Raw genomic sequence first — 57,671 nt, 5'->3', positions numbered from 1 at the left:
AGATCAGCGGCAGCCCGCCCTTCGTCGTCCTGGTCGCCTCGCTCGGCCTGTTCATCGTCATGAAGAACCTGATCGGCATCGTCTTCGGCACCGGGGTCAAGACGGTCGACAGCGTCGCCTACGACGTGCATTTCGTCGGCAACGCCTTCTTCACCACGGTGCAGCTGGGGCAGGTCGCGGCGGCGCTGCTGGTCGGTTGCGGCATCGCGCTGTTCCTGCGGGCCAGCCGCTACGGCAAGGCCATCCGCGCCATGGCCGACAACCGCGAGATGGCCACCGTCATCGGCATCGACACGACGCGGCTGTCCATCCTGGTCTTCGCGCTGGGTTCGGCGGTGTCGGCGGTGGCCGGGGCGCTGGTCCTGCTGCGCGACGGGCTGAACCCCAACATGGGCTTCGGCGCGGTGTTCGTCGCCTTCGTCGCGGTGATCGTCGGCGGGGTGGGATCGCTGCGCGGGGCGGTCATCGCCGCCTTCCTGCTGGCCTTCGTGCAGAGCCTGGGTATGTGGCAGATCCCCACGGAGTGGCAGAACACCATCGTCTTCGTGGTGCTGTTCGGGTTCCTGCTCGCCCGCCCCTCCGGCATCGTCCGCCGGGCGTGAGGAGAGGGACACAGCCATGGAATATCTCGCCCACATCCTCGTCATGGTCTGCCTCTACGGCATCCTGGCGACCTCCTTCAACCTGCTGATCGGCTTCGGCGGCATCTTCGCCTTGGCGCACGCCACCTTTTACGCCAGCGGCGCCTACGCCGCCGGCATCCTGGGGACGAAGCTCGGCATCGGCTTTCCCCTGACCCTGCTGGCCGGGGTGGTGGTGACCGCCGGCCTCGGCCTGCTGGTCGCCTTTCCCGCCATGCGGGTGGGCAGCCATTATCTGGTCGTCATCACGCTGGCGCTGCAGGCCATAACCATCGACGTGCTGATGAACAGCAAGCCGCTGACCGGCGGGCCGGACGGCATCGCCGGCATCCCCCCGGTGTCGCTGTTCGGCACGGCGCTGACCAGCCCGGTGACCTTCCTGCCGCTGGCCGCGGTGATGGCGGCGCTGTGCTGCGCCGTCGCCTGGAGGCTCGGCGCCTCGCCCTTCGGACGCTCCCTGCGCGCCATGCGGGAGAACGAGGCGGCGGCCCAGGCGGTCGGCAAGAACCTCGTCCGCATGAAGCTGGTGGTCTTCGCGATGTCGGCGGGGCTGGCCTCGGTCGCCGGCACGCTGATCGCCCACTACATCGCCTTCGTGAACCCGGAATCCTTCACCATCGAGGAGACCATCCTCATCCTCGCCATGGTGATCCTGGGCGGCATGGGCAATTTGTGGGGCTCGCTGGCCGGGGCGGCGATCCTGGTGCTGTTGCCGGAGGGGCTGAAGTTCGTCCATGTGCCGGGCGACATCGCCGACATGGTGCGGCAGGTGATCTACGGCGTGGTGCTGATCGTCATCCTGCGGCTGCGCCCGGAGGGGCTGTTCCCCGAGACGGTGTTCCGCACCCCGACCGGGGCCGCGCGGTCCAGCGTTCCCGCCAACGGCCCGCTCTCCAGTGCCGTGGAGCGCGCCGGCGGAACGCCGGGGGAGGTGGTGGTTTCCGCGACCTCCCTGTCCAAGCATTTCGGCGGCATCCAGGCGGTGAAGGACCTGACCATCGACCTGAAGCGCGGCGAGATCGTCGGGCTGATCGGCCCCAACGGCGCCGGCAAGACGACCGCCTTCAACCTGCTGTCCGGTTTCCTGCGCCCGACCGGCGGCACCATCCTCTACCGGGGCCGCGACGTGACGACGCTGAAGCCGCACGAGGTGGTGGCCGCCGGGTTGGCCCGCTCCTTCCAGGACCTGAAGCTCTTCACCAAGCTGACGGTGGTGGAGAACATCCTGGTCTCGCTGCCCGCGCAGCCGGGCGACCGCCCGCTGGACGTCTATGTCCGCCCCGGCCTCGTCCGCCGGGCCGACCGCGAGAACGTCGCCCGCGCGCTGGAGATCGCCTCCTTCGTCGGGCTGCTCGCCAAGGCCGACGAGACCGCCGCCAACCTGTCCTACGCCGAGGAGAAGCTGCTGGTCATCGCCCGGCTGCTGGCGACCGGGGCCGACGTTCTGCTGCTCGACGAGCCACTGTCCGGCCTCGACACCGTGACGGTGGAGCGCATCTGCGGGGTGATCCGCGACCTCGCCCGCGCCAACAAGGCGGTCTGCATCATCGAGCACAATCTGGAGGTCATCCGCGGCGTCTGCGACGAGATCGTCTTCATCGACGAGGGCCGCGTGCTGACCAAGGGACCGCCGGACACGCTGATGCGCGACCGCGAACTGGCCGAGAGGTATTTCGGATGACCGAGATTCACACCATGCCGATCGCCGAACCCGTCCTGGAGGTGCGCGGCCTCAGCGCCGGCTACGGCAAGCGGGCGGTGGTTCACGAGGTCGACCTGACGGTGCGGGCCGGCGAGATCCGCGTGCTGCTGGGCCACAACGGGGCCGGCAAGACGACGCTGGTGCGCTCCGTCTTCGGGCTGCTGCGGCCCTCCGCCGGGACCGTCCGCTACCGGGGGGAGGACATCACCCGGCGGCGCTGCGCCGACAACGTGAAGGCCGGGATCGCGCTGGTCCCGCAGGGGCACGGCATCTTCCGCAGCCTGACCGTGCGCGAGAATCTGGAACTCGGCGCCTACACGGCCCACGACCCGGCGGAAATCCGGGCGAACCGCGACGCGGTGATGGACCTGTTCCCGATCCTGCGCGAACGCGCCGGCCAGATCGCCGGCACCATGTCGGGCGGCCAGCAGCAGATGCTGGCGATGGGCATGGCGCTGATGCACCGGCCCGACGTGATGATCCTCGACGAACCGTCGATCGGCCTCGCCCCCAACCTCGTCCAGCGGGTCATGGAGGCCATCGCCGAGGTGAACCGGGCGCTGCGCATGGCCGTGCTGATGGTCGAGCAGAACGTCGTCCACGCCCTGCCCATCGCGCAAAGCGTCACCGTGCTGCGCACCGGCCGCAAGATTTACGAGGGCCCGCCCGAGCCGCTGGGCGACCGCCAATACCTGATGACCCTTTTCTGAAGAATTCCGCACAGAAGGACGAAATCATGGCCCGTCAGAAGATGCTGATCGTGGGTGCGCTGGGGACCGTCGGCCGCCCGATGCTGGAGCATTTCGAAGCCTCCCCGGACTGGGACGTCTGCGGCGTGTCGCGCCGCACCCCGGATTTCGAGACCACCGCCGAATGGGCCGCCGTCGATCTGCGCGACCCCGACGACTGCCGCAAGCTGCGCGCGATCAAGGGCGTCACCAACATCTGCTACACCGCCGTCTACGAGAAGCCCGACGTGACGCGCGGCTGGTCGGAATGGGACCATGTCGAGACCAACCTCGCCATGCTGAAGAACGTGGTCGAGAACGTCGAGGCGGTGTCGCCCAACCTGCGCCACATCACGCTGCTGCAGGGCACCAAGGCGTATGGCGGCCATCTCGGCCCCTTCCGCCAGCCGGCGCGGGAGAGCGATCCGCGCTACATGCGCCCCAACTTCTACTACGACCAGCAGGACTGGATCGGCGAACGCCAGCAGGGCAAGGAGTGGAGCTGGAGCGTGCTGCGCCCGCAGATCGTCTGCGGCCTCGCAGTCGGCAGCCCGCTGAACATCATCACCGCCATCGGCGTCTTCGCCGCGGTGTCACGCGAATACGGCCTGCCGCTGCGCTTCCCCGGCGGGGCGTCGCGCATCGGCGAGGCGACCGACGCCCGGCTGATCGCCAAGGCCGCCGAATGGGCCGGCACCAGCCCGCAATGCGCCAACCAGGTCTTCAACATCGCCAACGGCGACGTCTATGTCTGGGAGAATGTGTTCCCCAAGGTGGCCGAGCTGTTCCGCATGGAGCTGGAGCCGGCGCAGCCCTTCTCGCTGGCCCGCATCATGCCGCAGAACGAGCCGATCTGGGACCGCGTCGTCGCGAAGCACGGCCTCAAGCCCTACAAATACACCGAGGTCGTGCCGTCCTGGCAGTTCGCCGACTTCCTGTTCGGCTACGGCCAGCGCCCCAACCCGCACCACATGAGCACGATCAAGGCGCGCAAGCTGGGCTTCCACGAGTGCGTGGACAGCGAGGAGATGTTCGTCGATCTCCTCCAGGAACTCCAGAAGCGCCGCATCCTGCCGGAATGAGAGAGGCCCTCCGCATGACCATCACGCGCAGCATCCACGGCGTTCCGGTGCAATGGGAAACCCTGCCGGCTCTGGTCGCCGCCCGCGCGGCGCAGCATGGGGATGCGCCCCGGCTGACCGTCGCCGGGCGGGCGATGAGCTACCGGGAGCTGGACGGGGAGTCCAGCCGCGTGGCCGCCAACCTGCACCGGCTGGGGGTGCGCCGCGGCGATCGGGTCGCCTGCTTCCTGCGCAACGCGCCGGAGCATCTGCTGACCTGGGTCGCCGCCGGCAAGCTGGGGGCGATCTGGGTGCCGCTGAACGCCGGTCTGGTGGGGGAGGATCTCGTCCACACCCTGACCAACGCCACGCCCGCCGTCCTGGTGGTGGACGGCGAACTGGCGGAGCGGGTGGAGGCGGTCGCGGACCGGCTGCCCCGCATGCGCGTCTACGCGGTGGACGACGGCGAGGGGAGGGGAGGCGGTCGTTTTCCGCCCTTCGCCGAGCTTCTGGAGCCGGGGCATCCGCTGCCGGTGGTGGCGGTGTCCGGCGGCGATCCCGCGGTCATCATCTACACCGGCGGCACCACCGGCCTGCCCAAAGGCGCGCTGCTGCCGCATTTCGCCTGGATCGCGGCGGGGATGCGCTACGTCGAGGCGTTCGAGACGCGGCCGGACGACGTCCATTACTCGATCCTGACACTGTTCCACGTCGGCGGTCTGATGCTCGGCGTGATGGGGCCGATGGTCGCCGACATTCCCACGGTGATCGACCACCGCTTCAGCGGCAGCAACTTCTGGGCGCGGGTGAGGGAGACCGGGGCGACCATCGTCGATCTCATCGGCACCATGATCACCGTGCTGACCGAACAGCCGGAGAGCCCGGCCGACCGCGACCACCGGGTGCGCGTCTCGCTGGGGGTGACGGGGCAGATCCCGCCCGCCGTCTCCGACCGCTTCGTGGAGCGCTTTGGCGTCGGCTTCGTCAACGTCTATTCGCTGACCGAAACCGGCGGCGTGCTGATCGTCAACAACCGGATGGACTCGCCCAAGCCGCGCGCCAACGGCCTGACCCACGGCTGGGCGGAGGTGACCATCCTGGACGAGGACGATCAGCCGGTGCCACCGGGCGTCACCGGCCAGATCGCCCTGCGGCCCCGCTATCCGCACATCTTCATGTCGGGCTATTTCAACGCGCCGGAACGCACGTTGGAATGCCTGTCGAATTTGTGGCTGCACACCGGCGATCTCGGCCATCTGGACGCGGACGGCTATCTGCACTTTACGGGGCGCCAAGCCCACTGGCTGCGCCGCCGCGGCGAGAACGTCTCGGCTTATGAGGTGGAAAGCGTGCTCAGCCAGTGTCCGGGCGTGCGCGAGGTCGTGGTGGTCGGCACGCCGTCCGAAAAGGGGGAGGAGGAGGTAAAGGCCTTCGTCATCCGCGAACCGGGCAGCGGCGTGGAGCCGGCGGCCATCGCCGCGTGGTGCGAGGGCCGCATGGCCGCCTTCAAGATTCCGCGCTTCATCACCTTCGTGGAGAGCTTCCCCCGTTCCGTGACGAAGCGTGAGGTGGAGCGTCACAAGCTCCGCGCGCTGCCGAACGACGGAGCCTGGGACCGTGAGAGGCCGTGATCCGGACCGAACCGGCCCGGCGGCCGCGCTCGTCGGCGATGACGGGCGCGGCGAGGGGGGAGGGGCAAACCGGCGCTGCCGGGTTTTCACCAGGCAGCTTGATGCCGGCCGCTTCGATCAGGGGGCGACGCCGACGCTGGTCGCTTCCATGCCCCGGATCAGGTCGGCCACCTCGCCATAGGGGCGCTGGGCCAGATAGTTGAGGATGCCGTTGGCCAGTTCGACCGGAAGCGCGACGTGCGTCGCCGGGCGGGATTCCGGAGCGGATGTGGCCGGAGCGATGGTCGGGGCGGCGGCCGGCGTGGTGGCCGGAGCGGTGATGGTGTCGGACATGATGATCTTTCTTCTGATGGGTTGTGGTTGGTGGCGGGAACGCTCGACGGGTTGCCGCCCCCGTCGAGCGTCTTGACGAGGCGCCGTCAGCGGCCGCTGCGCGTCGTGATGACGGCCCTATGCGCCTTTGTACCCGTGGAGCGGCGGTGCCGGTTGCGGAGCCATGCGCTTCGTTGACGTGGCTCAAACCGGCACCCTCTTTCTCCATGAGTAAGCGGTTACTTATTATTTGACGAAAGCATTGGGCCGATCAAGCGAAAAGTGATCATCCGCCGCTGTCTTTCGTACCGGTCGGCACCGAGAGAACGCATCAGGCGAAGCTCGACGCCCGCCGGAACAAGGCGTCGATCCGGTCGTCATCGAGGCCGAGATGCGCCGCCGCCTTGGCGATGATCGCGTTGTCGCGGCGGACCTCGCTGGCATATTGCCAGGCGAGTTGTTCAGGCTTGCTCAGCGTCGCCACGAAGGCTTCGGCGTCGTCGAGCAGGTCGGCTTCGAGCAGCGCCATGCGGGCTTGCAGTGGCGACACCGTTTCCGGGACCGGGCCGACCGGGACATAGGGCTCCGGGTTGGCCGACAGCGTGCCGGTGACGGGGTCGATCAGCATGCCGATCCCGACCTCGACCGCCTCGTCCACTTCGATGTAGGCGCCGTCGGTGGGCGGCGCGAAGCCGACCACGAACTGGGTATAGCCGGTGACCACGTTGTTTTCGTCGTAATGGACGTATTTCATGACGGATGGCCCTCAGTTGGCGGGATAGAGCTTGAAGACGTTGCGAATCCACGAGCCGTAGCGCGCGTTGACGTAGCGCGCGTTGACGGTGTACCAGCGGTTCAGCGAGCCGTCGGAGAGGTTGGCGTTCAGGCCGTTGTCGACGTTGATGACCGTCCAACGCCCGTTGTCGAGGTCCACGGCGTAGACGCCCGGTCCCCAGGAATTCAGATCGATCTCGTTCTGTGTCGCGCCGCTCCAGACGTGCCAGTAACCCACCGCCTTGGTGCCGTTGTCCATCTTGCGGGCCAGCACGTTCGACAGCCAGTCATTGCACCAACCCATCCAAAGATTGCCGTCCGAGCCGATGGTCGCCCCCGCCAATTGGGCGCCGCCATCCGGATTCAGCGTCAGGGACGATCTGGTACCGCCGTTGCCGTTGCGCAGTTCCAGGCGCAGATGGTCGTCGGTGGAGTAGTAGAGCAGCCCGCGGTCGTTTGCCCCGCCGCCCGTGCGCAGCCACAGGTGAGTGTTGCCCCAGCCTCCATTGTCCACGTAGGCATGGGCGCCGGACGCTCGCAGAGTGTTGGCCGACATCTCGCCCGAGACGCTGCCGTTGCCGGACACGCCGAGACCGCCCGAGGTCACCGTCAGGCCATTCGCCACGGAGATGCTGTTGTTGACCGTCAGACCACCGGTGATCGTTCCGCCGGCCAGCGGCAGTTTGGTGCCATCGCTGCTGGCGATGGTGACGCTCTGCGCCGACGAACCATCGTAAACGGTGCCGTTGATGGTCAGCGCGTTCGCCACCCGGTTCGCCGTGGTGGCGGTGGTCGCGGTCGCCGCGTTGCCGTTCAGCGTGCCGGTGATGGTCCCGTTGACGATCAAACCGCCGGTGGTGAAGCGGGCGATGCGGGCCTGCTTGGTATCCTCCTGGGTGTCGTTGGTCTGATTGTTGAGGTAAACGTCGAGGTATTCGTTGCCCCAGGCCCCCGAAGAGAAGCCCGACCGCAGCGAGGCGACGAGGCGGGGCATCTGATCGGCGCCACTGGCGAAGGTGCCGCCGAAGCGCAGTTTGCCCTCCCGGCCGTTACCGCCGGCGGTCGGCGCCAGGAACAGATGGGCGCCCTGGTTGCCCAGTGTGGTGCTGACGTTCACCTGCCCAGTCGCGAGAATACCGGCGAAGCTCGGCGTCGCGGTGCTGCGGACGTCCTGCTGGTTTCCTTCGTGCCACACCAACTTGCGCGTCGCGGCGTTGCCGACATAGACGTCGCCGCCGGGCTCCAGGTAGAGGTCGCCGCTCGGGGTCAAGGCCATGTTGTCGGAGTTCGGCCCCGGCCCGTCGTTGCTGGTGCCGATCCTCAGCAGGCCGTTCTCGCCGCTGCTGCCGTCGATGGCATAGGTGTCGTCGTCGTTCGTCCAGGCGATCCATCCGTAGTCGGCGCCGCCGGTGTCCGTGCCGCCGAACTGCTCCTCACGCCCGAAGTAGATGGCGTTGCCGGCGTTCACGCCGATGTTGCCGCCGAAATTGGTGTTCAATCTCACATCGAACCGGGCGGCCGCGATGTTGTAGCTCCACACACTGCGGTTGTTGAGCCAGTCGTACAACCCGACGCCCGCAGCGACACCGTAGAACCCGGCGTTCACCCCGGTCTTGACGAACTTGACGTGCTGCTCGGTGGTTGCGTGGCTGAGCTGCACATGCCCGCTGGTGACATCCTGCCCGCCGGCCACGCCGAGCCCGTTCCCGACATACACCCCACCGGTGTCGAGGGCGATCCGGAGCGGACGCAGGCTGTTCCAGCTCCCGTTGGCGTCGTTGCTGTTGGTCAGCAGGATGTAGTAGTTGCCCCCGTCGTTGCGGTGGATGATGCCGTACCCGGCGGAGCTGCTGCCTTGCTTGTGGCGGATGCCGTCGGCGGTCAGGGCGAGAAGGGAGCCCGTGGACGCGACGCCGTTGAACGTCGGCGCGGCGGTGGTGCGCAAATCCTGCCCCAGCCACGTTCCGTTCAGGTTCGCCGTGGTGTAGACCGAGCTGCCGTCGATGGTCACATTGCCCGACGACGGGATGGCCAGGCGGTGCGCCGCTCCTGCGCCGGAGCCGATGTAGACACCGTGGTCGTTGCCCTCGCCGCCGAATTGAATGTAACCCTGCGGGGTCAGGTCGACTTGACGCTGGATGCGCCACCCCGCCGAAGTCCAGGCGGTGTTGGTGCCGGCGAAGCGCTGGATGTGCGTGCGCAGATAGTCGGTGTTGGAGGCGCCCGAACCGGACACCGCCTGATTGTGGACGACGGCGTTGCCGACCGTCGTGCCCAGCTGGGCGAGGTAGGTCTCGGTCTTCGCCTTGAACTGCGCCGTGTCCTTGGTCAGCGTCAGGTAGGCGGTCATGTTGGCGTCGGAGGCCGCGTCGTTGGCCGTCGAGTTCAGGCAGATCGCGTAATACTCGGTCCCCCAGTTGGCGGTGCTGAAACCGGCCTCGGTGCGCCCGACCACCCGCTGCCCGGTGTCGGCGGTGCCTCCGGCGAACGTGCCGTAGTGGCGGGTCACCGACTTGCGGCCCAGCGAGCCGCCGCCGGTTTGCAGGTGCAGATGCGCCCCGTTGGCCGCCACATTCGCGTTGACCGTGACTGGAGCCCACGCGCTGATTCCGGTCGGCGTGGTGGTGTTGCGGTAGAACGACATCACGCCGACCGTCGACGAGAAGTCGTCGGAGTCGATGGCGATGTCCATCTGCGCGGTGTTCGCCGCCAGGCGCCACCGCTTGCTGTTGGCGGCGGCGTCGGTGTCGTGAAAGAAGACCGCGGGGTAGGTGCCGGTCGCCGTATAGGCCCCCGCCGCCACATTCGTCGCTCCGTCGCGCAGCATCGCCGTGTTCGGCGTCGCCTGGGTGGACCAGTGCGCGGCGGTCAGGACGTTGCTACCGTTGTGTTGGAGCAGGGCCGATTGGATGTTGAGCGTGCCCTGCCCGTTGGTTCCGTTGCCGCCCGACGCCATCAGCGAGACGTCGTAGGTCGTGTAGGTCGCCCCGGAATGGAAGTACAGGAACGGCGTGCTGGCGACGCCGTCGTCGCGCCCGAGCTCCACCCCCGCGTTGCCGGTGCCGAGCACCTTGAGGTTGCCGCCCCCGGCGGTGCGCAGGGAGACGTTGCCGGTGAACGCCGCCCCGGACAGCGGGGCGCCGGTCGCCGTGGTCAGGATGTTGTTGCCGTTGAAGGTCAGGGCGCTGCCGGCCAGGGCGATGTTGGACACCGTCATCCCCGACCGCTGCACGTTCAGCCAGGTCGTCCAGGCCGTGTTGCTGTCGTTTGCCAGCACGCCAAGGAAGCGCCCGTTCTCGACGTCCAGGGTCCATGCCTTGGTGTCGGTGGCGGCGTCGGTCTCCCGGAAGTTCACCGAGGGGTGTCCGTTGCCGACGTAGAGGTTTCCGCCGAAGGTTACGTTGCCGGTCAGCTGCGCGTAGCGGCTGTCGCCCGCCGTGCGGTCGAGGATGTCGCTGGCGTTGGCCGTGCCGATGCCGCGCTTGGACACCGCGTTCGCCGCCGTCTGCACCAGCACGCCGGCGTTGCCGTCGAGGCCCGCCAAGGTGGTGAGCATGCTGTTGAGCGGCTGAGCGTCGGTGATGCCGTACCCCGACAGGCTGGTGGGCTTGCTGGCGCTGGCGATGTCGCTCCAGGTCGGGCTGGTGAATGTGAGCGTGCCGCCGCGCCGCGCCAGGAAGGTGTTGTCGGTGGTCGCCGCGATGTCGGCGACGTTGCCCGCGCTGTTGGCGGCCCGCCCGACCACCGAGGTCGCGGCGCCCTGGCGGAGGTGGCTGTCGCCGACCACGTTGGGTTGGATCGAGGTGACGATGATCCCGGTGCCGCTGCCGGTGATCGGTCCGGACAGGGTGATCGTCTGGTCGCCGGTGTTGGTGCCGCTGACCGTGGCGTTGCCGGGGATGGTCAGGGTTCGGTTGGCGTCGCCCGTGGCGATGGTCAGCGTGCGGTCGGCCGTGAGATCCGTGCCATTGCCGATCCGCAGCGCGTGGGTGCTGTCGGTGTCCCACAGGCGGATCGCGTCGAAGGTGCCGGTCTGGTGCGCGGTGTTGCCGGTCAGAAGCACGTCGGTCAGCCAGCCCGCCGCCGTCGTCGGCTTGCCGCTGGTGATGTCACTCCATGTGTGGCCGTGGCCGTCCAGCGTCAGGGTGCCCGAGGCGTTGGGAACCGTCAGCGTGCGCGTCGTTCCGGTGGTCAGGCCGCCGAGTTCGAACTTGACCAGCTTGGTGGTGTCGCCGGTGTCCTGGATGGTGAAGTTGGCGTCGCCGACCGTCACCGCCTTGCCGCCAAGCGCGAGCGCGGAGGGCAGGCTGATCGTCGGGTTGCCCGCGACGCCGCCGCCTTCGGCCACGCTGATTTCGTTCGGCGTCCCCGTGATGGCGCGGACGGTGAAGCCGCCATTGGCCGCTCGCGCGACAATCCCGTTGGCCGTCATGTTGATGAGCGAGTACGCGTTCGGCGAGGCGTACGCCTGCCAAACCTGCGTCGTGGTGCCGAGCGTGCCTCCGCTGTCGGACAGCATCATCCACGCTGTGTCCGCCAGGGTGGCCCCGGCCTCGACGAGCACCTGCGCGCCGAGCAGTTTGGTCCAGGAATCGGCATCGGTGGAGCGCGTCAGCACCCACGGCACCGACGACGTTCCAATTGTGGACAGATAATAGATGCCGCGCTGACTTCCGATCGACTGATCCTTGACGAGAACGCGGTCGTTCAGGGCGGTGATCCCACCATCGATCGCCAGCGCTCCGATGCTCTGGGTGAATGTCAGCGACGGAGTGCCGCCGGCCGCGGCGTTGGCCGACAGCGTCACCGTCGTGCCATTCACCGCCGTGACCGTCGTGGATGCGGGGATGCCGGTTCCGGTGACGGTCGCCCCGACCTTGACCTTGGAGCTGGCGTTGGCGACGTTCGTCACCGACGCGGAACCGTTGGCCGTCGTTCCGGTGGCGGTGTAGCTGGCGGAAGGTCCGGTGAGCGTCGTCGTGGTCGCGGTCACCGGCCCAAGGTCGCCGGTCGTGGCGTAGCGGACGTTGCGTTTGGACGGCAGGTGGTCGACATACCGCTTCGTGGCGGCATTCATGTCGCTGCTGGGATCAACGCTCAGCGTCATCGTCCCTTGGACGACCGGGTTTCCCTTGTCAATCTTCGTGGCGTAAAGGTCGGCGATGACGTCGGACAGCGGCCCAACCGTTCCGTACGCCGGGTCGATGTATTCGATGTCGTTCGAGTTGGTGCCATGCGGATTGCCGGTGGCGGCGATGTGGGCGTCGATCTGCGCGTGCGTGTTGGCTCCGGCCCCACCGAGCGACTGGTGGGCGATGCTGGCCGGGACGAGCGACAGGAAGGTCTTGCCCGCCGTGTTGTCGTCGCGCACGGCGAGGCCCGCATGCTCGGTGTCCACCGGTTTGGAGGTGGCCGAGAAGGTCAGGCGCTTGAGCGCCGCGTCGTAATTGATGTTGATGTTCGAGCCCTGCACGAAATGCATCGTGTCGCCGGGCATCGAGGCGGTGAATTTCTGCTGGTTGCCGTCGCCGATGGCGGAGAAGCTGAAGCCGCCGACGATGGTCCCGGCGGTGTCCGCATACTGCTTGGCCAGCGACGCCCAGTGCAGCGCCGAGTAGGCGCCGGACTGCACCGGCACGTTGAAGCCGTTCGACGCCCAGGACGCGGCCAGTTCGCGCTGCGCCGATGCCTGGTCGCGCATCTGCTGCGCGATGTCGCGCGCGGACACCGCGTCGATCTTGGCGTTGACGGCGTCGGTCGCCGAGGTGCCGGCCACCGCGGCGGCGGTGTTGGCGTTGGTGGCGCCGGCCGAGGCGGATTGCGCGCTGGCGTCGGCGGCCTGGGCGCTGGAGACCGCGGTCGCCGCGCTCGCCGCGGCCTGGTCGCGCGCCCCCTCGGCCGCCGTGCGGGCGTTCGCCGCGGCGGTGGCGTTGGCCTGCACGCCCGACAGGTGGGTGGCGGCGGTGTTGGCGCTGCTCTGGGCCGCGGTGGCGCTGGCCGCGGCGGCGTTGGCGCTGGTCGTGGATTCGCCGGCCTTGGTCGCGGCGCTGGTCGCCGAGGCCGCCGCCTGGGTTGCCGATGCCGCCGATGCCGAAGCGCTGCCCTGTCCCTGGGCGGCCGCGGTGGCCGCCGCGGTTTCCGACGCCTTGGCGGCGCCCGCGCTGGACTGCGCGGCGGTGGCGGAACCGGACGCGGCGGTGGCGGCGTTCGTGGCCGTGGCCGCGCTCGCCTGGGCGCCGGTCTTCGCCGTCTCGGCCGCCGTCATCGCCCCGGCCGCCGCCTGAGCGCTGGTCGCGGCGTTGGAGGCCGATCCAGCCGCCGCCGAAGCGGAGCCGGCGGCGTTGGTCTCGCTGGTCTTGGCGTTGGTCTCGCTGGTCTTGGCCGCCGCCGCGCTGGCCGCCGCCTCGCTCGCCTTGGTCGTCGCCGTCTGGGCGCTGGTCGCGGCGGCGGACGCCGAACCGGCGGCACTGGTCGCGCTGCTCGCGGCCTGGGAGGCCGAGGTGGCGCTGGCCGTGGCGCGGGTCGTCGCCGTCTGGGCGCTCGCCGCGGCTCCGGTCTCGCTGGTCTTGGCGGCCGCTTCGCTGGCCTTCGCCATGGTTTCGCTGGCCTTGGCGGCGGCGGACGCGCCCTCCGCCGCCGTCTTCGCCGCTTGGGCACCGGCGTTCGCCGTTTCGGCCGCGGTCTTCGCGGCCAGGGCCGACGTCTCGGCCCGGGCCGTCGCGAGAGCCGACTGCGATGCGATTCCGGCGCTCGCCGCTCCCGCCGCTTCGCTTGCCTTGGCCGCGGTCTCGCTGGCTTTCGCGTTGGTTTCGCTGACCAGGGCCGCCGCCTGGCTGGCCTGCGCGGCGTTGCGCGCCGCCGCCGTGGCCACCGCCGCTTCGGACGCTTCGGTCGCCGCCAACTGGGCCGCCACGACGTCGTCCTCGATCGCGTCGATCACCAGCTGGACATTGTCCATCAGGCCGCCGTCGATCATCTCCAGCAGCGCCGACGGCGTCTCGACGAGGCGCACGTTGCCCTGCGTGTCGGTCAGCGGATACTTGCCGTCGCCGTTCGGTCCGCCGCGCGGGTCGCCGGCCATCCAGGCGACGAACTCGTCCTCGCGCAGCTGCCATTTGCGGACCAGATCGGCCATGCGGTTGGCGACATCGGCGGCCATGGTGCCCGCGAAGTTGCGGATCACCATGTAGCCGGAGCCGGCGCTGGCCGGGGTGGTCAGGCCGCTGGTCAGATTGGCCGAGACGATGACGGTGAGCGGTTGGCCGGGCGTCTTGGCGGTCAGGACGACGGTGCCGTCCGTCGCCACGGCGGTCATCGGGCAGGTCGGCGAGGCGTTGATGCGCGCGGCCAGGCCGGCGCAGATCTCCGCCACGGTCGGCGAGGCGTCGCTGGTGAACTGGTAGACGAAGTCGTTGATGGAGATCTCGTCGGTCTGCGCCGTGGTCGTGCTGACGACGTGCGGCGTGATCGTGTTGACCTGGGCCACTGGCGGCCGGCTCGTGCCGGTGTAGGGCGTGCGCAGGGTCAGCGCGGTGTTCGAGGCGACGTCCGCCACCTCGTAGAAGCGGTCGCCGTCGGGCGAGAAGACGTCGCCCGGAAACACCTGCGAGGCCCACAGCGTACCGAATCCGGTCACCGCCGTGGAGCCGTTGATCAGAGTGACGGAGCCGTCACGATACCAAGTCTGTGGCATTGCTGTCTTTCCGTCGCCGTTGGGCCGGCATAGGGTGCGGCCTCAGTATATGTAAGCGCTTACTGTAGCATCGAAGCCAGCGGATTTCAATCCGGGAAGGGCAGGTCGGCCTTGATGCGTGCGAAGTCGGTGGTCATGCGCTCCAGCTTTTCGGGACGTCCGTTGGCCGCATCGTGCTGGGCTTCGAGCTGGGCGTGCATCGGCCAGGCGGCGAGGTAGCGCCGTCGGCGCTCCTCGGCGATCTGCTCGGCGCTCAGGCGGATGGAGAGACGCATGTGACGACCTCCTGGAAGGGCAGATAGGGGAACGCGTCGATGACGACGGTGAGGCGGATCGGCAGGTGGCAGGACAACGCCAACTCGCCGCCGTCGATGGTGTGGGCGACGCCGTTGACCAGCACCGTGCAGGGCGATGGCAGGCCGCGCAGCGTTGCCGTGTCGGTGTCGTCGGCGAGGATGCGTGTCTTGTCGAACCCAAGCAGGGCTGGGCGTTCGCGCACCACCGGGGCATCGCCGCTCAGGTCCACATAGTCGCGCCACAGGGCGGCGGTGGTGTGAAGCCGTTTGCAACCCACCGGCGGCGTTTGTTTCGCGAGATCGAAAGGGGCCGCACAGCCGATCTGGGTGATCCGACCGTCCGCATCGTAAAACAGGAAGTCTCCATTTTCCGGATTGGCAAACATGGAGAGCATATTTTCAGGATTGCCGGCGCTGTTCATGTCCGATTTCGCCTCCTACTTGCGCAACTCGATTACAGCGACGACGGCATACAAGCCCCAGGCGATCTCACTCGGCGGCTGGGTTACCGACCACGTGTGCGTACCCGGTCCCGGCTGTTCCAACTCGATGCCAACGTTCGGGATGTAGCTGTACTGCTCAAGCCCTTGCTCGCCGCCTCCATAGCCAGTGACGATGCGCCGATAGGTGCATTTGAACACCATGACCCGCTTGCCCGTGGTGGTCATCGTCACGTTGATGGTGCCGTTGGCTCCGCGTGCGGCGTTCATGTTGCCGGTAGCGAAGTCCTCGATCTTCTGACCGTTGACCACCAGGTCGCCGATGTGCGCCCGCCCGATCACCGCGTCACCGATGATCGCGCTGTTGATGCCAACCTTCTGGACACCGCCGACGGGGGTGATGACAAACGGTGTGACGCCGGGGTAGCCGGCTTTGGTGACCATGAAGTCGTCGACACGGAAGATCAAACTGGACCGCGTCACGCCGTTGTTGGTGTTCGACAGCAGGTCCATGCCCGAGACGTAGCCGTTGGAATCCACGGTGATCGAGTAGCGTCCCTGCAGGCCGTTGATGCTGCTCTGCTGTGTGCTGATCTTGGTGGTGTTGTCGTTGACCGTGGTTTGCAGCGTCGCGACGTTGCGGGCCACCGTGGACTCGGCGGTGACCCAGGTCTTGAGCGAGGTTTCCAGGCCGGCGATGTTGCTGTCGATCTGCGAGCGCTGCTGGGTGATCGTCTCGGTCAACGCCTGGTCGAGATCGGCCCGCGCCCGGCTCTCGCTGGCGATGCCCGCCTCGGCGTCGCCGACCCGCGCGGCGAGCGCCCGGACGTCGCTGGCCGTCGCCGAGAGGCTGTCGCTAACCGCCTTGATCTCCCCGGCCACCGCCGCCTTGTTGCCGTCGAATTCCGAGGTCAGCGCGCGCAACTCGTTGGCGACGGCGGAGCTCTCGTCGACCCAGGTGCGCATCTCGGTGTTCAGCGACGCGAGATCGGTGTCGATCTGCGCCTTTTGTTCGGTGACGCGCCGGGACAGCGCGCTGTCCTCCTTGACTCGCAGCGTCGTCTCCTCGGCCAGTGCGGCGGCGTTGTCGCCGACATGGCCGAACAGCGTCGTGATGTCCTTGGCCTGCACCTCGTCGGCCTGCGCAAGCGTTTGCAGATCGCGCCCGATCGCCACGACGTTGCCGTCGAAATCGCTTCGCAGCGTCCGGATGTCCTCGGCGAGCGTCCGTTCGGCGTCGGCGCGGGCCGTCTGCTCGGCGACGAAGCTCGTCCAGTTGCCGTCCACCTTGCCCTCCAGGAGGGTGCGGCTGGCCGCCTCGGCGGAATCGGCGTCGGCAAGGGTGCGCCAACGCTCCTCGGCGAGCGCCCGGTTGTCGCCGACCGTTGTGGTCAGGCTGCTGATTTTTTCGGCCAGTGCGGTGTCGCCGTCGGTGCGGGCGCGGGATTCGGTCAGGGCCGCCGCCGCGATGTCCTCGCCGGTCTTGGCGGCGAGCAGGGTCACCTCCTCGGCGAGCGCGCCGAGGTCGTCGGCCTGGGCGGTGAGGCGGTCGGTGATGATGGCCCGGTTGTGCTCCCAGGCGGCGCCCATCTCGGTGACCGTCTCGGCGAGCGCCTGCCGGTCGGAAACCTCCTGGGTGATGCGCTGGTCGACGGCGGCGAAGCGGCGGCGGCTGTCGCCGCGCGTCTGCTGCAACGCCTCGAAGCGTTCGTAGCCGAGGCGCACCGACTCGGCCAGCGTCTCGGCCAGCGCGTTGTCGAACCCCGATCGCGCCATCACCGCCTCGACGCGGGCGTCGAGGAAGGCGAAGTCCTGACGCTGGATCAGGCGTTCGACATGGGTGTCGAGGAAGGAGAAGTCGATGTCCGGGACGTTGTGGACGATGTCGTCCTTGACGCGGTCCCACACCGCCTGCGCCATGTCCTCCACGTTGGCTGGCCGGGCCTCGCCGGCGGTGCCGAGGTTGGAGTTGAAGTCGCCGATGTTGCCGCCGAGATCGGCCGCGCGCACCCAGTAGTAGCGCACCGCGAGACCGGGGAGTCCGGCGCGGATGAAGTTGCTGCCCTTGACCTCGGCGATCTTCTCCGCGGTCGTCAGGTCGTTCGTCGCGCTTTCCCACACCTCGATGTGCGCGAGGTCGGTGTCGGTCGGGTTGGACCAGCGCAGGGCGATCTGGCGGATGCCGCCGGATGCCGCCAACCCGGTCGGCTGGCCGGGCGGCGTTCCCTTGCCGCGCACGATCAGGCCGATTTCGGCGCCTGCGCGGCGGTTGTCGTGGCCGAGCGTGGTGACGCGGATGGTGTAGCGGCCCTCGGCCGCCGGCTCGATGTCGAAGCCGCCGACGCGCGTCGTCGCCCATTCCTGCCACTGGCCGCCCGGCGTCATCACGTCGGCGCGGTAGCCGGCGATCTCGGGCAGGTTGCTCGTCGTCCAGCTCACCGAGACGCGGGCCTGCGGCAGCCCGTTGACCCAGTAGACGCTTTCCACCGCCCGCAGGTTGGCCGGCGCCGGCAGCGGGGTGACGCCGCCCTGGTAGGCCGGTGCCGGCAGGTTGAGACCCTGTTCGACCCGCGCGTACTTGGTCGGGTCGTGCAGGAGCGCCGTCACCTCGAAGACGTTGGGTTCCAGCTCGCGGATGCTGCGGACACGGAAGCGGCGCGGGGTCAGGCTGGCGCTCGACAGCGACCACATCGCCCCGGCGTCGGGAGCCACCGGCAACGGGTCGACCAGCGTCAACGCGCCATGCTCGCCGATCCCACCGGTCACGGCGCGGTCGAGGACGCGGCCGTCGGGGAGCGTCACGGACAGCGTGTAGGCGTGTCCGGCCTCCAGCGTCACCGGGGCGTCGAGCGTCACCCGGCCCACCGTCGCCGAGGCCACCCGGCCGCCCAGGCGCACCAGCGCGTAGGCCGGGTCGGCGACCTGGATGATCTGTCCCGGCGTCACCTCCAGGTGGTCGAAGGAGCAGCGGTAGGTGACGGTCTCGGTCTCGTGCTGTTCGCTGTCGAGAATCCACAGGCCGAGACGGCGGGCCTGGCTGCGGCTCGTGCAGCCGAACGCCGACACCTCGATCTCGCGGTGGCCGTGGCGCTCGATCAGCCGGGTGTTCTCGATGACCTCGATCGCCCCGCGGTAGGCGTCGGCGGGATCGTTCCACGCCACCTTGGCGACGGTGTGCCGCGCCTTCAGCGCCGTTCCCGCGTAGGAGAAGACGCCGTCGAGGACGTTGGCCGGCGCGACGATCACGCTGTCGTCGCCCGGCATGTCGGCGCTGGCGAAGACCTGGCCGGCCGCCCAGAAGGCCATGCCGCGGAACGCCGAACAGATCGACTGGATGACCTTGTAGGCATCCTCGCGGGTCTGGATGATGCCGTTGAAGGTGAAGCGCGGCTCCCAGCCGCCGGCGCCGTTGGGCACCGGCTGATCGCAGTATTGCGCGATCTGGTAGAGGCTCCATTTGTCGATCTGGCTGGCGTCGATCACCCGGCCCAGGCCGTAGCGCGTGTTGGTGATCAGGTCGTAGAGCACCCAGGCCGGGTTGTCGGTCCACGCCGTCTTGAAGCCGCCCTGCCAGATGCCGCCGTTGGCGTAGCTGTGGTTTTCCGGGTCGTAGATGTCGGGCACGCTGACGCGCAGGCCCTTGACGTCGTAGGAGCGCGCCGGGATCGACGAGCCGAACTGCTCGCTGTCGACCGTCAGCGCGATCAGCGCGCTGTCCGGGTAGCTGTATTTGCCGTCGACGATCTGCGTGTAGCTCGACCACCAGCTCTCGTTCTGGACGGTGGCGCTGGTGCTGTCCGGGGTGAGGCGGCGCACCCGCACGTCCCACGGCGCGCCGCCCTCCGGCAGCTCGATGCGGTAGGCGCGCTCGTAGGCGGCGGTGGCCTTGCCCTCGATGGTGTCGAGGACGGTCTCGCGCCAGCCGCCGCCGTAGGGCCGCACGTCGATGGCGATCTGCACCTTCGAACCGTGCAGATCGCCGTCGTCGGCGTCCTGCTGGGTCATCATCGGGAAGCGCAGCGTGACGCGCAGCGCGTCGGTGTCGGTGATGGTGCGGATCACCGGCGTGTCGGCGCGCACGCGGGTGGAGACGGCGACCTCGTTCTCGGCGGCGGCGAAGCCGGCGATGTGGTCCTGGCTCGGCAGACCGACCCGGCTTTCCCAGTTCACGCCCTTGAAATTCAGCGTGCCGTCGGCGTTTTCGAGCGGCGTTCCATCGAAGTAGACGCCCTTGGAGTTGCCAACGGGCAGTTCCTCCAATTCGCCCTCGCCGATCAGGTCGACGACGCGCGCGGTCGAGCGCGACTGCAGGCTGTCGGCGTCCTCACGCGCGCCGCCGGAACCGCCGCCGCCCTTGCCGCCGCCCGAACCCGAGATGCCGCCATCGGCGACGGTGCGATTGAAGCCGGAGCCTCCCCAGGGGTCGGCCTCGCCGCCGGCCTCGGTCTCGACGAGGGCGCCGACGAAGTTGTAGTCGTTGCCGACCCGGCGCGCCGCCTGGATCGTGAAGACGCCGCGGGTGAATTCGTCGCTGTCGGGGATGAAGCGCAGGCCGCCGGCCACCTGGGCGACGGTGAGCAGGCTGTCGGCCTCGACCGGCGTGTGGTCGGCCAGATGCAGCGTGCCGCCCCGGACCGTGCCGACATGGAAGTGACTGATGTCAGGGTACGTCGTTGTGACGATCCACAGCGACCCGGCCAGCACCACCGTGGTCATCTCCGACCCGTTGCCACCGGTGGGACCGCCGGACATGATCTGTTCCGGGGCCATGCCGGCGGAGACGACGGTCGAGCCCACGCGCAGGCGGCCGTAAATGAGCGGCACCGGGCCGCCCTGCTCGATGGAATTGACCGGCCCGTTGAAGAGGAACGACTTGCGGTTCTCGACGCTCTCCAGGTCGCCCATTTTGGCCTGCGGGCTGAGCATCATCGAGACGCCGGACAGCGCCAGCGACAGGCCGAACATGGCGATGCTGCCGTAGGTGATACCAGCGAAGGCCGTCTGACTCAGTGCGGTGCTCCAAGCGGCCATCGACCCGCCGCCGCTCACCGGGGCGGCGATGATCGCCACCGCCATGATGGCGACGCCGATCACCGCCTTGGCGCCGCCCTTGGATTTCTGGCTGGCCGCCGCCCCCTTCGGCACCGGGATGATGTGCAGGTCACCGCTGCCGAGCCGGAAGGTCAACTCCTGCTCGTTCAGCACCAGGCCGCTGCGCTTGTCGCCGCGCACCAGCTTGAACGCGCCGTCGCGCAGGGCCTTGAAGAAGCGGCCGGGGAAGTTGGCTTCGAGCGCGCGGGCGGCCTCGGCCACCGAGTCCACGTCGAGCGTGAAGCCCTTGCCGAACTCCTTGCGCAGCGCGCCGTAGAGATGGACGCGGCGCATCATGGCGTGACACTCCCGTGACGAAGGACATGCGTCACAAAGCGCATCCATGGGCCGAGCGGCTCGCGGCGCGACAGGCGCTTTTGCAGATGGTGCAGAATCAGACCGTTCGGCATGACGATGCCGGCGTGGTTGGGCACCTTGGAGCGGATGGCCATCAGCACCACGTCGTCGGGGCGCATCATGGCGCGGTCGACGGTGACGAAGCCGCGTTCCTGGAAGCCGTCGAGGTAGAGATTCTCGCCGTGGTCCCACCATTCGTCGTCGCGCGCCTGATCGGCCACGGCGATGCCCAGGGTGTCGCGGTAATAATCGCGGCACAGCGCGTAGCAGTCGGTGACGCCGTGCACGAAGGGCCGGCCGATCAGCGGCGGCACCGGCGCACCGGCGCCCCAGACGATCGGGGCGCCGGCGGCCTCGCCGTCGGTGGGGATGATCGCCCACGGCACGCCGGTCGCCAGTTGGCCGCGCATGTCGTCGCCCGACGGGTGCAGCGGCCCCATCGGGTGGGAGTGGACCACCGCCTGAAGCCCGTCCGCGTGGGTCAGGTAATCGGCGTCGGCGATGTGGAAGTGGCGGGTCGGGTCGGGGTGCGTGTTGGCGAGCGGCTTGTAAGCGTTGTCGACCACCATGCCGCAGCTTTCCTCGGGGAAGGCGGCGATGGCGTGGGCCTGCATGGCCGCGACGGCATCGGGCGTGAACATGGGATCAGATCCTCACTCGGGCGACGCCGGGGAAGGCGCGCGTGGGCAGCACCGCGGACTCGCCGAAGCGCTTCTTGCAGTCGGAATCCTTGCGCCCGCAGTCGTCCTCGGCGCTGTTGCCGGTGGGATCGCCGCTGGCCTTGAAACAGGCGGAGCCGGTGTAGGGGCAGGTGGCCTGGGAATAGTCGAAGCCGGCGCCGGTCCAGCGCCGGTAGGTGTGCGTGCAGGCGTCGCGCAGCACCTGCCGGCCGGGGAGCATCTTGCCCTCCTGGTCCATCGCCGCCGACAGCTCCCACTCGATGTGCGTCTTGGTCAGCGCGACCTTGCGCTCGACGCGGTAGATGTCGAGCGGGAAATGGGCGCCGGGATCGGCGTCGGGTTCGCCGTCGAGAAAGCGCCGGAAGGTGCGGATGCGCGTCAGCGTGGCGCCGAGCAGGTCGTCGTAGGTGCCGACGAGCGCGCTCATCGCGCGGTTGGCGTTGGCGATGCGGACGCGCGGCGTCGGCAGCGTGCCGGCGCCGGTCCATTCGAAGCCGTCGGCCTCCAGATCGATCGGGGTGTACTCGACGCCGCCGTAGGTGATCGGCGCCGATTCCCGGGTCGACTGCGTGAAGCAGTAGACGTCGCCGCCGAGGACGCGGGCGTCGAGCTGGTAGAGCACGACGTAGGGGCTGGTCGCCGCCTTCTGCGCCTCGCTGGCGATCTTCGCCTGGGCGGCGCTGCGGGGGGTGGTCGCCGTGGTCATAGGTCGAAAACCTCGACGAAGGTGGCGGTGATCTGGTGGTAGGAGAAGCGCACGCGCTTGCGCGCCCACTTCGTGCAGGTGAACTTGCGCGGCGCGCTCTCGCCGGGCGGCGTGTAGAGGAACGCCTCGGCGCCGAGGCGCGCCTTGAGGAAGGCGACGATGGCGTCGGCGTCGGCGGCCGGCAGGGCCTCCCAGGCGAAGGCGAAGGTGTCGCGGACGCTGTTCAGGCCATCGGCGGCGCGCTGGCGGTAACCGTCGCCGAAATCGGCGGCGAGCACCCTGACCTCCGGAGCGATTTCCGTGCCGGGGCTCGGCGGGATGGCCGGAGCGAAGATGGGGAACGCCATGTCAGTAGCCTCCCCGCAGCAGACCGCCGGGACGCATTTGCTGGCGCATCTCCTCGGTCATCAGACCGCGCAGTTCCGCCTTCACCTGCCGGCCGATCTTGTCGGCCAGATCGGTGTTCTGTTCGCTCGTGCCGGCCCCACCGCTCACGTTCACGGTGACCTCCTGATGAATGGATGGTGATGTGTTTCCAGAAGTAAGCGCTGACGTCAGAAGATTGTCAGCGTTGTCCATCTGCTCCGGGGTGAAGACGCCCTCGCCACGCTTGGCGATGATCGGCACCTCGCCGCGCAGCAAGCCGCCGGAGTGGAGCTTCGGCGCACCGTCGAAGACGGACGGGCTGACCAGCGTGGTGGCGAGACGCGACGATCCGAGAACGCCGCCGCTGTGCGCCGTTGGAGCGTACGCCGCCATCACCGCATCGCCAGCGGACTGTGCCTGGGATTCCCAGTTTGCCAACGGATCGGGCGATCCACCTAAGCCGAATATCTTTCCAATGCCGGTGATCGCCTTCATCAGCAGTTGCTGGGAAATCCACTTGGCGAAGAAGTCGATCATAAACTTGGTCATGCTTGCGAACATCGAGCGCGCGCCCTCGATGAGGGTCATCTGCCCACTCAGAACGCCGGTGATGACGCCGGAGAATTGCTCGGTGAAACTCTTTGCTCCCTCGGCGCGAAGGAGTTGCAGGCGTTGCTCGGCGTCCAGGCTGTAATCGTAGTAGAGCTTGCTCAATTCAAGATCGACGGCCGATTTCTGGAATTCGTATTTGTCATTGCGCCATTGATCGGTGTTCAACACACCGAACATCTGCTTGTTTTGAAGCGTCTGGTCGTGAAGATACGCGGGATCGTCCTTGCCCAACGGAGACGAGCCGTTCGCGGCGGACTGCCCAGCGGGGGCGGAGCCCGCGCTGGCCGGTCCGCTCACCCCACCCGGCTTGGCTTGGCCGAGCACGCCGCCCGATGCACCGGAGCCGGCGCTCTCGGGGGCGGGACCTGACGCGGAGCCTTTGGCATTCCCTGCGCCGGAGCCGACGCCGAAGTCGAAGCCGAAAAGATCGCCGATGGTGTCGATCGCCTTCATCATGAGCTTCTGGGAAGCCCACTTGGCGAAGAAATCAAGCATGTACTTGCCCATGCTTGCGAACATCGAGCGCACGCCGGTGACGATGCCCGTTTGTCCGCTCAGCACACCGGTGATCAAGCCGGAAAATTTCTCCGTGAAATTTTTGATCCCGTCGGCGCGGATGAGTTGCAGGCGCTGCTCGGCGTCCAGGCTGTATTCGTAGTAGAGCCGAGCCATCTCAAGGTCGACGCTTGATTTTTGGAATTGGTATTTGTCATTGCGCCATTGATTGGTGTTCAGCACCCCAACCATCTGCTTGTTCTGAAGGGTCTGGCTGTTAAGATACGCGGGATCGTCCTGACCCAACGGAGGCGACCCGTTCGCGGCGGGCTGCCCAGCGGTGGCGGAGCCCGCATTCCCTTGGCCACCGACCGCGCCCGGCTTGTCCTTGCCGGACGAAGCGAGAGCCGGGGCCGCACCGAACGTGCTGGTGTTGGCCTTGCCGATCGGACTGGCCGCGGTCTTCATTTGCGGCGTGTCTTTGATGACCACCTGACGGATGGCGCTGAGGACGCGCTGCTTGTCCCCGTTGCTGGCGCCCATGCGCTGGCCAGTCCCGATCGTGCCTTCGATCGCCCGGCGCACGTCCTCCGCGGCGATGCTGGCCGAGCTGGCGGCCGAAGTGACCGTGGAGTACGACTTCGCCAGCGCATCGAGGCCCAACCCTGTTCCCAGCGCCGCTCTGTGCAGGTCGTCGACGGCCCTGCCGTAGTTTCCAGCGCGTGCCGCGCCGGCGTGGAGTGCCCTGTTCATTTCATTGGCCGAACCGGTGACGGCCGCCAGCTTGCGCTTCAGGTTGGTCATCCTCCCACTGGCCTTGACCATCCGGTTGGCCATATCCCCGGCGTTGGAGAAGCCCTGCGCGAGGCTGGACAGCAGCCCGTCCGTTTGCTTGGCGGCCTTCTGGAAGGTTGTCATGGCCGCGGTCGCTGCCTTGAGGTCCCTGGTGAAAGACGCGGTGTCGAAATCGAGCCCGACGGTCAGAGTGGTGGCGTTCGAAGCCATGACGAATCCTTCCAGTAAGTACGTGCTTACACAGATCCACCCGCGCCGAACAGGCGCCGGGCCTTCCTGATGTCCTCGTCGGACATCGTCACGGTCTCCACAATCTGCGGGCGGCCGAGGCGGGTGTGCAGACCTTTGACGATCCGCTTCACATGCTCGCCGCCCATCGCGACGCTGTGCGCCGGCAGGATCTCCAGAACTTCCTCGGCGCGGACCCGGTCGATCATGTCGTTCAGGAGCCAGAAGGCCCGGATGGGCATCCGGCGCACGGCGGCGAAGCTCATGCCGTAGAAGCGCATCATCCGAGCGAAGTAGAATCCAAAATCGAGCTGGACTACTTCGACCCGGCCACCGCGTTTCCCACCGCGGTTCCGTCCGGGGTCTCGCCGGCGTCGGTCAGCTTGGAGAGGTCGGAGCCGCGGGCGAAGGCCAGCAGCGCCATCAGCTGCGTCATGTCGAGCTTGAGCAGATCGGCGTGGGTGGTGCCGTCGAGGAACTCCAGCAGCTTGCCGATCAGCAGCGTCAGCTTCTCCTTGCCCGTGGCGTCGGCGAGCCTGGCGTCGAAATCGTCGGCCTCGATGAACTGCTCCACGGTCATCGAGCGCAGCGTGCGCTCCCGGCCGTCGAGGACGACCAGACGGGTGACCTTGAGGGCGTCGAGGTTGAGGATGTCGGTCATCGGGGGCGGTCTTCCTTTGGAATGAATGGATCGGAATTGGCGTGGGTCGGACGCCCGGCATGAAGCCGGGCGCCGGATCGTCAGGCCGCGGTCGGCTTGCCGAAGGCCGCGATCTTGTTGTTGGCGGTGGTGTCCGGGTAACATTTGAAGGTCACCTCGTAGACACGCTCCTCGCCGGTCGCGTAGCGGAAGGTGAAGTTGGGCACCGGCGCCGCCTTGAAGGCGATGAAGTCCTGGGCGGTGTCGGACGCCGGCAGGCCGGTCGGGTGCAGCTTCAGCTCGCCGGCGACTTCGAGCAGGTCGGTGTTGACGCCCGAGCGGATCTCGATGCCGACTTCCGAGCCCGGCGCGCCGATGCCGATGGCCTGCGGCATGACGTCGAGCAGCTTGGTCAGGTTGGTTTCCAGCATCGGCACCGTGACGGTGACCGTGGTGCCGGTGATGACCTCCTTGATCGGCGTCTCGCCGGTCTGGTCGGCGGTCACCTCGTAGGTCGAGGTTTCGATCGCCACCTCGACGCCGCCCTTGGTGGCGCCCAGGTCGAGCGTCGCAAAGGTCACGTCGCAAACGCCGAGCGCGATGTTTTCAGCAGCAATGGCCATACGCATTCTCCTTCATCAGGTCGCGCCGCGTCGTGGCTGAGCGCAGCGTCTTACCAAAACTAAGTTAGCGCTTACTGCATGATTTTGCAAGTGGCTAATTCGGTGTCGGCGCAGGCCGGGCGGGCGGCGTCCTGATCGGGTCTGTCCGTGGTTGGCTCCCCCGCGTCAGAGGGGCGACGGCTCTTCCACGGGGGGAGGGGGGCTTTCCGCCGCGCCCTTGCCCTTGCGCGCCCGGCTGGGCATCTCGCCGAACTGGGTCTTGAAGTCGCGCGAGAAATGGGCGGCGTCGGCGAAGCCGCAGTCGAAGGCGATCTCGGTGATCGCCCGGCGCGTGTGCTCCAGCAGCCAGCGCCCGTAATCCAGCCGCAACCGGCGCTGGAAGGCCGACGGCGAGATGCCCAGCGCCGCCTGGAAGGACCGTTCGAGCTGCCGGGCGCTGACCCCGACATAGCGGGCGATGGCCTCGACCGAGGGCGGGGAGTCCAGACGCTGCTCGATGAAATGCGTCGCCTGACGGACGCGGGCGTCGGTCACGCCGTCGAGGTTCGCGTAGAAATGCGCCTGCGGCAGCGCGCCGGGGCGGATGTCCTGGAGCATCATGTGACGGACGGCCTGCCGCGCCTTCTGCCCGCCGCAGTGCCGCCCGACGAGATAGAGGCCGAGGTCGATGGCTGCCGTCGATCCGGCGCAGGTGATCAGGTCGCCCTCGTCGATGAAGAGATGGTCCACCGAGGCGTTGGCGGTCGGGAAGCGCTCGCGGAAGGTGTCCAGCACGTTCCAGTGGACGCAGACGCGGCGCGTCCCGACGAGGCCGGCGCGCGCGATGGCGAAGGTGCCGGTGCAGATGCCGAGGAGCCGCACCCGCTGCGCCGCCACCGCGCGCAGATAGGCGGTCACCGGCCCCGGCACCTCGTTCCGGTAGTCGTTGCCGCCGCACACCGCCACATAGTCGAAGGGCGCCGGGGCGAGCAGGTCGCTGTTGGGCGTCACCAGCACGCCGCAGCTCGACCGGCGCGGCTGCCCGCCGACGCTCATCACCGTCCAGCTCGCGTCGATCTGCCGGCTGCGCCCTCCGGGGTCGGCGGCGAGCCGGAGCGCGTCGATCAACCCGGAGAAGGCGGTCAGCGTGAACTGGTCGAGCAGCACGAAGCCGATGCGCAACCGGGGGTCGGCGGGGGACGGGGCGTCGCGCTCGGGGGCGTCCGGCGTGTCGGGTCTGGGCGTCGGCATGTCGGAAATATTCAAGGATTCGGCAGCATTCTTCTATCGGAAAATACGTCGGAACAATTAGCTTTCGAACGAACCACGGCTCTGACGCCCGCTGGACCGACACCACGAAGGAACCGGTCATGACCCGTACGCGCGCCGCCACCCGCACCGTTTCACGCTTTGCCGCCCTGTCCGCCGTCCTGGCGGCCGGGGTCTCCCTGTACGCCCTGCCGGCCGCGGCCCAGGGCGAAATCCGCGTCGCCTGGTACGGCGGCAACTGGGGCGAGGCCTTCCGCACCTGCGTCGCGGAGCCCTTCACCAAGGCGACCGGCGTCCGCGTCGTGCCGGAGATCGGCACCTCGACCGTGACCTTCGCCAAGCTGCAGCAGCAGAAGGACGCGCCGACGCTCGACGTCGCCTACATGGACGGCGGCATCAGCGAGATGGCGCAGGCGGCGGGCGTGCTGGACGCCATCGACCCGACGGGCGTGCCGAACCTGGCGAAGGCGCTGCCGGAGGCTATCTACAAGGCGGACGGGTCGATCTTCGCCGCCGGCTCGGGCTACTACTCGCTTGGCCTGACCTACAACACCAAGGAGATCAAGACTCCGCCGACCTCGTGGAACGATCTGTGGAAGCCGGAGTTCGCGGACACGGTGACGATCCCGTCGCCGGCCAACTCCTCCGGCGTGCCCTTCGTCATGTTCCTGAACCGCATGTGGGGCAACCCGCCGGGCGACCTGTCCAAGACCTTCGAAAAGCTGAAGACGCTGAAGACCGCGCTCTACTTCGACAGCTCGGGGGCGGCGAGCAACGCCTATCAGAGCGGCGAGGCGATCATCGGCGCGCATTTCAACGTCGGCGCCTGGGATCTGGCCGACAAGGGCCTGCCCATCGGCTTCGTCGTTCCGAAGGAAGGCGTCTGGGCCACCGACGCCCGCCTGCATCTGGTGAAGAACGCCCCGCACAAGGCCGACGCCCAGCGCTTCATCGACACCGCCCTGACCCCGGAAGCCTCGGCCTGTCTGGCGGAGAAGCTCTATCTCGGCCCGGCGGTGCAGGGCGTGTCGGTGTCGTCGGATGTCGAGCGCAAGCTGCCCTGGGGCGTCGGCGGGTCGGTCAAGAACCTCAAGCTCTTCAACTGGGCGGACATCAACCGCGACCGCGCGGCGATCACCGACGCCTGGAACCGCGAACTCGCCCGCCAGTGAACCGCAGCCAGCCGGGGAGGTCTTCCATGCCCGCGATGCCCATGCCAGCGACGGCCAAGCCTGACGCTCTGCTCTCCATCCGCTCCGTCGACAAGCATTTCGGCACATACCATGCGCTGAGGGACGTGTCGCTGGATGTGGCCCATGGTGAGTTCGTCGCCCTGCTGGGGCCGAGCGGCTGCGGCAAGACGACCCTGCTGCGCTGCATCGCCGGCTTCCTCTCCCCCGATTCCGGCACCATCCGGATCGGTGGTGAGGACGTCACGCGGCTGCCGCCGCACCGGCGCCCGCTGAACACGGTGTTCCAGCACTACGCCCTGTTCCCGCATCTGAGCATCCTCGACAACGTGGCCTACGGGCCGCGCCGTCACGGGGTGCCGCGGGGCGAGGCGCTGGAGCGCGCCCGCGAGGCGCTGGAACTGGTCGGGCTGGACTCCGCGGCGGGGCGCCACCCGCGGGAGCTGTCGGGCGGCCAGCAGCAGCGCGTCGCCCTGGCGCGGGCCTTCGTCAACCGCCCGAAGCTCCTCCTGCTCGACGAGCCGCTGAGCGCGCTCGACCTGAAGCTGCGCAAGCGGATGCAGATCGAGCTGAAGCACCTCCAGGAGAAGCTCGGCATCGCCTTCGTGTTCGTGACCCACGACCAGGAGGAGGCGATGAGCATGGCGAACCGCATCGTCGTCATGAACCGCGGCGTGATCGAGCAGGTCGGTGACGGCCGGGCCATCTACACCCGCCCGGCCAGCCGCTTCGTCGCCGACTTCATCGGCGAGGCCAACCTGCTGCCGGGAACGGCGGAGGGCGACGCCGGAGTGCGGCTGGCGGTGGGGTCGGCGCTGCTGCCCCATCTCGGCGCCGACACGCGGCAGCGCTACACCGCGGTGCTGCGGCCCGAGCATGTTGAGTTGCTGAAGGAGCCGGAGGCGCCGGGCCTGATCACCGACCAGGGCTTCGTCGAGGACGTCATCGACACCGGCGGGCAGACCGTCGTGACGGTGCGCGTCGGCGAGCATCTTCTGGCCAGCCGCCGGCTGGGCATGGCGGGGGAGGGGCTGAATCCGGGGGCGCCGGTCTTCGTCGGCTTCCATCCGGGACACGTCCACATCATCGCCGAGCCGGCCACCCACCGGTCCGGACCATGAGCACGACCATGAGCGCCGCCATGAACCGAGCCTTGCCCCTGCTGGCGGCCCCGGTCGCCTTCTTCATCGCCTTCTTCGCCGTTCCGATGATCGTGGTCGTGTCGTCCAGCCTGATGGCCGGCGGCGTGCCGTCGCTGGGCAACTACGCGCGGGTGCTGCTCGACCAGTATCACTGGGACGTGCTGGCGGCGACCTTCCGCATCGCCGGGCTGACCACGGTGGCCTGCGCGCTGCTCGGCTACCCGCTGGCCTATTATCTGGTGCGGGTGGTCAAGTCGGCGGCGTTGCGGCGGACCTGCGTCATCCTGCTCGTGCTGCCGCTGTTCACCAGCAACATCGTCCGCTCCTTCGGCTGGATGGTGCTGCTGGGGCGCAACGGCCTCGTCAACGACGCGCTGGTCGGGGTCGGCATCCTGGACCGCCCGATGCGCTTCCTCGGCACCGAGCTGGGCATCGTGATCGGGCTGGTCTACATCCTGCTGCCCTTCATCGTGCTGGCCGTCGGCAACGCGCTGGCCGCGGTGGACCCGGCGCTGGAAGACGCCTCCTCCGACCTCGGCGCCACGCCCTTCGACACCTTCCGGACGGTCACCTTTCCGCTCTGCCTGCCGGGGCTGATGTCGGGGATCGTCATGGTCTTCACCCTGGCGGTCAGCGCCTACGTCACGCCGGCCCTGCTCAGCGGCGGCAAGATCACGGTCTTCCCCATGCTGATCTTCCAGCAATACAGCACGGTCTTCGACGTGAACTACGGTGGCGCGCTCAGCATGACGCTGCTGGTCATGACGCTGGTCCTGGTCGGTCTGGCCGGTTGGATCGGCAACGCCGGCGCAACGGGGAGGAAAGCCCAATGATCACCCGGCTTCTTCTGCGGGTGGTGTCCTGGTCGGTCATGGCCTACCTGATCCTGCCGCTCCTGGTCATCGTTGGTTCCTCCTTCACCGCCACCAGCTACCTCGCCTTCCCGCCGCAGGGGCTGACGCTCGCCTGGTACGGGCGGATGCTCGGTGACAGCTCCTATCTGGCGGCCTTCGGCACCAGCACGCTGCTGGCCCTGGTCGCCACGGCGGCGGCCCTGCTGCTCGGCGTTCCGGCGGCGCTGGCCATCGCCCGCTGCGAGTTTCCGGGCAAGAAGTTCCTGCTGTCGCTGCTGATGTCGCCGCTGGTCCTGCCGCACGTCGTGCTGGGCGCCGCCCTGCTGCAATACTGCGCGGCGCTGGGGCTGATGCGCAGCTTCACGGCGCTGCTGGTCGGGCACATCGTCATCATCATGCCCTTCGTCCTGCGCTCCGTCCTGCCGCAGCTGACGCCGGAGCAGCGGGCGCTGGAGGAGGCCTCCGCCGACCTGGGCGCCCGCCCGATGGAGACCTTCTTCCTCGTCACGCTGCCGCAGATCCGCAGCGGACTGGCGAGCGGCGCGATCTTCGCCTTCATCTCCTCCTGGATCAACGTCGAGCTGAGCATCTTCAACACCACGGCGGAGATGACGACCATCCCGGTCAAGCTCTTCAACTACGTCCAGTACACGATCGACCCGGTCATCGCCGCGGTGTCCTCCATCACCATCGGCGTGGCGGCCCTGGCGATCATCATCCTCGACCTCACCGTCGGGCTTCACCTTCTGTCGGACCGGCGCTGACCGCCGGTCCCGGCACCCCCCGCTTCATCCCCCGATCCAACACTGAATCGATCCACGAAAGGGTCCTTCCATGCGCATGCAAGACGCATTCGATGTCCTGTACACCCACACCGAGGGCGAGCCGCTCTGCATCATCCACAGCGGCATCCCCTATCCGGCCGGTTCCAGCATCCTGGAGAAGCGCCAGTTCCTGGAGACCCATTACGACTGGCTGCGCGAAGCCCTGATGCGCGAGCCGCGCGGCCACAAGGACATGTTCGGCGTCTTCCTGACCCCGCCGTCCGGCCCGGACTACGACGCCGGCCTGATCTATATCGACGGCACCCAGTATTCGCACATGTGCGGTCACGGCACGATCGCCGTCGCCATGGCGATGGTCGCCAACGGCCTTGTCCGCCGCGGCGAGAACGGGCGCACCACCATCCGCTTCGAGACCACCGCCGGCCTCGTCGTCGCCGAGGTGGCCCATGAGGGCGACCGGGTGCTGTGGACGAAGTTCGAGAACGTTCCGGCCTACGTCGCCGCGCAGGACGTGGAATTCGAGCTGCCGGAGATCGGCCCGCTGAAGGCCGACATCGTGTGGGGCGGCAACTACTTCGGCATCATCGACCTGACCGGCACGTCGCTGCGCATCGGGGCGGAGAACGGCACCGCCCTGTCGCATTACGGCATCCTGGCGCGCGAGCAGCTCCGCCAGAAGGTGGCGATCCAGCACCCGGCGTCGGCGCACATCAACAACTTCAACTTCGTGACCTTCTGGCACGAGCCGACCATCGAGGGCGCCTTCTACAAGAACGTCCACGTCTTCAGCGCCGGCCAGCTCGACCGCTCGCCGGGCGGCACCGGCACCAGCGCGATGATGGCGATGTTCGAGGCGCGCGGGAAGATGGCGATCGGCGACACCATCCGCTCCGAAGGCCTGCTCGGCACCGGCACCTTCGAGGGCAGCCTGCTCGGCGAGACCCGCCTGAACGGCGTGCGCGCCGTGCGCCCGACCGTCAAGGGCACGGCCAGCATCCTCGGCACCGCCCGCTGGGTCATCGACCGCAACGATCCGGTCGGCGCCGGCTTCCTGGTCGCCTGACCGGGTCCCATCGGTAGCGTCCCGACCTTTGTCCCGGCGTCCCTTGAGGGCGCCGGGACCTTTGTGCTGCGCCGATCAGGGCGATCCACCTGCCCATATCGGCGCGCCATCGTTGTATACAATGACCCTCACTCTGTTTTCGGAACCGTGAAGACCGCCCGCCCGGCGCGCACATGCGCGCGCATCACAGACGACGCCCATTCGCCGTCGCGGGCGGTCAGGGCTTCGACGATCTCGCGGTGGTGGTTCATGCTGCGGGCGAGGTCGCGCCGGCTGTAGCGGGCGAAGGTCCGCAGAACCAGCGGCATCTCCACCACCTGCCGGATCATCTGGCCCAGCCGCCGATCCCCGGCGATGTCGATCAGCAGGCCGTGAAAGCGGTCGTTCAGAGGCGTGATGCGCGAGAAATCCACCGCGCCGCCGTCCCCCACCACCGCCTCCATCGCGTCGCACAGCGCCCCCAGCTCCGCCAGGTGCTGGGGCTCGGCGCGGCTGGCCGCGAGACCGGCCACCTGGCTTTCCAAAGTCGCGCGCAGTCCGAAAATCTCGTCGAGATCCTGGATCGTCCAGGCGTTCACCTTGGCGCCGAGGTTGGGGACGAGCTGCAGCAGCCCGTCGGCGGACAGCCGGCGCAGCGCCTCGCGCACGGGGGTGCGGCTGACTCCGGTCAGCTCGGCCAGCTCCTGCTCGCGCAGATGGGCGCCGGGCGGCCAGCGGCTGGCCAGGATGCCCTCCCGGATGAAGCGGTAGGCGCGGTCTGCGGCGCGGTTCGAGCCACCGCTGTCCCATTGGGGCGCCAGAGCCCCGGCGCTGTCCGCCATGCTGACCTCCCTTGCCCTTCTGTTCGGCGCCCGAACTTTACGGGTTGCGTTGTATACAATGACGCATTATGTTCGTGGGCACAACAAATCAATCGCCCGCTTCCGGTGCGCCCTGTTGGACGCCGCCGGCGGACGCGGCGGCGAGGGAGGGATACAACCGGTGACGACACCCGCACAACGCCTGAAAACGGCGCTGGAGGCTCCCGGCCTTCACCTGATGCCCTGCTGCTTCGACGCGCTGTCGGCCCGGCTGATCGAGCAGGCCGGTTTCCGCGTCAGCCTGATGAGCGGCTTCGCCGTCTCGGCCACCCGGCTGGGCATGCCGGACACCGGGCTGATCTCCTTCGCCGAGATGCTGGACCAACTCCGCAACGTCTGTCAGGCGGCCCCCGGCCTGCTGGTGATCGGCGACGGCGACACCGGCTACGGCAACGCCATGAACGTGCAGCGCACGGTGCGCGACTACGCCCGCGCCGGAGCCGCCGCCGTCCTGATCGAGGATCAGGTGAGCCCAAAGCGCTGCGGCCACACCAAGGGCAAGCAGGTCGTCGGGCGGGCCGAGGCGCGCATGAAGATCCGCGCCGCCGTCGACGCCGCGCGGTCGGGCTCCGACGACATCCTGATCCTGGCGCGGACCGACGCGCGCGCCATGCACGGTTTCGACGCGGCGCTGGAGCGCTGCCAGGATTTCGTGGAGGAGGGCGCCGACATCATTTTCATGGAGGCTCCGCACGACGAGACGGAGATGGCCGCCTTCTGCGCCGGGATCGACCGGCCGGCGATGGCGAACATGGTGCGCGGCGGCCAGACGCCGATTCTGCCGCCGCGCGAGCTGGAGGCGCTGGGCTTCAAGCTCGCCGCCTATCCGCTGACCCTGATGTCGGCGGCCATCGACGCCATGCGCGCCGCCCTGGCCGCGGTGGCGGACGGGCGGGAGAGCCAAGTGGCCCAGGCCGATTTCGAGGCGCTGAAGTCCCTCGTCGGCTTCCCCGACTACTACGAGCGGGAACAGGCCTACCGGGCCGCAGAATGACCGGCCCAGTGAGGAGAGGCAACGCCATGACCACGCCGCGTTCCATCATCGACAAGATCTGGGACCAGCACGTCGTCGCCGACTTGGGCGACGGGCGGGTGCTGCTCCACATCGACCGCCACATGCTGCACGAGGTCACCAGCCCGCAGGCCTACGCCGGGCTGGCTGCCGCGGGGCGCCGGCTGCGCCGCCCCGACCTGACCTTCGCGACGGCGGACCACATCGTCTCGACCGAGAACGGCCGCACCGACGACACGGTGCCCGGCGGGCCGGAGATGATCCGCGCCCTGCGCGCCAACGCCGAATCCACCGGAGTCGCGCTGTTCGACCTGGGCGACGTACGCCAGGGCATCGTGCATGTGATCGCGCCGGAGCTGGGGATCGCCCTGCCGGGCGCCACGCTGGTCTGCGGCGACAGCCACACCAGCACGGTCGGCGCCCTGGGCGCTATGGCCTGGGGCATCGGCACGTCGGAGGTCGAGCATGTCATGGCGACGCAGACCGCCATCCTGCGCCGCCCGCCGACCATGCGCATCACCTTCACCGGTACCCGCCCGGCGGGCGTGTCGGCCAAGGACATGGTGCTGAAGCTGATCGCCACCATCGGCACCGCCGGGGCGACCGGCTATGGCGTCGAATACGCCGGTCCGGCCATCCGCGCGCTTTCCATGGAAGAGCGGATGACCGTCTGCAACATGTCGGTGGAGCTGGGCGCGCGCTTCGGCCTGATCGCCCCGGACGCGGTGACCTTCGCCTACCTCCAGGGGCGCCCCTTCGCCCCGGCGGGCGACCTGTGGGAGCGGGCGGTGGAGGCGTGGCGCGCCCTGGCGAGCGATCCCGGCGCCCGCTTCGACGCCGAGATCGAACTGGACGTCTCCACTCTCACGCCGCAGGTGTCCTGGGGCACCAGCCCGCAGGACTGCATCGGCGTCGGCGACACCGTTCCCGATCCAGAGTGCGAGGCCGATCCCAAGCGCCGGCAGGCGATGCGCCGGGCGCTCGACTACATCGGGCTGGAGCCGGGGACGCCGATCCGCGATCTGCCGGTGGACATGGTCTTCATCGGCTCCTGCACCAACAGCCGCATCGAGGATCTGCGGGCCGCCGCCGCCGTTTTGAAGGGCCGTCGTGTCGCCGCCGGCCTGCGCGCGCTCGTCGTGCCGGGCTCCGGCCAAGTGCGCCGGCAAGCCGAAGCCGAAGGGTTGGACCGTGTGTTCACCGCCGCCGGCTTCGAATGGCGGGAGCCGGGCTGTTCCATGTGCGCCGGGATGAACGCCGACCGGGTGCCGCCGGGCAAGCGCTGCGTCGCCACCTCCAACCGCAATTTCGAAGGCCGCCAGGGGCCGGGGGCGCGCACCCACCTCGCCAGCCCGGCCACCGCGGCGGCGGCGGCCGTGGCTGGACGCATCGTCGATGTCCGCAGCCTGGCAGCCCACAGCCTGGAAGGGAGCGCCTGACATGCCGGAACCGATCCACCGCATCACCGGGATCGCCGCGCCGCTGCCGCGCGCCAACGTCGACACCGACGCGATCATCCCCAAGGCGCATCTGCTGACCATCCATCGCAGCGGGCTGGGCGCCGGTCTCTTCTCCGAATGGCGGTTCGACGACGACGGCCGGGAACGGCCGGACTTCGTCCTGAACCAGGCGCCCTGGCGGGAAGCCAAGATCCTGCTGGCCGGCGAGAATTTCGGCTGCGGCTCGTCGCGCGAACACGCGGTGTGGAGCCTGATGGACTTCGGCATCCGCTGCGTGATCGCGCCGAGCTTCGCCAGCATCTTCCACGAGAACTGCCAGAAGAACGGTCTGGCCGCGGTGACCCTGGATGAGACCGCGCTCGCCCATCTCGTCGCCGTCGTCCAGGCAATGCCGGCCGCCACCATGACGGTGGACATCGAGACTTGCCGCGTCACCGCCCCGGACGGGCGGGAGTTTCCCTTCACGATGGAGGCGGCGCGGCGGCAGGCGCTTCTGGAGGGGCTGGACGAGATCGGGGCCAGCCTGCGCCACGACGCCGCCATGGCGGCGTTCGAGGCGCGCGACCGGGCGCAACGCCCGTGGATTCACGCCCTGCCCACCGCCTGACGGGTCCGGGTCAACGCGCATGGCCGGAAAGGCCAGCGGCAATTGGGAGGAACAGCGATGTCGTTCATGACCACGATGAAGCGCAAGGCGGTCCTGGGGGCGGCGGCCATGGGCGTGGCGCTCGCCACCCTGGTCCCGGCGCAGGCCGAGGAGATCACGGTCACCCACTGGGGCGTCCTGATGTACGGCGCGCCCTACGCCGTCGCCATGGAGAAGGGCTATTACAAGGAGCAGGGGCTGGACATCACCGGCGTCCTGACCTCCAAGGGCGGCGGCACGACCATGCGCAACGTCATGGCGGCGCCGATGCCCTACGGCGAGGTCGCCCTGTCGGCGGCGGTGGCGGCGATCAACCAGGGCCTGGACGTGAAGATCATCCACACCGGCGTCCGCACAGCGGGCGAGATCCTGTGGGTGACCAAGCCGGACTCCCCGGTGAAGACCGCCAAGGACCTGGACGGCAAGAAGGTCGCCTTCACCAGCCCGAAGTCGGTCACCGACATGCTGCTGACCATGGTGAAGGACAAGCACGGCATCACGGTGGACGGCGTGTCGGCGGGCGGCATCGGCGGCGGCCTGACCATGCTGGAGCAGGGTGCGGTGGCCGCCGCCCCGGTGATGGACCCGATCTGGGCGCGCGTGCAGAACAAGTACCGCATGGTCTTCGCGGTCGAGACCGAACTGCCGACCATGGTGCAGACCGTGGGCGTCACCACGTCGGAGTTCGCCGCCAAGAACGGCGACAAGCTGCGGAAGCTGATCGAAGCGCGGCGCAAGGGGGTGGATTTCGTCTACGCCAACCCCGAGGAGACCGCCAAGATCATGACCAAATACTACGACATCGACGAGGCGGTGGCGCTGCAGGCGCTGAAGAATCTGGCGACGATCAAGTACTGGAGCGCCGGCGACTTCGAGTATGACGGGATGAACAACCTGATCAAGGGGTTGCAGATCATCGGCGAGGTCAAGGGCGAGGTCGACTGGTCGAAGCACGCCGACGCCGATTTTCTGAAGTGATCGGCCTGAAATAACCGCTCCGAAGACCATCCGCCTGACGCATCACGATGACCGGGAGGAAGCCCCCGATGAAAGCCAACGTCGCCGCCAAGCGCGACCTGCACGAGGAGGCGGGGGCCAACCCCGCCCCGGCCGTCCACGCCGAACTGAAGGGGGTCAGCCGCATCTACGGCGTTCCCGGCCAGGGCGGGGTGCACGCGCTGGGCCCCGTCGACCTGACCTTGCGGCAGGGGGAGTTCTTCTCCGTCGTCGGGCCGTCGGGCTGCGGCAAGTCAACGCTGCTCGACGTGCTGTCCGGCCTGTCCGTGCCGACCGAGGGGTCGGTCAGTTTCGAAGGCAAGCCGGTGGCCGGCAAGGTCCCGGACGGCGTCGGGGTGGTGTTCCAGGAGGACGCCACCTTCCCCTGGCTGACCGTGTGGGACAACATCGCCTTCGGCCTGCGCCGCGCCGGCGTCGATCCGGCGGAGATCGAGCGGCGGGTCGATTACGCCGTCGGCTTCGTCGGGCTGAAGGACTTCGCCAAGGCCTATCCGGTGCAGCTGTCCGGCGGCATGCGCCAGCGCGTCTGCATCGCCCGCACGCTGGTGATGCGTCCGCGCCTGATCCTGCTGGACGAGCCGTTCGGCGCGCTCGACGCCCAGACCCGCCTGATCATGGGCGACGAACTGCTGAAGCTGTGGCGCGAAACCGGCGCCACGGTGATGCTGATCACCCACGCGCTGGACGAGGCGGCCATGCTGTCGGACCGCATCGGCGTCATGTCGTCGCGGCCCGGACGGATCATCGAGGAGATCGAGACCGGCTGGTCGCGCGAGCGCGATTCCCGCATCGCCAGCGAGGACAGCTTCGGCCAGATCACCGCCCGGCTGTGGCGCCTGCTGCGCGAGGAGAGCCTGAAGGCGGCGGGCCTCGCCGGGGGTGGGTCGTGAGCTGGGCGGGCTGGCTCCGGCTGATCGTGGTGACCGGCGCCGTCCTGCTGCTGGAGGTGCTGTGCCGGGCCGGCGTCATCGCCAAGACGGTCCTGCCGGCGCCCAGCGTCATGGCCGGCGACCTCTACCGCCTTCTCGCCTCGGGGGCGGCCAGCGCCGACATCGGCGAGACGCTGGGCAACGTCGCGATGGCGGTGATCGCCTCGATCCTGCTCGGCTTCGTCGCCGGGGTGGCGATCCACGCCATGCCGCGGGTGCGCCGGGCGCTCGACCCCTTCCTGGCGACCTACTACGCGGTGCCCTTCTTCGTCTTCTACCCGGTGCTGATCGTCATCTTCGGGCTGGGGGCGGCGCCCATCGTGGTGATCGGCACGCTGTTCGGCGTGGTGGCGATGCTCATCAACACGCTGAACGGGCTCGACCGGATTCCGCGCGTCCTGCTGAAGACCGCGCGCGTCCATGGCATGGACCCGGTGCGCACGGCGCTGATGGTCAAGCTGCCCAGCGCCGCGCCCTTCCTGTTCACCGGGGCGAAGCTGGCCATCGCCTACTGCTTCATCGGCGTCATCGCGGCCGAGTTCATCATGTCCTCCTCGGGCATCGGCTACAGCATCGCCTATGCCTTCAACAACTTCGACAACGCGCGGATGTACGCGCTGATGCTGTTCATCATCGTCCTGGTGACGGTGCTCAACGCGGTGCTCTTCACCTGGGAGCGCCGGATCATGCAGCGGCGGAGGCGCTGACGGCCATGCACGGAAAGACCGATACGCTCCTCGTCATCGTCGCGCTGGTGGCCCTGTGGCAGGTCCTGCACTGGATCGTCGGCAGCGTCGCCCTGACCTCGCCCGCCGACACGCTGGCCCGCGCCGTCGAACTGCTGGGCTCCGCCACCTTCTGGCCGCACGTCGCGGAAACCGGCGTGGCGCTGCTCTATTCGCTGCTGCTGGCGGTGCTCGGCGGGCTGACCATCGGCATCGCTCTCGGCATCAACCGGCTGGCCGGGGAGGTGGCGGAGCCGATCCTGGTGTCGCTCTACTCGCTGCCCAAGATCACGCTCTACCCGGTGATCCTGCTGGCCTTCGGGCTGGGCCTGTCGGCCAAGGTGGCCTTCGGGACGATCCACGGCATCATCCCGGTGATCATCTTCACGATGAACGCGGTTCGCACCATCCCGCCGGTGATGCTGCGCAGCGCGCGGGTGATGCGCCTGTCGCCGCCCCAGCTCGTCTCCACCATCATCCTTCCCGCCGCCCTGCCGGAGCTGGTGTCCGGCCTGCGGGTGGGCTTCTCGCTGACCCTGCTGGGCGTGCTGATCGGCGAGATGTTCGCCTCGCAGCGCGGCCTCGGCTACCTCGTCATGAACGCCATCGGCGGGCACGACGTGCGCACCATGATGGCCGTGGTGCTGATCCTCGCCACCACCGCCGTGCTCATCAGCGCCGGCCTGCTGCACATCGACCGGCGCATGCACCGGCGGGCCTCGTAAAGACTTCCGGAGAGTCCACAGACATGACCATTTCCCTCAAACAGCGCCTGTCGCAGCCGGGCCTGATCTCGGCCCCCGGCGTGTTCGACATGATCTCGGCCAAGCTGGCGGACGGCATGGGGTTCGACGCGCTGTACATGACCGGCTACGGCACCGTCGCCAGCCATCTCGGCCTGCCGGACGCCGGGCTCGCCACCTTCAGCGACATGGTCGGCCGGGTGCGGGCCATCGCGCGGGGCACCGCGACGCCGCTGATCGCCGATGGTGACACCGGCTACGGCGGCCTGCTGAACGTCGATTTCACCATCCGCGGCTACGAGGAGGCCGGGGCCGCCGCCATCCAGCTCGAAGACCAGGAGTTCCCGAAGAAGTGCGGCCACACGCCGGGGCGCCGGGTCATTCCCATGGCCGACATGGTGCGCAAGATCCGCGTCGCCTGCGAGGCGCGGTCGTCGAGCGACTTCCTGATCATCGCCCGCACCGACGCCCGCACGACGCTCGGCCTCGACGAGGCGCTGCGCCGCGCCGACGCCTACGCCGAGGCCGGCGCCGACATCATCTTCGTGGAGAGCCCGGAGAGCGAGGCGGAGATGGAGCGGATCTGCCGGACCATCGGCAAGCCGCTGATCGCCAACATGGTGGAGGGCGGGCGGACGCCGGTGATGACCGGGAAGCAACTGGAATCGCTGGGTTACCGCATCGCCATCTTCCCGGCCACCGGCTTCCTGGCGATGGCCGCGGCGCTGCGCAGCGCCTACGGCGAGATCCTCGCCAAGGGGTCGAGCGCCGAGTATGCGGGCGACCTTTATCCCTTCCCCGACTTCACCCGCCTGATGGGCTTCGAGCGCGTCTGGGAATTCGAGAAGCGCCATCCCGAGACGGACTGACCATCCGCCGTCTCAGCCCTGCGGAGTTTTTCCGGGGGCACGGCAGGGGAACTCGACGGTGAATCGCGTTCCCTCGCCGGGCCGGCTGTCGAGCTGGATGGTGCCGCCGAGCTGGCCGGTGATCAGGTTGAAGACGATGTGCAGGCCGAGCCCGGTCGAGCCGGTGCTCCGCCGCGTCGTGAAGAAGGGCTCGAACACCTTGCCGTGGTTCTCCGCCGGGATGCCGCAGCCGTCGTCCCGGTAGACCAGCCGCACCCCGTCGTTCTCCAGCGCCTGCGCCGTGATGGCGATCCGGCCCTTCTCGCCCTCCCGGTAGGCGTGGTTGACCGAATTGGTGATGAGATTCGTCACGATCTGGGCGATCACGCCGGGGTAGCTGTCCAGCTCGATACCCTTGGGGCACTCCAGACTCACCTCATGGCCCGGGCGGTGCCAGGTCGGGCGCAGGCTGACCAGGACCTCCTCCAGATAGCCGCGCAGGTCGAACCGGCGGCGGTCGCTGCGCGTCTGGTCCGAGGCGACCTGCTTGAAGCTCTGCACCAGATCGGCGGCGCGGGTGGCGTTGCTGATCATCAGCGTGGCGGCGTCGCGCGCGGCCTGCATGAAGTCCTGGAAGTCGGCCCGGCGCATCTTGCCGGTGTCGGACAGCGTTTCGAGGGCGCTGATCTTCTCACCGAGATAGGAGGCGCTGGTCATCACGATGCCGATGGGCGTGTTGATCTCGTGCGCCACCCCGGCGACGAGCTGCCCCAGCGAGGCCATCTTCTCCGCCTGGACGAGCTGTTGCTGGGCGGCCTTGAGCTGGTCGTGGGCGGCGTGAAGCTGCTCGTGGGCGTCGCGCAGCTCGCTTTCGCGGCTGCGGTCCACCGTCACGTCCACATAGACCTGGACCATGCCGCCGTCCGGCATGGGGTTGCTGCGGACCTGGATGACCCGGCCGTCGGCGAACTCGATCTCGCTGGGGCTGCTCTTCAGGGGGGAGGGCACCAGCGCCGTCAGGAGCTGGCCGGAGGCGTTCACCGCCGCGCTCAGCTCGCGGTACGGAAGCCCGACCCGGCGCAGCGTGTCCGGCAGGCTGAAGAGGGCCATGGCGCGCTCGTTCCAGACGCGCAGCCGCTCCTCGGCGTCGAAGGCGGCCAGACCGTCGTACATGCTGGCCAGCGTGGCGCGCAGAAGCTGCGATTGCTCCGCCACCTCGCGGGTCCGCTCGGCGACCTGGGCCTCCAGGGTGCGGTTCAGCCGCTCCAGACCGTCGTAGAGGCGGGCGTTCTCGATGGAGATGGCGATCTGCACCGACAGCAGGTCGAGCAGTTCCAGCCGCTCCGGGCTGAAGATGTCGGCGGCGAGGCTGTTCTCCAGATAGAGGATGCCGACCATCTGGTTGCGGTTGCGCAGGGGCAGGCACAGCACGGAGCGCGGCTGCGCCTGCCGCGTGTAGAGGTCGTACTGGAAATCGCCCTCGTTCGCGGCGTCGGCCAGGACGACCGGCTCCCCGGTCTGGATGACCGCATCGACGACGCCGCGCACCAGGACCGGGGCCGCGTCGTCGAGGGGGCGAGACTGCAGAACCTCCGCGGCGTCGCCCTCGCTCGTGGCGTCGGCCTCGATCCGCCAGACGCCGTCGGTCGGCAGCAGCAGGCAGCCCCGCGTCGCCCCGGCGTTGGTGATGACCAGCTTCATCAGCGTCCACAGCAGGTCGCCGAGCCGGATGTCCTGCGCCAGCGCCCGCGAGGTGCGGATCACCGTCTCCACATCGACCATGTGCGAGCTCGACCCGGAGGAGGAGCGGCGCCGCGACGAGGCGGTAACCGGGCGTTGCCGCGGGAAGCCGTCGTCGGCCGGACTCTGGTCCACCGCCGTCTCGCCGAACAGCTCGGCCAGCCGGGCGTCGAGCGCCCGGACCTTCGCCAGCGCGTCCCAGCGCCGGTAGGCGTGGCGGGCCTGGAACAGCATCGCCTTCGCCGTGAAGCGGTCGCCCCGCGCCAACGCGGCCTCGCCGGCCCGCTCGCAGGCGAACGCCTCGTCGTGGGTGAAGCCCTGTTCGCGGGCGCTCTCGGCGGCGGTCTGATAGTGCCGATGCGCCTTGTCCAGCCGCCCGGTGGCGCGCAGCCGCTCGGCCACCACCAGCGCCAGCAGGTGGCGGAAGTTGGTCGGCGCGTGGCGGACCGCGCCGCGCAGCCGGCGCTCCAGGCCGAGCGCCGCCGCCCGCGCCCGCAGCCGCTCGGCGGGGCGGAGGCGGTCCCAAGCGGCGAAGTCGATCAGGGCGGCGACCACCCGCATGCGCAGGTTCATCGCCATGCCCATGGAGGCGTCGGCGAAGGGACGGCGCTTCGCCATGCAGCGCCGCGCCTCGTCGATCCGGCCGAACAGCAGGTTCAGATAGGCCAGATGGCTGTGCATCGTGTCCAGGGCAAGGCGGTTGCCGCTGGCCGCCAGGGCCGGGACGTCGCTTGCTTCCGTGACGTGCGGTCCGGCGAAGACGGTCGGGTCCTCGGACTCGCCCAGCAGATTGGCGATGAGCTGCTGGTGGGGCCGCAACACGCCCGCCGCGGTCTGCTGGTTCAGGCGCGCGATGGCGGCGGCGTGGCCCGCCGCGGTCTGCTGGAGCTGCCGCAGCGGATGGCCGAGAAACAGCCCTTGGGCGACCGCGTTGTTGAGGCAGTAGGCGGCGTACTCGATGTCGCCGGTTTCCAGGCCGATCCGGTGGGCGTCGAGAAGGCCGGCCAATGACTTGGCCACCGGCTGGTGCCAGACCTCGATGAACAGATGCACCACGAACAGCGTCTGGGCGCGGCCCTGGTTGGCGTTCAGCCGGTCGAGCACGCGCAGCGCCACCCGCCCGTACATGGCGCCCGCCGGAACGTCGCCGAGCATCGCGCAGTGCAGCAGCCCGTAGGTGGCGTAGGTGATTCCGGAGGCCGGCAGGATCCCCTCGGTCGCCGACAGCCGGACCATGCGCAGCAGCAGCACCGTGTAGAGGTTGGTGTCGTGCAGATAGGCGCTGGCCAGCACGCGCGACACGATGCGCCCGATCGTCAGCAGGCGCGGGTCGGTGAGGGGCGGGCGGTTGACCAGATCCTCCTCGCCCTTGCCGCGCAGCGCCAGCTTGGTGGCGGCGAGTTCCTTGAGCACATGCCGGGTGTCCGCCCGCTCCGGGATCGGGCTGCCGAGCTGGCCCAGGGCGGTGCGGCAGGCGTCCAGCGCCGCCGGCAGGTTCTGCCGCGACACGTGCATCTGGATCTGCGTCTCGTAGGCCAGGGCGCGGTCCAGGACGGTGCGGGCGTTGGCCTCGATGGCATCGGCCAGCGGGGTCGCCGCCGCGACGTCGCCGTTCACCGCCGCGATCTCCGCCGCTTCGGCGTGCAGGCTGAGGGCCAGCTCGTACAGGCGCGACCAGCCGTCCGCCGGGAGCAGCCCGACCCCGGTGATGAGATAGTCGAAGGCCGGCCCCAGCGCCGCCGAGGCGCGCGCCGCCTGTCCGGCCAGCAGGTTGTAGCGGGCCAGCCGCTCCCTCTGCTCCGGCGACAGCAGGGTCACGGCACGGTTGAGCTGGTTGGTGATCGCGAACAGCCGGTCGGCGGCCCGATCGCCGCCCCGTTCCAGGACGAGGCCGACGGCGAGATGGCAGGTCAGGGCGTCGGCGTCCGGCAGCATGCTGTAGGCCGCCTGCTGCACCCGGTCGTGGACGAAGCGGTAGGTGGCGCGCGGCGACACGCTGTCCATGTCGGCGTAGCGGTAGGCGTCGCCCACCGGGACCACCAGCCCGCTGCGCAGGGCCGGCCACAGCGCCGCCGCCGTCGCGGCGGAGGTTCGCCGGCCGGCGTCGGCCAGCGTGGCGAGATCGAAGGCGCTGCCGATGCAGGCGGCGGTCTGGAGGACGGCAAGGGTCTCGGCGGGAAGCTCGCGGATGCGGCGGACCACGAAGGTGACGACGTCGTCGACCATCCGTTCCATCCGCTGGGACTCGATGGCCTCCAGATTCCAGTTCCACACCCCGGCGAGGCTGTCGTAGGCGATCAGCCCGCTCTGCTCCAGCGACTCCAGGAACTGGCCCAGGAAGAAGGGGTTGCCCAGCGTGTTGGCGATCAGCCGTTCGGCCAGGGGACGCACGTCGTCGGGGGTCGCGTGCAGCGTGTCGGACAGCAGGGCGACCACCGCGTCGGCGTCGAGCCCGCCGAGGGAGACCTCGCGCACCGGCACGCCGCGCTCGCCGAAGGTCTGGATCGTGTGGCGCAGCGGGTGGAGCGCGTCGACCTCGGTGTCGCGGCAGGTGCCGACCAGCAGGAAATGGCCCAGGTCCGGATCGCCGGCCAGCCCCTCCAGCAGCTTCAACGTGGCGAGGTCGGCCCATTGCAGATCGTCCAGGAACAGCACCAGCGGGTGCCCCGCCCCGGCGAAGACGCGGACGAAATTGCGGAAGACGTAGATGAAGCGCTCGTGCGCCTCCACCGGACCCAGTTCCGGGACCGGCGGCTGGGGGCCGATCAGCCGTTCGACGTGCGGGATGACGTCGGTGATGACCCGCCCGTTGGGACCGAGCGCGGCGAGCAGGCGGGCGCGCCAGCGCGCCAGCGACTCCGGGCCGGTGGCGAAGGTCTGCCGCACCAGGGTCTTGAAGGCCTCGATCACCGGGGCGTAGGGGATGTCGCGCTTCAGCGGCTCGAACTTGCCGGTGATGAAGAAGCCGCGGCGGGCGATCACCGGCTTGTGCAGCTCGCGGACCAGCGCCGACTTGCCGACCCCCGAATAGCCGGAGATCAGCAGGGCTTCGAACCCACCGGCGGCGGTGCTGCCGAAGGCGTCGAGAAGCACGCGGAACTGCGCGGTGCGGCCGTAGAGCTTCTGCGGGATGCGCAGCACCGGGCGGACGTCCCGGCTGGCCAGCGCGAAGGGCTCGACGCGGCCTTGGGCGCGCCATTCGGTCAGGCAGCGTTCGAGGTCGGCGCGCAGGCCGAAGGCGCTTTGGTAGCGTTCCTCCGGGTTCTTCGCCATCAGCCGGGCCACGATGGCGGCCAGCGGTTCGGGCACCAGCGGGTTGAGCTTGTGCGCCGGAACGGGGGTCCGCGCGATGTGGCAATGCACCAGCTCCAGCGGGTCGCCGGACGGGAAGGGCGGCTGTCCGGTCAGGAACTCGTGGAAGGTGGCGCCCAGCGCGTAGAAGTCGGCGCGGTAATCCACCGACCGGTTCATCCGGCCGGTTTGCTCCGGCGCCATGTAGGCGAGCGTGCCCTCCATGGTGCCGACGTCCGGGTCGCCCGCCTCTTCCCGCGATAATTCCGACGCAATGCCGAAGTCGATCAGGTTGAACTGGCCGGTCGCCGGGTTCCAGATCAGGTTGCCGGGGCTGATGTCCTTGTGGACGACTCCGGCGTCGTGCACGGCGGCCAGCGCGTCGACCGCCTGGAGCGCCATCCGCAGAAAGACCGCGACGTCCTCCGTCCGCACGTCCGGGAGGCCGTCCAGGGCGGTGCCGCCGATGTCGCGGAACACCATCATCAGCCCGTTGCCGTGGGGCACGCAGTCCAGAGCCTCCACCACACCGGCGTGGCGCAACCGGCGGGTGATGGCGAACTCGCGCAGGAACGCCGCCTTCTCCTCGCCGCCGATGTCCGCGCCGGACAGCAGCTTGCAGATGACGGGCAGGCCGTCGTCGCGGCGGATGGCGCGCAGCACGGTGGAGCGCGACCCCACATGCAGCGTCTCGACAACGCGGAAACCCGGTAACGCCGGCACGGTTGCGGTGGGGATGGCCCCGATCACGACGCAGCATCCTTATGTCGCGTGGTTGCGGTATCCGTTATAGAAGGTCGCGCCACGGTGGAGCAAGCGCAGGGCGTAGCGGCCGGGGTTTTGCACGATTTTTGCTTGGCGATCGCACGGGTCATAGACCTGTAGCATCGGCGAAACGGCGTAATAGTTCAATTGCGGTAAGACAATTTATGCTAATCTCCCCCGCAATTTCCGACGAGTGCCACGAAATTCCGCGGCGCTGTCGTGAGGATGCCGGATCGGTCGGGGGGAGAGCATGGCGAAGACGAGGGTTGCAATTCTGGGTGGTGGCGTCGGCGCCCTCACCACGGCGCATTTCCTGTCCGACACGGACGAGAAGCGGGCGCGCTACGACGTCACCATCTATCAGATGGGCTGGCGGCTGGGCGGCAAGGGCGCCACCGGACGCGACCAGTGGAACCGCATCCAGGAGCATGGCCTGCATGTCTGGTTCGGCTTCTACAACAACGCCTTCAAGATGATCCAGGACGTCTTCGACGTCTGGAAGCGCTCGCCGGACAACACCTTCCAGTCCTGGCGGGACATTCTGAAGCCGCAGCGCTTCACCCCCATCGGCATGGTGCTGGACGGCGGCAAGCCGGCCTATTGGCCGCTGACCTGGCCGGTGCTGGGCGGCGAGCCGGGTTCGGCCAACGTCATGCCGACCCTGCCGCAGGCCATCGCGTCGCTGGTCGGCGTGGTGCGCGACGTGTTCGAGAACTGGGATGAGCTGAGCGGCCTGATCGTCGACGGCAAGCTGGTCCACATCGACGGCCGCACCGTCGCGCCGATGCCCGTCCTGCCGGCCGACCGGCAGGTCCTTCCGGCGCCGCTCGCCACCCGCTTCGCCGACGCGATCCGCGGCTGGAAGGACCGCGAGGTCCGCCATCTGGCGCAGGCCGAGGCGCTGGTGAAGGGCGCCGCCGTGACCACCGCGAAGGACGCCGCCATCGCCGCCCACCGGCTGATCCGGGCGCTGGCCGACGGGGCGCAAAATGGGCCGGATTCGGCGGCTGTGCCGGTCGAGCATTTCCACGACCTGATGAAACTGTTGCGGCTGATCGAGGCCGCGGCGGCCACCCTGCCCAGCAACCATGTGGCGCGCGACCTGCTGGCCTTCGTGCTTCCCTTCACCGTCGGCATCATCGCCGATTTCGGGATCGAGAAGCGCACCGCCGATTCGCTGGACGAACTGGAGTTCACCGACTGGCTGATCCGTCATGGCGGCGACGCCGCGGCGCTGAAGCAGAGCTGCTCGCTGCGCACCTGCTACGACACCTTCATGCAGTACAAGGACGGCGACTACCGTCAGCCCAACTGGGGCGCCGGCGTCGCGGCGCAGTCCTGCGTGCGCATGTTCGCCACCTGCCGCGAATCGGTGATGTGGAACATGGAAGCGGGCATGGGCGAGGTCATCATCGCGCCCATCTACCAGACCCTGCTCCAGAACGGCGTGAAGGTGAAGTTCTTCCGCCGCGTCGAGGACATCGGCCTGTCCGAGGACCGCGCGCTGGTCGAGACCGTGCGTCTCGCCCGGCAGGTCGATCTGGTCGACGGCGGGGATGACTACCAGCCGCTGATCACCGTGCCGCTGGAGGACAGGAAGTTCCTTTTGGCCTGGCCGCTGGAACCGCTGTGGGACCAGATCAAGGACGCCGACAAGGTCCAGGCGGCGCTCGCCACCAACAACTCCTCCCTGGAATCGCACTGGTGCGCGTGGGAGCCGGTCGGGACCGAGACGCTGCAGCGCGGTCGCGACTTCGACGTCGCCGTCCTCGGCATCTCCATGGGCGGCTTCAAGGCGATGAACGACCAGCCGACCCTGGCGGCGGAGCTGCAGGCGGCCTCGCCGGCCTTCAACGCGATGACCAGCAACATCGGCATCATCCCGACGCTGTCCATGCAGCTGTGGTGCGGTCCCGACCTCCAGGGGCTGGGCTGGGAGCCGGGCCAGCCGGCCGCCGTCGCCGGGCCGGAGCCCTGGTCGATCTGGGCGGAGATGGGGCAGACGCTGCCCTACGAATTCCGCCCCGGCGAGACCGGCGCGCCGAAGTCGGTGCATTACATCTGCGGCGTCTGGCAGACCGGTCTGGTCGCCCGGCCGACCACCGACCTCGCGGTGCCGAAGGAGGCGCTGGACAATGTGACGAACAGCGCGGCGGAGTGGCTGGACGCCTACATGGGCAATTTCTGGCCGAAGGCGACGGTTTCCGGCCAGGGCGGCGTCGGCTTCAATTGGAACGTCCTCTACGACCCGTGGAACGGCACCGGGCGGGAGCGGCTGTCGCACCAGATCATCCGCGCCAACGTCGACCCCACCGAAACGCTGCCGGGCAGCGCCGCCGGCTCCACCCAGTACCGGCTGCGCACCGACGCGAGCGGGTTCTACAACCTGTTCCTGGCCGGCTGCTGGGTCCGCACCGGCTTCAACACCTCCTGCATCGAGGCGACGGTGATGTCCGGGATGCAGGCGGCGCGGGCCATCTCCGGGACGCCGCTGTTCATCTCCGGTGAGAACTTCCTGAACGGGGCGCCGTCGTGATCGCCCCCCGCTACGTCTCCTTCGCCGGGCACGGCGAGGTGTCGATCGCCGCGCCCGGCGTCTTCACCGACAGCCTCGCCACCGCCTTCGTCGTGCGCAGCAACCCGGTGAACACCCAGGCGCTGGTGGATAAGCTGCTGAACGCGGCGCCCGCCGGGGCGGTGCGCTACACGGTGGCCGGTCCGGTGGCGCTGTGCACCTTCCTGTCGGTGGGGCGCTGCACCAGCCCCACCGAGCCGTTCGGCTGGATTCCCTACCGGGAGGCCTCGCTGTGGCTGCCGCTGATCGAGCATCGGCCCGGCCACTGGCCGCGGCTGGTGCTGTGGATGCCCTATGTCTTCCCGGACGCGACCATTCCACTGGTCTGCGGGCGGGAGGGCTGGGGCTTCGCCAAGTCGCTGGGCCGAATCACGCTGCCGGAGGAGGGGGCCGAGGCCCCGCGCTTCGTCTGCGAGACGACGCTGTTCCGCACCTTGTCCTCCGACTGCGAAGGGGTCTTCGCCCCCCTGCTGACGGTGGAGGGCGGGCCGTGGACCCCCGGTTCGGCGTGGCGGAGCCTTGAGGATCTCGCCGCCGACCTCGGCGACGCTTTGAAGGAACTGCTGCGCCCCGGCGGTCTGGTCGAGGGTGTGGAGGTCGCCGTCAAGGCGGTGGAATCGCTGCTGGCCGGCATCGTGCCGGTCATCAACCTGAAGCAGTTCCGCGACGCCCCGGACAGCGAACGGGCCTGCTATCAGGCGCTGATCGACTGCCCGATGCACGTCGACCGCTTCCGCGGCGCCTGGCCGATGCGGGGCGACTGGACGCTGCGGGTGGCCGACTACGCCAGCCATCAGGTCATCTCGGACTTCGGCTTCGCGGCCGGGCCGGACGGCAGCGCCACCGTCCATGTGGATTTCGCCATGCAGATCCACATGGACTTCCGCGCCAACCCCGGCCGGGTGGTCTGGCAGGCGGAATGAGGGAGCGGGCGCCGGCCCCGGAAAGGGCCGGCGCTGTTTTTAGAACGCGACGCTGACGTTCAGCGCCACGATGTCGGTGCCGTTGCAGAACTTTCCCGGATTGACGGCGGAGCCGTTGGGCGGCGTGCCGTTGCTCACGCATTCCTGGAAGCCGTGGGAAAAGGCGGCGTCCAGGCGAACCGCCTCGGAGACGGCGTAGCCGACGCCGAGACCGGCGTGCTTGGTGATGACCACCGGGATGACCGAGACGATGTCCTCCGCCGGGGCCACCCTGTCGGCCCAGCGGAAGCCGGCGCGCAGGGTCAGAGCGTCGGTCACCCGGTAGGCGGCGCCGACCGCGAAGATGTCGATGTCGCGGTAGCGCTGCGGCAGCGTCTCCCACACCGTGCCGAGGCCCGGCACATCGACCCGGATGTTGTACTGGCGCAGCGCCTGCGCCCAGAAGGCCCGCCGGTAGTCGAAGGCGACGGTCAGGTCCGGCCGCAGCCGGTGGCTGATCCCGATGCCGAACTCGGCGGGGAGCTGGAAATTTCCCAGCGTGTACTTGGCGGGCTGGGCCAGCCGCGAGCCGTCGGCCCCCAGCACGATCACCGAGCCGTCGCCGGTCAGGTTGTTGAGGGCCGTGCGGAATTGATAGAAGCTGCCGATGGTGGTGTCGGCCTGCGGCTTCCAGGTCAGGCCGAGCCGGCCGCTCACCCCGTCTCCCTCCACCCCGGCGCGGGCGATGGACGGGTCGAAGATGTCGAAATAGACGCCGCCGCCCATCCCGACCATGGCGGTGGCCGCGCCCAGCATCGGCCCCTGTCCGGTCAGCCGCCCGCTGTTGGCCAGCGCGCCGAGCTGGTCGGCCCCCTGGAGAACGCGGAAGCCCAGCCCCGCCCGCACATAGTCGATAGCGCCCGCCACCGTGACCTTCGGCGTCACGTCCCAGGCGGCGGCCAGGGGAACGCGCATGAACATCGCCTCGCTGCCGGTGCGCAACCCGGTGTCGACGCCGGACGGCAGCCGGGCCATGAAGCTGCCCTCGCCGTACTCGGTGCCGAAACCGCCCTGGGCGTAGGCGCCCAGCCCGAGGGCCAGCGTCTCATGCCGCCAGACGAACCCGCCCTGGGGGATGTAGTAGCCCTGGAAGGGGAAGGTGTCCTTGCCGTGCGCCACCTCGCCGGTCCGCGTCTGCGTGGCGCGCAGCCCGGTCGGGGCGGCGACCACCAGCCCGCCCTCCAGATAGGAGGAGGAGCGCTGCGTCAGGGTCGCCGGGTTGAGGATCATGGCGGCGCCGCCGATGTCGGACGCCGCCCCGGTGCCGCCCATGCCCATGGACACGGCCCCGAACCCTTCGAAGGTGTAGACATCGGTGGCATGGGACGGAAACGCGGCGGCCAGAGTGGCCGCCGCGGCAAACGCTGCGATTACGCGCATTGAATCAGGGTTCTCAATCGGACGGGGTGAGGTCGATGGTCTGACGGGCGATGGCCTCGGCGGCCTGCTTTCCGGAGAGGACGGCGATCTCGGCGCTGCCCGCGCTGAACCAGGTCCGCGTCCAGTCCCCCGCCAGGAAGGCGTTGACGAAGCCGCTGTCGCCCGGCGTCAGCCGGGTCTCCACCGTCGCCGGGAAGCACTGCACGTAGAGTTCCGACGGGTCGAGGTTGTAGCGGTAGTAGGAGGAATAGACCTGGCTTTGGTCGAACACGCCGTCCTTGACCGTGTTGGGCCACAGAACCCCGATGTTGGCGTTCAGCCACTGCGTGGCGTCGCGGCGGACGTCCGCGGCCATCCGCTGCGGCAGGCCGCAGGCGTAGGGCGGGGCGCCGGCCGGCCAGCGGGCGGTGCCGCAGAAATACTCCACGGCCTTGACGGTGCCGGGCGGCCAGGATTCGGCGGGGATGAGGTGGCTCATCTCGCCCCAGCTGTCCAACTCCTCGACATAGCTGGTCATGGCGGTCGGGCCGGCCTTCCAGCCCATCTCCTCGATGCTCGGCGTCATCCAGAGCTGGACCGCCTGGGTCGGCACCGCCGGGGTGACCTCGACCATCTGCTTGAAGCGCAGATTGGCGTCCATCAACTCGGCCGCCGGGTCGGCCAGCGCGGCGGGCGGCATGGCCAGCACGACGAGGTCGAAGTCCTTGCCGACCTCCAGCACCGATTCTCCGGCGGTGCAGTGGCAGAACACCGATTCCAGGTTGATGCCGGCGTCGCGGATCTTGTCGCCATCGACGATCTGGCTCCAGTCCGGCTCGGACGGCCAGCAGTAGAGCCATTTCCCGTCGTCGCCGTAGCCGACCTTGACGAACGGGTCATAGGCGCCGTTGACGAGATCGACCTGCCGGTTCAGGCGCACCCGCTCCACCCAGGCCCCGTTCTCGGAGGTTTCCAGCTTGGTCAGGCGGTGGAACAGCTTGATGTCCACCCCGCGCTGCTTCAGCACGAACCAAGCGGGCGTGAAGACGGTGTCGCCCATGCCGGCGTTCATCTTCCACAGCGGCGCGCCCTTGTAGGCGAAGCCCATCAGCAGAAGGATCTCCGCCGCCGCACCGGCGGCGAAGCGCGCGTTCTCCGGCCCGTCGGTCGCTTCGCCGTTCTTGTAGGAGAAGCACATGTCGTAGAGCAGGCGCACCGGCGCCGACCACGCGAAGCTGTCGGAAATCCCGTTCTTCTGCAGCCACTCGCGGAAGTCCTCGCCGTTGATGCGGTCGAAGCCGTCCTTGCCGTAGGGCAGCACGTCGGCGAAGCAGCCGATGGCGAAGGCGAGGCCGAAATCGGCGAAGCAGGCGAACTCCCAGCCTTCGTCCGACAGCTTCAGCAGCGGTTCCAGGACCGCCTGGAAACCCTTCTGGACGATCTTGAGCAGATCGACGATCAGCCCATGGTCGAGCGCGCCGTCACCGGTCTCCTCGATGTGGGCCCGCGCCTTCTCAAGGGCGTCCAGCCCGAGCTTCGCGGTGAGATGGTCGGGCAGATGGTCGTGCTTGGCGACCAGATTCTGCAGCGCGCCGATCAGGAAGGCCGCGAAGCCGTTCGGGCCGAGCGACCGCGGGTCGCCGGGCGTGCCGGGGCGCTCGGGGAAATCGAGGTTCCAGGAATGCCAGCGGGTCTTGCCGAAGCGCGGGATGTCCTGCATCAGCGTCACCTGATACAGCGGGTGGAAGGCGTCCTCCCAGGTCTGGAAGGCGTAGTCGGCGGGCTCGTCCCACTCCGCGTAGGCGCCGCGCACCATCCGGAAGGCGTTGTCGTAGAAGCCCAGGAAGATGTGCAGCCCGTGCTCCTCGATGCGCTGGCCCTGCTTGGCGTTGCGGCCGCTGGCCCCCTTGCCGCCCAGCCGCCAGCCATGGCTGACCAGCGTCACGTCGTATTTCTCGCGCAACGCCTCGGTCGCCGTGAGAGTCAGCGCGGCGGACACGCCCCCAAGCCCGCCGCCCAGCACCAGCACACGCGTCTTTCCCATCGCAGCCACCCCGAGCCCCCGGTTGTTTTGCCGGGGGATTGTGCTTGGCATCGCCGGTTGTCGCAATGGGATTAAGACGAATGCGAACATTCCGCCGCCGCACCGGTGCGAATCGGTTACGGGGCGCCGGCCCCCGGCAGTTCCGGCGGGGCGGCGGGAGCCGGGCTATCGAGCCGGATACCCGAGCGCTGCTGGGCGAACATCGCGCCGAGCAATGCGGCCGCCTGGGCGGCGGCGGCGGCGGGGGCGAGGCCGCCGACTCGGACGTTGGAGATGCAGTTGCGCTCGCTGTCCACCCGGCCGGGGCGCGGCTCCCAGGTCAGGTAGAGGCCCAGTGAATCGGCGGCGCTCAGCCCCGGCCGCTCGCCGATCAGGACGACGCTCGCCCGCGCCTGGAGCAGCGCGCCGACCGGGTCGCCCAGCGCCACCCGCGCCTGCTCCGCCACCACCACCGGCCCGACCCGCAGCCCGGCCGCCTGGAGCGTTGGGATCAGGACGTCCAGCACCGCGACGGCGTTGGCCTGCACGGCGGTGCCGCTCAGCCCGTCGCCGATCACCAGCACTACGTCGGGGGCGCGGACGGGCTCCGACAGGCGGCGCTGCGACTCCTCCGACAATTGCCGTCCGAGGTCCGGGCGCTTCAGGTAGGCGGCGCGGTCGGTCGCCGCGCTGGTCACCGCGACCGCCGGCCAGCCGCGCTCTGCCAGCGCCGCCAGCAGCGCCGCGGCGTCGAGCGGCGTGTGCACGGCGTCGCGCGCCTGGGCGTGGGCGGCCTGGAAGGCGAGGTGGGCGGCGGTCGGCAGGCCGCTCCCGGCGTGGCCCAGCGCGATCCGCGCGTCGGTGTGGCGGCGCAGATGCGCCCAGCGATCGGGCTGGGCTGGGGAGGGAAGGGGCACCGCTTTGGACTCGGTCATGGCTGCTCCTCCGGCAGGGGCAGGGCGGGCAGAAGAGAGGATGCGGCAGGGTCGAAGCGCAGGCGCCCGGTGGAATCGGCGATGCCGGCGGCCTGCTGCCACGCCTCGAACTCCGGCGCCGGGCGGCGGCCGAGCAGCTGACGCACATAGAGCGCGTCGTGGAAGGAGGTGCTCTGGTAGTTCAGCATGATGTCGTCGGCACCCGGCACCCCCATGATGAAGGTACAGCCGGCCACGCCGAGCAGGGTCAGCAGGGCGTCCATATCGTCCTGGTCGGCTTCCGCGTGGTTGGTGTAGCAGACGTCGCAGCCCATCGGCAGGCCAAGCAGCTTGGCGCAGAAATGATCCTCCAGCCCGGCACGGGTGATCTGCTTGCCGTCGTAGAGGTATTCCGGCCCGATGAAGCCGACCACCGTGTTGACCAGAAGCGGCCGGTAGCGGCGGGCGACGGCGTAGCAGCGCGCCTCCACCGTCTGCTGGTCCACCCCCTCGTGCGCGCCGGACGACAGCTCGCTGCCCTGGCCGGTCTCGAAATACATCAGGTTGTCGCCGACCGTGCCGCGGTTCAGCGCCCGTCCGGCCTCCCACGCCTCGTCCAGCAGGGCCAGCGAGACGCCGAAGGCGCGGTTGGCGGCCTCCGTCCCGGCGATGGACTGGAAGACCAGATCGACCGGCGCCCCGCGCTCCATGGCCCGCAGCGCCGTGGTCACATGGGCGAGCACGCAGGACTGGATCGGCGCGCCGGTGCGCAGGCGAAGCTCCTCCAGCATCTCCAGCAGGGCGGTCATCGCCTCCACGCTGTCGGTCGCCGGGTTGATGCCGATCACCGCGTCGCCGCTGCCGTACATCAGCCCGTCGAGGACGCTGGCGGCGATGCCGCGCGGGTCGTCCACCGGGTGGTTGGGCTGCAGCCGGGTGGAGAGGCGTCCCGGCAGACCGATGGTGTTGCGGAAGCGCGTGACGACGCGGGCCTTGGCGGCGACGGCGATCAGATCCTGCAAGCGCATGATCTTCGACACCGCCGCGACCATCTCCGGCGTCAGGCCGGGGGCGAGCGCCGTCAGGGCCGCCGCGTCCGCCGCCTCCGACAAAAGCCAGTCGCGGAAGCCGCCGACGGTCAGGTGGGCGACCGGGGCGAAGGCGGCGCCGTCATGGCCGTCGACGATCAGCCGGGTCACCTCGTCCGCCTCGTAGGGGACGACCGCCTCGGTCAGGAAATGGCGCAGCGGCAGGTCGGCCAGAGCCATCTGCGCGGCCACCCGCTCCGCCGCGCTGGCGGCGATCAGCCCGGCCAGCGCGTCGCCCGAGCGCGGCGGCGCAGCGCGGGCGAGCAGCGTCTTCAGATCGGGAAACTGGTACCGCGTCCCGGCCAGAGTGTGGGCGAATGCCATGGCGTCCCCTCTCCCCCTCCTCGGTTCGTCCGCTCAACCCGCCGCCCGCGCGATGGCGGCGATGGTTTCGGCGTGCAGGTCGGCGGTGGCGGCGGCGACCACCCGCCCGTCGGAGTCCATGGTCAGCGGCTTGCCCTGCCAATCCGTGATGACCCCGCCAGCCCCTTCGATCACCGGCTGCATGGCCAGATAATCATAGGGCTGGAGCCCGGCCTCGATCACCAGATCGATGTGGCCGGAGGCGACCAGCCCGTAGATATAGCAGTCGCCGCCGAAGCGCCGCGTCCGCGCCTGCCGGCTGACCGTCTCGAACACCCGCAGCCCCGCCGCGTCGAAGGCGTCGGGCGAGGTGGTGTAGACCGTGGCGTCGGCCAGCCGGCGGCAGTCGCGCGTGCGGCAGGGCCGCTCCGCTCCCGTTCCGTCGCTGTAGAGTGTGGGGGCGCCGGCGCGTCCCGTCCAGCGTTCGCCCAGCACCGGCATGTCGATCACACCGACCGCCGGGACCCCGCGTTCCAGCACCGCCAGCAGCGTGCCGTAGACCGGCCAGCCGCTGATGAAGCTGCGCGTGCCGTCGATGGGGTCGATCACCCAGACGATCTCCGAGTCGAGCCGGTCGCGGCCATGCTCCTCCCCGAAGATTCCATGGTCCGGGAAACGCTCGGCGATGCGGCGGCGCAGCGCGGCTTCCACCTCGCGGTCAGCGATGGTCACCGGGCTGTCGTCGGCTTTGGTGTCGATGGCGACCGGCGTGCGGAACCAGCGGCGGGACAGGCCGCGCGCCTCGTCGGCCAGGGCGGCGGCGAAGCTGGTCAACTCCCCGGCCAGTTCCCCGGTCAACGCCGCACGGTCGATGGTCGCGTCCTTGGTGATGGGGCTCATGATTTGCCTTGTTTTTGTGCGGCTGCGCAAATGCACGCCAACTGTGCAATCATGGTAGACACAAACGCACAGAAGTGCAAACCTCCACTTAAATCCACGGCGAGCAAGGGTTCGCCACCGGCCTTGAGCGCCGGGAAAGGGCATGCGGAACAGAGGGGATTGGCGATGGTGGAGTTTGCTGGGAAGTCGCTGCTGGCCGGCGTGGTGCTCATGGGCGTGGCGGTGCTGCCGGCCGTCGCGCAGGCGGGAACGCTGACCGTCTACACGGCGCTGGAGGAGGACGAGATCGCCGACTATGTGGCGGCGGCGAAGAAGGACCTGCCGGACATCGACCTGAAGGTGCTGCGCCTGTCCACCGGCGACCTCGGCGCCCGCATGCTGGCCGAGGCGTCCAACCCGCAGCACGACGTGATCTGGGGCTGGGCCGTCACCAACATGCTCGACCCGCGCGTCATGGCTCTGGTCGAGCCCTACGCCGCCAAGGGCTCCGACGCGCTGCCGGCCGCCTACAAGGGGGCGGACGCCAGCTGGTTCGCCGCCACCGGCTACATGGCCGCCTTTTGCGTCAACACCGAGCTTCTGAAGGCCAAGAACCTGCCGGTCCCGACCTCCTGGAAGGACCTGACCAACCCGGTCTACAAGGGCGAGGTGGTGATGCCGAACCCGGTCTCCTCGGGCACCGGCTATCTCCAGATCGCCGCCATCCTGCAGAGCCAGGGCAACGAGAAGGGCTGGCAGTTCCTGAAGACGCTGGACGGGAACATCGCCCAGTACATCAAGTCCGGCTCCAAGCCTTGCAAGTCGGCCCGCTCGGGCGAGTTCGCCATCGGCGCCTCGCTGGCCTTCGCGGCCATCAAGTCGGTCGAGGAGGGCTTCCCGCTCAAGATGGTCATCCCGACCGACGGCGCCGGCTACGAGCTGGAGGCGTCGGCGCTGATGAAGACGTCGAAGAACAAGGAGGACGCCAAGCGCTTCCTCGACTGGACCCTGTCGCCCAAGGCCGCCGCGCTCTACACCAAGTACAAGGAGATCGTGACGATCCCCGGCGCCCCGGTCGCCAAGGCGGCGGAGGAGGCCGGCCTGCCGGCGGACGTGCAGAAGGTCCTCTACCCGATGGACTTCGCCAAGTCCGCGGCGGAGCGCGACGCCATCCTGAAGACCTGGCAGGGCAGCATCGGCCGCTGAGGCAGAGCCTCCTCTCCCAAAGCGGGAGAGGAGGGCCTTTCCATCCCTCTCCCGCTCCAGATGGCCGCGCCATGGATTTGCAGATCAAGAACCTCCTGAAGACCTTCGACGGCTTCGTCGCCCTCGACCGCATCAACCTGACCGTGGAGGAGCGGGAATTCGTCTGCCTGCTG

The 57,671-nt window shown here is 69.0% G+C and carries 43 protein-coding genes (2 of these 43 running past the window's edge); 22 read left to right on the top strand and 21 right to left on the bottom strand.

Translation table 11 applies throughout. The annotated features are described in order from the left end of the window. The 5 genes in view from DXK32_RS03800 to DXK32_RS03780 are tightly spaced (at most 26 nt apart) and all read left to right on the top strand, a layout consistent with a single transcriptional unit that may run on beyond the window. On the top strand, positions 1-602 hold the 3' portion of the coding sequence (locus DXK32_RS03800; protein WP_114857310.1) for a branched-chain amino acid ABC transporter permease. The gene continues 262 nt to the left of window position 1, outside the view; the window shows 602 of its 864 coding nt (coding positions 263-864); its start codon lies off the left edge, out of view; the stop codon is at positions 600-602. Positions 603-618: 16 nt separating this feature from the next. Further along, a complete protein-coding gene (locus DXK32_RS03795; protein WP_114857309.1) occupies positions 619-2,322 on the top strand; it encodes a branched-chain amino acid ABC transporter ATP-binding protein/permease in 1,704 nt (567 codons plus the stop codon). After that, the gene (locus DXK32_RS03790) at positions 2,319-3,053 is read left to right on the top strand and encodes an ABC transporter ATP-binding protein (RefSeq protein ID WP_114857308.1); all 735 of its coding nucleotides are present in this window, start codon (positions 2,319-2,321) and stop codon (positions 3,051-3,053) included. The genes DXK32_RS03795 and DXK32_RS03790 overlap by 4 nt, the downstream gene beginning before the upstream one ends. Positions 3,054-3,079: 26 nt before the next feature. Then, positions 3,080-4,153: an SDR family oxidoreductase gene (locus DXK32_RS03785; RefSeq protein WP_114857307.1), complete on the top strand. Its 1,074-nt coding sequence runs from the start codon at positions 3,080-3,082 to the stop codon at positions 4,151-4,153. Positions 4,154-4,167: 14 nt separating this feature from the next. Then, a complete protein-coding gene (locus tag DXK32_RS03780; RefSeq protein WP_247876961.1) occupies positions 4,168-5,763 on the top strand; it encodes an AMP-binding protein in 1,596 nt (531 codons plus the stop codon). A gap of 117 nt (positions 5,764-5,880) precedes the next feature. Here DXK32_RS03780 and DXK32_RS03775 read toward each other — a convergent pair whose 3' ends face one another. The 14 genes from DXK32_RS03775 to DXK32_RS03710 form a co-directional block, all read right to left on the bottom strand. Then, positions 5,881-6,096 carry a hypothetical protein gene (locus DXK32_RS03775; RefSeq protein ID WP_114857306.1) on the bottom strand — a complete coding sequence of 72 codons (216 nt, stop codon included), beginning with the start codon at positions 6,094-6,096 and terminating at the stop codon, positions 5,881-5,883. A 310-nt stretch (positions 6,097-6,406) separates the two neighbouring features. Next, positions 6,407-6,829 carry a hypothetical protein gene (locus DXK32_RS03770; protein WP_114857305.1) on the bottom strand — a complete coding sequence of 141 codons (423 nt, stop codon included), beginning with the start codon at positions 6,827-6,829 and terminating at the stop codon, positions 6,407-6,409. Between the two features lie 12 nt (positions 6,830-6,841). Beyond that, positions 6,842-14,542, bottom strand: coding sequence for a beta strand repeat-containing protein (locus DXK32_RS03765; protein ID WP_114857304.1), 7,701 nt, complete (start codon positions 14,540-14,542; stop codon positions 6,842-6,844). Between the two features lie 86 nt (positions 14,543-14,628). Continuing rightward, positions 14,629-14,817, bottom strand: a complete 189-nt coding sequence (locus tag DXK32_RS03760) for a hypothetical protein (protein WP_114857303.1) — start codon at positions 14,815-14,817, stop codon at positions 14,629-14,631. Then, complete coding sequence (locus DXK32_RS03755) at positions 14,796-15,260, bottom strand: hypothetical protein (protein WP_162801060.1); 465 nt, start codon at positions 15,258-15,260, stop codon at positions 14,796-14,798. The genes DXK32_RS03760 and DXK32_RS03755 overlap by 22 nt, the downstream gene beginning before the upstream one ends. A 15-nt stretch (positions 15,261-15,275) precedes the next feature. Continuing rightward, complete coding sequence (gpJ, locus tag DXK32_RS03750) at positions 15,276-20,666, bottom strand: TipJ family phage tail tip protein (protein ID WP_114857301.1); 5,391 nt, start codon at positions 20,664-20,666, stop codon at positions 15,276-15,278. Next, on the bottom strand, positions 20,663-21,367 hold the full coding sequence (locus DXK32_RS03745; RefSeq protein ID WP_247876960.1) for a Mov34/MPN/PAD-1 family protein: 705 nt from the start codon (positions 21,365-21,367) through the stop codon (positions 20,663-20,665). The genes gpJ and DXK32_RS03745 overlap by 4 nt, the downstream gene beginning before the upstream one ends. 4 nt (positions 21,368-21,371) lie before the next feature. Next, a complete protein-coding gene (locus DXK32_RS03740; protein ID WP_114857300.1) occupies positions 21,372-22,112 on the bottom strand; it encodes a phage minor tail protein L in 741 nt (246 codons plus the stop codon). After that, a complete protein-coding gene (locus DXK32_RS03735) occupies positions 22,109-22,459 on the bottom strand; it encodes a phage tail protein (protein WP_114857299.1) in 351 nt (116 codons plus the stop codon). The genes DXK32_RS03740 and DXK32_RS03735 overlap by 4 nt, the downstream gene beginning before the upstream one ends. 1 nt (position 22,460) lies before the next feature. Further along, on the bottom strand, positions 22,461-24,590 hold the full coding sequence (locus DXK32_RS03730) for a hypothetical protein (RefSeq protein WP_114857298.1): 2,130 nt from the start codon (positions 24,588-24,590) through the stop codon (positions 22,461-22,463). Positions 24,591-24,616: 26 nt separating this feature from the next. Continuing rightward, complete coding sequence (locus DXK32_RS03725) at positions 24,617-24,892, bottom strand: hypothetical protein (RefSeq protein WP_114857297.1); 276 nt, start codon at positions 24,890-24,892, stop codon at positions 24,617-24,619. Between the two features lie 32 nt (positions 24,893-24,924). Continuing rightward, complete coding sequence (locus DXK32_RS03720; protein ID WP_114857296.1) at positions 24,925-25,269, bottom strand: hypothetical protein; 345 nt, start codon at positions 25,267-25,269, stop codon at positions 24,925-24,927. Between the two features lie 80 nt (positions 25,270-25,349). Further along, entirely contained in the window at positions 25,350-25,871 is a 522-nt protein-coding gene (locus tag DXK32_RS03715; RefSeq protein ID WP_247876959.1) for a hypothetical protein, read from the bottom strand. A 165-nt stretch (positions 25,872-26,036) separates the two neighbouring features. Then, positions 26,037-27,101: a GlxA family transcriptional regulator gene (locus tag DXK32_RS03710; RefSeq protein ID WP_114857294.1), complete on the bottom strand. Its 1,065-nt coding sequence runs from the start codon at positions 27,099-27,101 to the stop codon at positions 26,037-26,039. A gap of 119 nt (positions 27,102-27,220) precedes the next feature. On the opposite strand from DXK32_RS03710, the gene DXK32_RS03705 reads away from it, so the two are divergent. From DXK32_RS03705 to DXK32_RS03685, 5 genes are all read left to right on the top strand, one after another. Next, entirely contained in the window at positions 27,221-28,291 is a 1,071-nt protein-coding gene (locus DXK32_RS03705) for an ABC transporter substrate-binding protein (RefSeq protein WP_114857293.1), read from the top strand. Between the two features lie 26 nt (positions 28,292-28,317). Next, positions 28,318-29,430, top strand: a complete 1,113-nt coding sequence (locus DXK32_RS03700; RefSeq protein ID WP_247876958.1) for an ABC transporter ATP-binding protein — start codon at positions 28,318-28,320, stop codon at positions 29,428-29,430. Further along, the gene (locus tag DXK32_RS03695; RefSeq protein ID WP_114857292.1) at positions 29,427-30,284 is read left to right on the top strand and encodes an ABC transporter permease; all 858 of its coding nucleotides are present in this window, start codon (positions 29,427-29,429) and stop codon (positions 30,282-30,284) included. The genes DXK32_RS03700 and DXK32_RS03695 overlap by 4 nt, the downstream gene beginning before the upstream one ends. Then, entirely contained in the window at positions 30,281-31,069 is a 789-nt protein-coding gene (locus DXK32_RS03690) for an ABC transporter permease (RefSeq protein ID WP_114857291.1), read from the top strand. Before DXK32_RS03695 ends, DXK32_RS03690 begins: the two co-directional genes overlap by 4 nt. 70 nt (positions 31,070-31,139) lie before the next feature. Beyond that, positions 31,140-32,153: a proline racemase family protein gene (locus DXK32_RS03685; RefSeq protein WP_035681829.1), complete on the top strand. Its 1,014-nt coding sequence runs from the start codon at positions 31,140-31,142 to the stop codon at positions 32,151-32,153. A 128-nt stretch (positions 32,154-32,281) separates the two neighbouring features. On the opposite strand, the gene DXK32_RS03680 is transcribed toward DXK32_RS03685, so the two are convergent. Further along, a complete protein-coding gene (locus tag DXK32_RS03680) occupies positions 32,282-32,974 on the bottom strand; it encodes a GntR family transcriptional regulator (RefSeq protein WP_114857290.1) in 693 nt (230 codons plus the stop codon). 160 nt (positions 32,975-33,134) lie between these two features. Between DXK32_RS03680 and DXK32_RS03675 the strand changes: the two genes are divergently transcribed. The 8 genes from DXK32_RS03675 to DXK32_RS03640 all read left to right on the top strand — a co-directional run bounded on the left by DXK32_RS03675 (position 33,135) and on the right by DXK32_RS03640 (position 40,414). Next, a complete protein-coding gene (locus DXK32_RS03675) occupies positions 33,135-34,007 on the top strand; it encodes an isocitrate lyase/PEP mutase family protein (RefSeq protein WP_114857289.1) in 873 nt (290 codons plus the stop codon). Between the two features lie 26 nt (positions 34,008-34,033). After that, complete coding sequence (gene leuC / locus DXK32_RS03670) at positions 34,034-35,464, top strand: 3-isopropylmalate dehydratase large subunit (RefSeq protein ID WP_114857288.1); 1,431 nt, start codon at positions 34,034-34,036, stop codon at positions 35,462-35,464. Between the two features lies 1 nt (position 35,465). Then, on the top strand, positions 35,466-36,092 hold the full coding sequence (gene leuD, locus DXK32_RS03665; RefSeq protein WP_114857287.1) for a 3-isopropylmalate dehydratase small subunit: 627 nt from the start codon (positions 35,466-35,468) through the stop codon (positions 36,090-36,092). Between the two features lie 57 nt (positions 36,093-36,149). Next, positions 36,150-37,109: an ABC transporter substrate-binding protein gene (locus DXK32_RS03660; RefSeq protein ID WP_114857286.1), complete on the top strand. Its 960-nt coding sequence runs from the start codon at positions 36,150-36,152 to the stop codon at positions 37,107-37,109. A gap of 68 nt (positions 37,110-37,177) precedes the next feature. Then, positions 37,178-38,038 carry an ABC transporter ATP-binding protein gene (locus tag DXK32_RS03655; protein ID WP_114857285.1) on the top strand — a complete coding sequence of 287 codons (861 nt, stop codon included), beginning with the start codon at positions 37,178-37,180 and terminating at the stop codon, positions 38,036-38,038. Continuing rightward, positions 38,035-38,784 (top strand): ABC transporter permease, encoded by a 750-nt coding sequence (locus tag DXK32_RS03650; protein ID WP_014199177.1) that lies wholly within the window; start codon positions 38,035-38,037, stop codon positions 38,782-38,784. The genes DXK32_RS03655 and DXK32_RS03650 overlap by 4 nt, the downstream gene beginning before the upstream one ends. Before the next feature lie 5 nt (positions 38,785-38,789). Next, a complete protein-coding gene (locus DXK32_RS03645; RefSeq protein WP_014199176.1) occupies positions 38,790-39,527 on the top strand; it encodes an ABC transporter permease in 738 nt (245 codons plus the stop codon). Positions 39,528-39,550: 23 nt separating this feature from the next. Further along, positions 39,551-40,414, top strand: coding sequence for an isocitrate lyase/PEP mutase family protein (locus DXK32_RS03640; RefSeq protein WP_114857284.1), 864 nt, complete (start codon positions 39,551-39,553; stop codon positions 40,412-40,414). Between the two features lie 12 nt (positions 40,415-40,426). Here DXK32_RS03640 and DXK32_RS03635 read toward each other — a convergent pair whose 3' ends face one another. Next, positions 40,427-46,174, bottom strand: coding sequence for a trifunctional serine/threonine-protein kinase/ATP-binding protein/sensor histidine kinase (locus DXK32_RS03635; protein WP_114857283.1), 5,748 nt, complete (start codon positions 46,172-46,174; stop codon positions 40,427-40,429). Positions 46,175-46,439: 265 nt separating this feature from the next. On the opposite strand from DXK32_RS03635, the gene DXK32_RS03630 reads away from it, so the two are divergent. Further along, on the top strand, positions 46,440-48,725 hold the full coding sequence (locus DXK32_RS03630) for an NAD(P)-binding protein (RefSeq protein WP_114857282.1): 2,286 nt from the start codon (positions 46,440-46,442) through the stop codon (positions 48,723-48,725). Then, a complete protein-coding gene (locus DXK32_RS03625) occupies positions 48,722-49,687 on the top strand; it encodes an acetoacetate decarboxylase family protein (protein WP_114857281.1) in 966 nt (321 codons plus the stop codon). Before DXK32_RS03630 ends, DXK32_RS03625 begins: the two co-directional genes overlap by 4 nt. A gap of 39 nt (positions 49,688-49,726) precedes the next feature. Here the strand turns inward: DXK32_RS03625 and DXK32_RS03620 are convergent, their stop codons facing one another. The 5 genes from DXK32_RS03620 to hisN form a co-directional block, all read right to left on the bottom strand. Next, positions 49,727-51,106, bottom strand: coding sequence for an OmpP1/FadL family transporter (locus tag DXK32_RS03620; protein WP_114857280.1), 1,380 nt, complete (start codon positions 51,104-51,106; stop codon positions 49,727-49,729). Positions 51,107-51,119: 13 nt separating this feature from the next. Next, on the bottom strand, positions 51,120-53,129 hold the full coding sequence (locus DXK32_RS03615; protein WP_247876957.1) for an NAD(P)-binding protein: 2,010 nt from the start codon (positions 53,127-53,129) through the stop codon (positions 51,120-51,122). Positions 53,130-53,245: 116 nt separating this feature from the next. Next, positions 53,246-54,043 carry an ethanolamine ammonia-lyase subunit EutC gene (gene eutC / locus DXK32_RS03610; RefSeq protein WP_114857278.1) on the bottom strand — a complete coding sequence of 266 codons (798 nt, stop codon included), beginning with the start codon at positions 54,041-54,043 and terminating at the stop codon, positions 53,246-53,248. Further along, the gene (locus DXK32_RS03605; RefSeq protein WP_114857277.1) at positions 54,040-55,434 is read right to left on the bottom strand and encodes an ethanolamine ammonia-lyase subunit EutB; all 1,395 of its coding nucleotides are present in this window, start codon (positions 55,432-55,434) and stop codon (positions 54,040-54,042) included. The genes eutC and DXK32_RS03605 overlap by 4 nt, the downstream gene beginning before the upstream one ends. Before the next feature lie 33 nt (positions 55,435-55,467). After that, positions 55,468-56,313, bottom strand: coding sequence for a histidinol-phosphatase (gene hisN / locus DXK32_RS03600; RefSeq protein WP_114857276.1), 846 nt, complete (start codon positions 56,311-56,313; stop codon positions 55,468-55,470). 165 nt (positions 56,314-56,478) lie between these two features. Here hisN and DXK32_RS03595 point away from each other — a divergent pair, with 165 nt between their 5' ends. Both DXK32_RS03595 and DXK32_RS03590 read left to right on the top strand, forming a co-directional pair. Continuing rightward, positions 56,479-57,498, top strand: coding sequence for an ABC transporter substrate-binding protein (locus DXK32_RS03595; protein ID WP_205215637.1), 1,020 nt, complete (start codon positions 56,479-56,481; stop codon positions 57,496-57,498). A gap of 71 nt (positions 57,499-57,569) precedes the next feature. Beyond that, positions 57,570-57,671, top strand: partial view of an ABC transporter ATP-binding protein gene (locus DXK32_RS03590; RefSeq protein ID WP_114857275.1) — the start only. Its footprint extends 906 nt past the window's final position; only the first 102 of its 1,008 coding nucleotides appear in the window; the start codon lies at positions 57,570-57,572; its stop codon lies beyond the right edge, outside the window.

Origin of the sequence: Azospirillum brasilense (assembly GCF_003349955.1) — a bacterium.
Taxonomy (GTDB): domain Bacteria; phylum Pseudomonadota; class Alphaproteobacteria; order Azospirillales; family Azospirillaceae; genus Azospirillum; species Azospirillum brasilense_B.
The sequence above is the reverse complement of the archived record's forward strand: the minus strand, read 5'-3'. Positions and strand labels throughout refer to the sequence as shown.

Bases quoted from the DNA above. Each gene is read 5' to 3' on its own strand.
- DXK32_RS03770 (WP_114857305.1), bottom strand. From the start codon at position 6,829: ATGAAATACGTCCATTACGACGAAAACAACGTGGTCACCGGCTATACC.
- DXK32_RS03795 (WP_114857309.1), top strand. From the start codon at position 619: ATGGAATATCTCGCCCACATCCTCGTCATGGTCTGCCTCTACGGCATC.
- DXK32_RS03595 (WP_205215637.1), top strand. From the start codon at position 56,479: ATGGTGGAGTTTGCTGGGAAGTCGCTGCTGGCCGGCGTGGTGCTCATG.
- DXK32_RS03680 (WP_114857290.1), bottom strand. From the start codon at position 32,974: ATGGCGGACAGCGCCGGGGCTCTGGCGCCCCAATGGGACAGCGGTGGC.
- leuC (WP_114857288.1), top strand. From the start codon at position 34,034: ATGACCACGCCGCGTTCCATCATCGACAAGATCTGGGACCAGCACGTC.
- eutC (WP_114857278.1), bottom strand. From the start codon at position 54,043: ATGACCGAGTCCAAAGCGGTGCCCCTTCCCTCCCCAGCCCAGCCCGAT.
- leuD (WP_114857287.1), top strand. From the start codon at position 35,466: ATGCCGGAACCGATCCACCGCATCACCGGGATCGCCGCGCCGCTGCCG.
- DXK32_RS03710 (WP_114857294.1), bottom strand. From the start codon at position 27,101: ATGCCGACGCCCAGACCCGACACGCCGGACGCCCCCGAGCGCGACGCC.
- DXK32_RS03720 (WP_114857296.1), bottom strand. From the start codon at position 25,269: ATGACCGACATCCTCAACCTCGACGCCCTCAAGGTCACCCGTCTGGTC.
- DXK32_RS03725 (WP_114857297.1), bottom strand. From the start codon at position 24,892: ATGATGCGCTTCTACGGCATGAGCTTCGCCGCCGTGCGCCGGATGCCC.
- gpJ (WP_114857301.1), bottom strand. From the start codon at position 20,666: ATGATGCGCCGCGTCCATCTCTACGGCGCGCTGCGCAAGGAGTTCGGC.
- DXK32_RS03705 (WP_114857293.1), top strand. From the start codon at position 27,221: ATGACCCGTACGCGCGCCGCCACCCGCACCGTTTCACGCTTTGCCGCC.
- DXK32_RS03740 (WP_114857300.1), bottom strand. From the start codon at position 22,112: ATGACCACGGCGACCACCCCCCGCAGCGCCGCCCAGGCGAAGATCGCC.
- DXK32_RS03780 (WP_247876961.1), top strand. From the start codon at position 4,168: ATGACCATCACGCGCAGCATCCACGGCGTTCCGGTGCAATGGGAAACC.
- DXK32_RS03745 (WP_247876960.1), bottom strand. From the start codon at position 21,367: ATGTTCACGCCCGATGCCGTCGCGGCCATGCAGGCCCACGCCATCGCC.
- DXK32_RS03730 (WP_114857298.1), bottom strand. From the start codon at position 24,590: ATGGCTTCGAACGCCACCACTCTGACCGTCGGGCTCGATTTCGACACC.
- DXK32_RS03620 (WP_114857280.1), bottom strand. From the start codon at position 51,106: ATGCGCGTAATCGCAGCGTTTGCCGCGGCGGCCACTCTGGCCGCCGCG.
- DXK32_RS03690 (WP_114857291.1), top strand. From the start codon at position 30,281: ATGATCACCCGGCTTCTTCTGCGGGTGGTGTCCTGGTCGGTCATGGCC.
- DXK32_RS03640 (WP_114857284.1), top strand. From the start codon at position 39,551: ATGACCATTTCCCTCAAACAGCGCCTGTCGCAGCCGGGCCTGATCTCG.
- DXK32_RS03685 (WP_035681829.1), top strand. From the start codon at position 31,140: ATGCGCATGCAAGACGCATTCGATGTCCTGTACACCCACACCGAGGGC.
- DXK32_RS03765 (WP_114857304.1), bottom strand. From the start codon at position 14,542: ATGCCACAGACTTGGTATCGTGACGGCTCCGTCACTCTGATCAACGGC.
- DXK32_RS03655 (WP_114857285.1), top strand. From the start codon at position 37,178: ATGAAAGCCAACGTCGCCGCCAAGCGCGACCTGCACGAGGAGGCGGGG.
- DXK32_RS03605 (WP_114857277.1), bottom strand. From the start codon at position 55,434: ATGGCATTCGCCCACACTCTGGCCGGGACGCGGTACCAGTTTCCCGAT.
- hisN (WP_114857276.1), bottom strand. From the start codon at position 56,313: ATGAGCCCCATCACCAAGGACGCGACCATCGACCGTGCGGCGTTGACC.
- DXK32_RS03785 (WP_114857307.1), top strand. From the start codon at position 3,080: ATGGCCCGTCAGAAGATGCTGATCGTGGGTGCGCTGGGGACCGTCGGC.
- DXK32_RS03775 (WP_114857306.1), bottom strand. From the start codon at position 6,096: ATGTCCGACACCATCACCGCTCCGGCCACCACGCCGGCCGCCGCCCCG.
- DXK32_RS03760 (WP_114857303.1), bottom strand. From the start codon at position 14,817: ATGCGTCTCTCCATCCGCCTGAGCGCCGAGCAGATCGCCGAGGAGCGC.
- DXK32_RS03630 (WP_114857282.1), top strand. From the start codon at position 46,440: ATGGCGAAGACGAGGGTTGCAATTCTGGGTGGTGGCGTCGGCGCCCTC.
- DXK32_RS03645 (WP_014199176.1), top strand. From the start codon at position 38,790: ATGCACGGAAAGACCGATACGCTCCTCGTCATCGTCGCGCTGGTGGCC.
- DXK32_RS03700 (WP_247876958.1), top strand. From the start codon at position 28,318: ATGCCCGCGATGCCCATGCCAGCGACGGCCAAGCCTGACGCTCTGCTC.
- DXK32_RS03735 (WP_114857299.1), bottom strand. From the start codon at position 22,459: ATGGCGTTCCCCATCTTCGCTCCGGCCATCCCGCCGAGCCCCGGCACG.
- DXK32_RS03695 (WP_114857292.1), top strand. From the start codon at position 29,427: ATGAGCACGACCATGAGCGCCGCCATGAACCGAGCCTTGCCCCTGCTG.
- DXK32_RS03790 (WP_114857308.1), top strand. From the start codon at position 2,319: ATGACCGAGATTCACACCATGCCGATCGCCGAACCCGTCCTGGAGGTG.
- DXK32_RS03755 (WP_162801060.1), bottom strand. From the start codon at position 15,260: ATGAACAGCGCCGGCAATCCTGAAAATATGCTCTCCATGTTTGCCAAT.
- DXK32_RS03715 (WP_247876959.1), bottom strand. From the start codon at position 25,871: ATGGCCATTGCTGCTGAAAACATCGCGCTCGGCGTTTGCGACGTGACC.
- DXK32_RS03615 (WP_247876957.1), bottom strand. From the start codon at position 53,129: ATGGGAAAGACGCGTGTGCTGGTGCTGGGCGGCGGGCTTGGGGGCGTG.
- DXK32_RS03660 (WP_114857286.1), top strand. From the start codon at position 36,150: ATGTCGTTCATGACCACGATGAAGCGCAAGGCGGTCCTGGGGGCGGCG.